We start from the raw sequence: 57,671 nt of genomic DNA on the forward strand, positions 1-57,671 counted from the left end.
CTACTAATATACGAGGAGAAGAGAAAATGAATAGAGAAATAGAATTTTACGTAAGTAAGATTGAAGGAGAAATTCTCATGAACCTAGCCGATCACGATGATGCGGACCTTTATCTTATTGCAAAAAATTTACTAAAACATGAATCTGAAGAAATGATGGAGTCTATTTGTCAGGCTTATGAAGTAGTTAAACATGAATTAGTTGGATAAAAAAGAGCACTCATGGGTGCTCTTTTTTGTTTAGAATGGATTAGTGGTTTAAAACTTTTGATAAAAATGTTTTTGCACGATCAGATTTAGGTGCAGAAAAAAACTCCTCCGGTGGAGCAACCTCGACAATTTTACCCTCAGCCATAAAAACAATTTGATCACAAATCTCTTTGGCGAACCCCATTTCATGAGTTACTACGACCATAGTCATCCCGTCATCAGCTAATTTTCGAATAGCATCTAAAACTTCTTGAACCATCTCTGGGTCAAGTGCTGAAGTAGGTTCATCAAAAAGCATTACATGAGGTTCCATTGCAAGTGCTCTGGCAATAGCTACCCTTTGTTGTTGTCCACCGGATAATCGGGATGGGTAGACATCGAACTTATCTTCTAGCCCAAGAGATGTTAGAAGTTCTTTTCCTTTTGCAATTGCTTTTTCTTTTTCAATGCCTTTCACTTTTATCGGTGCAATAGTTACATTTTCTATAGCAGTTAAAAAGGGGTAAAGGTTAAAACTTTGAAAAACAAACCCAATATGTGTTCGCGCCTTATTAATGTCAGTTCCTTTTTGATGTATCGAAACATCCTCAACAATAATTTCACCTTGATCGATCTCTTCTAGTGCGTTGATTGTACGAATAAGAGTGGATTTTCCAGCGCCACTTGGGCCAATCAGCGCAACTACGTTCGATTTTTTTACGCTTAGGTTTATATCTTCTAATACTTTACTTTTTCCAAAACTTTTTGATACATTTTTGATCTTTATCATCATAGATTCACCTCTCTAAAACTCATTTTTTAATAGTTTTTTCTCAAATTGTCTAATGATCAATGATAATGTAAATGTCACTGCAAAATATACGACAGCTACAAATGACCAGATTTCAATATAACGGTAAGATACAGCAGCTAAGTTAGTAGCTTTTAATGTCAAATCTACTGCTGAAATTGTGGATACGAGAGAAGAATCTTTTATTAATAGTATAAATTGTGATGCCATTGGTGGTAGAGTTTTTCGAATTGCTTGTGGGAGTATAATCAGTTTCATGGCTTGAAAATTAGTCATTCCTGAGGACCTGGCAGCTTCCATTTGACCTTTTGGAATAGATTGAATACCTCCTCTAACAATTTCTGCAATAAATGCACCTGAGAAAATAGCTAAAGAAACAATAGAACCCCAAAAAGATCCTAATTTTAAAAATTGACCCATTACAAAATATACCCAAATTAGTATAACAATTAATGGGATACCTCTAATAATTTCTACATATGCAGAAGCTAGAAATTTTATAAAATGATTTTTAGATATACGTCCAATCCCAACAATGATGCCGATTGGGATTGCTAAAAGTAAAGAGAGTGCTGATATTCGAAGGGTTAACAGTAAACCTTCCCAAAAAATTCCTAAATTATTTGTAATGATGCTCCAGTCTGGTTGATAAATCATAAAGTTTGCCCCCTTTTAAACAATAAAAAATTAAAGGAAGAAAGTAAGTACGGTATATACAATACTTTCTTCCAAACTCGTTATTCGGCTTCTACTTTATTGTTAATATTGTCGTACCACTCATCACTTTCAAACCAGTAACTTCTGGATTTTAATTCATCTGGTCCGTCAATATAGCTATATAAGAATGAATTCAACCATTGTACAGTTTTTAAATCATTATGTTTTACAGCAATTCCTAAATTTTCAGCAGAAATTTGATTGTCGATTACTCTAGATTTACCATTTTGTTTATTCCAAACACGAACTGAAGATTCATCATAGACTACACCATCAATTTGTCCAGAAATCATAGCTAATGCTGCTGCAGCCATTTCTTTGTAATCTTTGATTTCCGCGTTTTTAAATGTATTTTTTGTAATTAATTGACCTGTAGTTCCTACGACAGTAGCAATCTTATTTCCTTTTTTGTCTAAGTCAGTCCATACTTTAGTAGTTGTATCTGTACTTGGCACAAGTGCTACTTGTTTCGTTTTAAAGTACGGATTTGCGAAGCTAACAGATAAAGCTCGAGGACCAGTTATTGTCATCCCGGAAATAATCATGTCAATTTCACCAACTTGTAGAGCAGCGATTAAACCATCGAAGGAATACTCTTTAAATTCAACTTTTACATCAAGAGCTTTACCAATTGCTTTTGCAGTATCGATATCGTAACCAACGTAATTTCCTTTCAAGTCAGTCATTTCAAATGGTGCATATCCAGGGGCTGTTCCAATAACAATTTTTTTGTTTTTCTTAATCTTTTCAATTGTAGATGTACCGCCATCAGAACTACCATTTCCACTGTCGGTTCCTCCACAGGCTGATAAAATTACGGATAGAATCAAAACAAAAGCTAATAACACTTTTTTCATATAAAATCCCCCTTATATCTATATATTTTTAGAGTGTATACATCTATCAAATCCCCTTTGCACATGAGATGAATACAATCTTAAAAACCAAAATAGTAGAAAAATATATTTTGTATATTCCGAATTATATGAATATTTTTAGATAAGTGTCAATCTCAATATGAGATGAATTTAATCTAACTTTTATGAGATTTCAAAAGTAAATATATCAATATAGTTTTTAGCTTTTTTATGAATATATATTAGAATAATCGCAATGCGTTATTCTCAATTTTCTGATAAAATTTAGCTATTCAAAGAAAGAGGTGAATAAGATGCATCAATATTGGTTGTTTGTTACAATGTGCATTTTACTTATTCTATTACCAGGTCCTGATACAGCTATTGCAACTAAAAATACTTTAATAAAGGGAAAAATAGGTGGACTCAAAACGATATTTGGAACCTGTTGTGCGTTACTCATTCATACATTTGCAGCAGTTGTGGGATTGTCAGCTATTATTGCTAAGTCAGCCTTTCTATTTTCTATTTTTAAATATGTGGGAGGAGCCTATTTAATTTACCTAGGGATTAAATCATTTATTTCAATCCGAAAGAAAAAGGAAGAGAGTTTGATAGAACATGAAGAAGATGTAGAAAGTGATGATCATGCATGTTTTAAGCAAGGCTTTTTAACGAATCTACTAAATCCAAAAGTTGCTGTGTTCTTTCTAACCTTTTTACCTCAATTCGTTGACTCGAATAATCATTCATTTTTACCATTCATCTGGATGGGGCTAACATATGTTGTTCTTACAGCAATATGGTTTGTATTTTATATTCTTTTGCTTAATACTATTCGTAGCTTTATGATGAAGCCTCAAACCCAAATGGCAATTGAGGGTGTTACTGGAACGGTGTTAGTAGGGTTCGGTATAAAACTAGCTTTAGATAAATATTAATATATCAATATATTAAAAAGTATATTAGAGAGAAAGAAGTTGTTTAAGATGGTACTTCATTTACAAGATGTCTCACTTAAAAAAGATGATGCATGGATATTACATCATATAGATTGGAAGATTAATAAGGGCGAACATTGGGTGTTATATGGTTTAAATGGAGCAGGAAAGACTGCATTATTAAATATGCTATGTGCCTATTATTTTCCAACTAGTGGTCAAGTTGAAGTTGTTGGGAAAATTTTTGGTAAATCAGTTCTAGGGGAACACCTAAGACGTAAAATAGGTATTGTATCAGCAGGATTCCAAGCAAAATTAAATCCCTTAGATAGTGCATTTGAAATTATTTTAAGCGGTGCTTATGCTTCAATCGGATTGTACGAAAAGCCTACACCAGAAATTAGGGAGAAAGCGATTAAATTGTTACGACAACTAGGTGCAATCGAGTACGCAGATCGAGATTATAAAACATTATCACAAGGTGAGAAACAACGGGTTTTGTTAGGGCGTGCACTTATGGGCGAACCAGAGTTATTAATTTTAGATGAACCTGCTACGGGTTTTGACTTTATAGCTAGAGAATCCTTACTTAAAACAATTGGAGAGATTGCCAAGTTAAAAGACGGTCCAACAATTATTTACGTGACACATCATGTTGAAGAAATATTACCGGAATTTCAGCATACATTGTTGTTAAAAAAAGGCGAAGTATTTGCTAAAGGAAAAACAAATGAGATGCTTACGAGTGAAAATTTAAGCGAGTTTTTTGAAATGCCTGTCGAATGTATTTGGAGAAATGAAAGACCACTATTAGTTCTGAAATCATAAAATTTTCTAAAAATTCTGTTGACAGCATCTAACATTCTGCGTTACAATCCAATCAATCAAATAAATTAAAGCCAAGATTGGAAATAGTAAAAAGTGTTATAAGCGCAAAGAGAGCCGATGGGTGGTGTGAATCGGTCGTTATATACTTTTGAACTCGTCCATGAGCTACTCCGTGAACCTATAATAGTAATGGAGTTCGGATTCCTACCGTTATTAGGATAGATAGTGATCGCTATCGAATGAGTGGGGCAATTTTAAATTGTTCAATTAGAGTGGTACCGCGAGTTAATCTCGTCTCTATAGTTAGTTTCTATAGAGATGAGATTTTTTGTTTTTTGGCTTTGTTAAAATTGTTTAATCGAAACAATTCACTAATGACAACGCCATACTACTAAAAGAGGAGTGGTAAATATGACAAGAAAAATTTGGGTTTTTGATACGACTTTACGTGATGGTGAACAAGTACCGGGTGCAAAATTGAATATTTATGAAAAACTTGAAGTGGCAAAGCAACTAAAAAAATTACAAGTAGATATTATTGAAGCGGGTTTCCCAGCATCATCTACGGGAGATTTCAATGCAGTGAAAGAAGTAGCACAAAAAGTAGGTAACACGGACGACATTATGATTACAGCTCTTGCACGTGCCGTTAAAGCTGACATCGATGCGGTATATCATAGCGTTAAACATGCTGAAAATCCAATGATTCATATGGTACTCGGAACATCTGATATTCATGTTGAAAAGAAATTTGGTAAATCAAAAGATCAAATCCTAGATATTGGTGTTGAAGCAGTAAAATATGCAAAAAGCTTACTACCTCAAGTTCAATATTCTACAGAAGATGCATCTCGTTCAGATTTTGAATATCTATGGAAAACAATTGAAGCCGTCATTAAGGCAGGAGCTACAATGATAAATGTACCTGATACGGTTGGTTATGCAGTTCCAGAAGAATTTGGAGAAATGGTCTATAAACTTAATGATCGTATTAAAAACTTAAATGATAAAGTATTACTAAGTGTTCACTGTCATAACGACCTTGGCATGGCAACAGCAAATACACTTGCAGCTATTAAAAACGGGGCAGATAAAGTGGAATGTACGATTAACGGTATTGGTGAACGTGCAGGAAATGCTTCCCTTGAAGAAGTGGTCATGGCATTACATACACGTGGTAATTATTTTGGCGATGTTGCAACAAGAGTAAATACAAAAGAAATAATCACAACATCAAAACTCGTCAGTAGCTTAATGGGATTAGATGTTCAAGTTAACAAAGCAATCACAGGTGAAAATGCATTTGCCCACTCTTCAGGTATTCACCAAGATGGTCTTCTAAAATCACGAGATGCTTACGAAATTATTCACCCAACTGAAGTAGGTTTAGATGATATGGAGCTTGTTTTAACAGCTCGTTCTGGTCGACATGCAGTAAAAAATGCACTAGAAAAACTTTCAGTTGGAACTTTAACAGATGAACAATTTGAAGAAATTTTCGCTGACTTTTTAAATCTTGCAGATGCTAAAAAAGAGGTATATAACCATGATTTATATATCCTTGTAGAAAAATATTTTGTACGTCACCAAATGGCTGAAAAAATTGAAAGTCATAGTGGGGATTTCTACGAACTAGTTGATTTGCAAGTTATTAGTAACACTACTTTCCCATCTGCAAGCATTAAAGTTAAAAAGGGTAACGAAGTATTTAGTGCAAGTACTGTAGGAACAGGACCAATCGATGCATTGTATTCAGCGATGAAAGAAATCATTGATATGGATATTAAACTTCTTGAATACAAAATTTCTAGTGTATCAAGAGGTAAAGAAGCACTAGGAAAAGTAAAACTACAAGTTGAATATAATGGAGAAAAATATATAGCAAAAGCTACTGATACAGATGTCATCAAAGCAAGTGCACTTGCTTATATGAATGCAGTTAATAGTATTATTATCGAAAAACTCCTTCCAGTATTATAAAATACCATAGTAGAATAATTGATTTGTACTTAAGAAGCTATCGAAATGGATAGCTTCTTTTATATCATTCAATTAGGAAATGAAAATAGTGATATAAAACACACTAATCAAGTTCATGAACTTGCCCTGAATATGGGTCGAAAGAAAAATATTTGTTTATGCCTTTGGATTGTCCTAATATTTTATAAATTTGATAATAATCATTATCTCTTTTTGTATATAATTCTGGCTGTAATATAAGAGTATGATTAAGCTTTTCTTTCTCTTTTACTATATCAAGTGCATCTTCGTAAGTATATTTTGGTTTTTCATAATTATAGATAAGTAAACATCCAATTGTTAAGAATATTAAACTCCAATATTGTATTTTTCTTATTAAATAGTTCGTGTTGACCAATAAAATTATTACATATATCGTGAATATTATTAATGGATAAACGGCATAGTGCCTTAAACCATTAATATAAAAATATAACTTGCCGTTAATATATGTATAGATGCTAACTGAGCATGTAACTAGTAAAATTAAGGTGAATTCTAAATATCGATTATTTAAGATTTTTCTCATTAGTTTCTCCTTTTAAAATATATTAGACCAAGGAGTGGAAAAATGAAACATACGACAGTTACTCTTGTAGACTATAACCCAAATTGGTTGAAAAAATTTGAATATGAAAAAACAAGTATCATAAATGCAATAGGTGATCAAATATTACATATAGAGCATATAGGAAGCACAGCTATTATAGGATTAAAAGCAAAGCCCATTATAGACATAATGGTAGGTATACATCATTTGGAACAAGTTTCTTCGCTAGTTCAACCACTTCAAGATATCGGTTATGAATATGTCCCAAAAATAGAATTCAAAGATAGAAAATTTTTTAGAAAAGGTCAATGGGGACAAGGTACTTGTCATTTGCATATTTGTGAATATGACAGTTCGGAATGGAGAGAAAAAATATTATTTAGAAACTACTTAAGAAATCATCCCGAATTTGCGGAAGAATATGCGTTATTAAAGACAAATTTGGCATCTGAATATGCGTTTGACAGACATACATATACAAAAAACAAAGAGCCCTTTATTCGTACAGTATTGCAGAAAGCGAAACTAGAAAAAGATATATAAAGTAACAAAAAATCTCTGAGAATACAACAGCCGTTGAATATCCAATGGCTTGTTGCTGATTAGGTTGGTTTGTTTAAAGATTTACTTAAATAATCTATAATCCCCATTGCACTTACTGCCAAATCTAATGGGATTATTTTAAAAACAGGATGATCTTTAGAAAGACCTTTTGCCTGTAATTCTGCAAAAATAGAGTTTGTTAATATTTCCTCTGTCCGTTGAACTTGTTTTGTAAAATCAGTTTCTTCTTTCATGGTTTGACGTCCCGCATCCATGAAAATAGGTAAGTAACGTCGAACTTCTGCATAAGCAAATTGTGGATGAGTGTACGATCCGTAATGACCGAAATAAAGTACATTAGGTTTAATCTTTTCAAAAAGTTGAATCGAATCTTCCATCAAATTAGGATCAAATTGATTTGGTGATGTAGAAGGTAGAATAACATCGAATTCTTCTTCGGTCATATCAGGGTAGTAAACGCCTGTTGTATCTCCAACAAACATTCCATTTGTTAATGATTCATGTATTGAAATATGGTGATTTGCGTGTCCCTTTGTGTAGTAGAAAGTGAGAGTAGAGGATCCTAATCTTATAATTTCTCTATCTCCTATGGCATAAAGTTGTTTTTCTTGAATTGGTAAAATTTCACCGAAAATTGCATCGAAATTTTCTCCGTAAACGGACCTTGCGCTGGCAATTAGACGACTAGGATCAACTAAATGAAGGACTCCTTTTGGATGAACTAACACGGTTGCGTTTGGACAGTATTTCATCATTACACCAGCACCGCCTGCGTGATCTAAATGGATATGCGTCAAGATTAAATAATCGATATCACTTGGCTTGATATGTAATTCTTCTAAAGCGTTCAAAATATAAGGGATTGATGGGCTTGCTGATGTTTCGATTAATGCAATTTTGTCATCAACTATTATATAAGAAGTTGTGCGGTTTTTTAATCCTAGATCATTTGTATCAATACTATATAAATGATCGGCTATTTTCTCATACTTCAATATAAAACCCCCTCCAAATTTAATGATTGAGTATATTTTAACATAAAGAAGAAAATATTGTTATTGGAAAGAAAATTTATAAATTTTAATAAACTGATATGAAAACTATCTCTATCTCAGAAAATAAAACTAGTCTCAGTCATGATAGAAATTATGAAATTTTTATACAATAATCAAATTATTCAAGGTAGTTATGGCTATAATTATTACGAACCCAATTCTTAAAATAGATAATTTATTGTTGTTTCAATATCAATTGAAAGGTGTATTGAAGATGGAAATTAGAGAATTAAAATATTTTGTTACTGTTGCCAAAAATAAGAGCTTTTCAAAGGCAGCCGATATTTTACATATCACTCAACCAACATTGAGTAAAGTGGTTAAATCTTTAGAACAACAAATGGATGTTACACTATTTCACCGTTCACCACGAAAAAGTGAATTAACAGATGTAGGTGAAGTGGTCTATGAACATGCGATGAAAATATTAAATTTAGTAGATGAATTAGATGTTGTATTAGAAGATGTAACACAATTAAAAAAGGGGAAAATAAAAATAGGTATGCCTCCTTTAATAGGTATTCTCTTTTTTCCGCAAATGATTAAAGGATTCCAAGAAAAGTATCCTGGAATAACTATTGAAATAGATGAGAGAGGAGCAAATGTGATTAAAGATTTAGTAGGGGCAGGCGATTTAGATATGGGGTTTGTTATGTTACCGGCTGATACAGAAGAATTCCATGTCATTCCGTATACATCACAGCAATTAATGCTAATTGTCAATCAATCCAACCCCTTAGCAAAACAAGAGACAGTTACGATGCAAGATCTTAAAAATGAGTCTATGTTATTGTTCAGCCAAGATTTCACATTACATGATCGCATATTACAAGAGTGTGAAAATGCTGGATTTACACCTCACATTGCATATGAAAGTTCGCAATGGGACTTTATCAGTCAAATGGTTGAGCATAACCTCGGGATTGCCATGTTCCCTAAAGCAATAGCTGAAAAAGTTAATCCTAATGCTGTTAAGGCAATACCAATTGTCAATCCGTCTATACCGTGGGAGATTGTTCTTATCGTTAAAAAGGATCGATATTTATCCCATGCAACGAAAAGTTTTATCCAATATATCGCACCAAACTATTCCGTTTAGGAATACAAAATATAAAAAATATGTATTTTACGAATGTTAAACAATAGAGTAAAGTAATTGTATTGAATAGATCGATAAGCAAGACGAACCATTATAAGGTAGTTTCTGTTTATAACCGTCTAGATTGTTTAAGACGGTTTTTTCAATACAATTTAAAAAGGTGTGATTTATATGTATATGAAAATAATCAAAATAATTCTTCAAATTATTTTTCTATACGGTATTTTGCTTTTAGGTGATGGGATTGCAAGATTGGTTCATTTGCCTATCCCTGGAAGTATTATTGGTTTGGTCTTATTGTTCACTGCATTACAGTTACATATTGTGAAGCTTGAATGGGTAGATCTTGGTGCGGGATTATTGACTGGCGAATTACTACTATTCTTTGTACCTTCAGCAGTAGGTGTTGTGCAGTACGACCAGATTCTGGGTGTTATTGGCGTTAAGCTTGTAGCTGTAATTGTGTTAAGCACAATCGTCGTGATGGCTTGTACAGGATTAGTTGCAGATTCTGTCCAAAAGAAGGGTGCGAAAAAAGCATGAGTTTAATTGGTCTTATAAGCTTTATAGGTACTATTATTATCTTTTTATTAAGCAAGAAAGTTTATAAAAAGATGAATTGGATTATCTTATCACCATTATTAATTTGTCCGCTAATTATTATTGCAATATTGTTAATCACTCATACCTCATATAGTGATTATAATTCAGGAGCGACTTGGTTATCTAAACTTCTAGGACCAGCTACAGTTGCATTCGCTGTTCCTATTTATAAGAACTTTCCACTATTAAAGAAGCATGCAAAAGCAATTGGATTGAGCTTAGTTACAGGTAGTGCCGTTGCCATCATTTCATCTTTTTTGTTTGCAATGTGGATTGGTTTATCAAATGATATGGTCAATAGTTTAGTTCCGCGTTCAATTACAACACCTATTGCAATGGATATTTCAGAAATCATAGGGGGCGAGCCTACTATGACAGCTGTATTTGTTATTGTTACTGGGTTAACTGGGAGTATTATTGGACCGCTTGTCATAAAATATATTCGAATACGAACATCCGCAGCAAAAGGTTTGTTATTGGGAATGGGTGCTCATGGCTGTGGTACATCTAAGGCTTTTGAAATAGGGGAATTAGAAGGAACTTATTCAAGTCTTGCAATGATTGTAGCAGCTCTTATTAGTATTGTTTTATCAGATACTTTTTTCCCTGTTCTTCAGCATTATTTAGTCGGCTAACTAAACAAAACGACGTGCCTGAACAGTAATTTTAGAGGCACACTTTTTGCGACGAGGGTAGTGGTATTCGACCACCACAGCCCCAATACCTTTAAAGTGGATATTTTTATAGAAAAAAGAGGCTTTCCATAATCTCTTTAATTATGGAAAGCCTCTCTTTTTATTATTGATAGATTAAAAGCTTTTGACCATTTTCAACTGCATTGTTATCTAATCGATTCCATTGTTTGATGGATGTAACAGAAACACCGTATTTATGAGAAAGAGAATTTAATGTTTCCCCACTTTTTACGACTACTTGTTTCTTTTCCTTTTTTGGTTGGTCATATTCTGTTAAATGGTATTGTTTTATGATTGAATTTAGTTTTTGGTGATAATTTGTATCAGTCGCGTATGTGCCAGTTAAATATTTTGTAGCCTCTTTATATGATCTGGTTTTGCTTTTAAATGTCTTTTTATAATAATTTTTGTTCCAAGACACTCCATTATGAAGTAATTCAGCGTAATCTTCCAAAGATGCCTTGTAACTAGGGTACTTTCTAAATTTTGCATATATTTGATGCATTTGCCCACTACCGTTGTCCTCAGATGTCTGGAAAGTAACAGATTGTTTTTTATATGAACCTTTGATGCCAAAAAGGTTATTATTTGGTGGGGTGCTTAGATCACTTGTACCACCATTGCTTTCTAATACAGCTTGAGCAATCATTACAGAAGCATACAAATCGTGTTTATCTGCAATCTCACGCGCATTTTCACCAATGGAGCCGATAAAGCTTTCCACACTTTGATCTTCTATGTATTTTTTTGATGGCTCTGAAACCGATTGAGATAATTGTTGAATGATGATAAAAACAGATGTAGCAAATAATATTGTAGTAAATAGTGTAAGTAACAAAGCTTTTTTCATCGGTAAACGGTTTAAAATGAAATCTTTGAAACCTTCCTCCCTTTCTAATATTTTTTCCCAAACAGGCACTATGATTCTATCGCAAGAACGAGAGAAGCGAAGAATATAGCTGAATAATGCTGCCTATAAAAGGATAAATTATGTTCAAATCCTTTTAGTATATATGAAAAAACCCATATCTATGGTTATTTCAATTCTATAATAGTTTACCATGTTTTTTAAGACGAATGTTAAGATAAAAAGTTTCTTTGCCAAATAAAAGAAAAAACCCTTCTATTAGAAGACAAAGAAGGGATTACTATTTTACTCTGGCAATGTTAGGGTTATTTTTTTGCCATCTGCAATTTTATTTTCTTTTTCGTCAAAGACATCACTCGTTTGTAGGACATATTTTGTCGGTGAAGTATGAGCTTCATCAAGGATATAACCAATATTTCCTCTTTTTGTTTGACTCGGTTCTATTGTACCGGATAAGTCATCTAGATAAATATCTTGTTCCCATGTCCATTTTTGCCCTGTATTTGAAGTTAGTAAAGCAACAGGGGAGAAATGAACGGTCTTATCACTGTTGTTAGTAATTTCAACAAATGATTTGACGACATCAAACGTAGGCTCATGAGTTAAAACGTGAAAATAATCAATCATTGAATAAGTAGGTTCAAGATAAACTTGTTTCACATCCCGAATTGTTAAGGTGATATCACCAATTTCAAAACTCTTTTGCTTTAAATTTGCTTTTTTTAGTTTTGCATAACCGAGTTTGTCAGTAATTTCATCTCCTACATTTAATAATGTTCGATCATCTGTTACTTGAGGATTTGCTTGATAATTTTTATGATAATCTGTATTACTGGCAGCTTCTGCATGAGAGCTATTTGAAGTAGAAGATTGTATTGAGCAACCTGATAGTAAAGTTAGTATACAACCACTAAGTAGTAGGGTAGTAATAGACTTATTCAATATTGTTCCTCCTTGCTTGAAAAAATCTGGACGCCACTGAAAGGGACGACCAGATCATGTTGTTTGAGTAATTTTAAGAAAATGAAATTTGCCTCATAATTATGATTGATCTTTTATTTTAGTCTTTTTCTTTTTGTTTTTTTCAATGATATTGAAGATAATTTTAGCTTGATCGGTATTGTCGATTTGTCCTGCAAATTTAGAAGCATCAGGTCCAAAAGCATAAACATTTACATCTTCGCCTGTATGACCACCTGTTGTCCAACCGGTATTAGAACGTTTATCGTATATTTTTTCAATGGCATTATCAATATCAGTCGCTTTACCTGAAGTTACATCTTTCACCGATTTGATCTCGTCAGCAGTTAAAGTTAGTCCGCTGTATTTTTTTAATGTTTCTTCTACATCAGCACCTGCAGCTATTTGTTGAGCCATATAATCTGGTGTTTTTTTAGCAGCTTTAATCGCTTCTGGGAACCAGTTATAATCATCTTTTGCAGCTAATGAGAAACCACCTGTTGAATGGTCAGCTGTAGCAACTACGAGAGTATTTTTGTCTTTTTTAGCATAGGCAATAGCAGCTTCAAATGCTTTTTCAAAATCTTTCATTTCACTCATAGCAGCAACAATGTCGTTGTCATGACCAGCCCAATCGATTTGGCTTCCTTCGATCATTAAGAAGAAACCGTCTTTATCCTTACTTAGTTGTTTAAGAGCTGCATTTGTCATGTCAGCAAGTGATGGGGTAGCAGCATTGCGGTCAATCAATTTGTCTAACCCACCATCAGCAAATAATCCAAGTAATTTTGAATTGTTATTTTTTTGTAATTCTGATTTTGAAGTTACATAGTTATAACCTGCTGATTTAAATTCTTTTGTAAGATCACGGTCTTGACGGACGAAATTAGATTTACCACCACCAAGAAGCACATCAATTTTATGTTTTCCATTTACCAATTCATCAAAATAATCATCTGCAATACCATTCATATTTTTTCGAGTCTCATCATGAGCACCGAAAGCAGCAGGTGTTGCATGTGTAATTTCAGATGTTGCAACTAAACCAGTTGCTTTTCCCATTTCTTTAGCAGATTCTAAGACAGTTTTTACATTCTCTTTATTATTATCAACTGCAATGGCATTATTGTATGTTTTAACACCTGCTGACATAGCAGTTGCTGCGGAAGCTGAATCTGTCACATTTTCTTCTGGGTCTTCAGGGTATGTCATTTGTTGTCCAACTAAATATTTGTCGAATGATGTCTGGTTTACATACTGATTACTTGAACTATTTTTTAAATAACGGTAAGCAGAAGTGTATGAATTCCCCATACCATCCCCGATTAAGAAAATGACGTTTTTCACTTCATTTTTCTTTGTAGTAGTCTTTGCATCAACATCCGAAGCTGAAATAGTAAGGCTGCTTAAAGCAAGTGTGGAAATTGCAGCAATAGAAATAAGTTTCTTTGATAAATAAGATTTCAATGGTATTGCCTCCTTTAATTGGTATAGTTTAACTATAAATAATCATCATTAAGCTAATATTAATAGAATGTAAGGATATTTTAAGTTATTTTAAAAGTAGTATTTGTCAAAAGACAGATATAAAACATCTTAAAGTTAAAATAATATTATTGAGCTAATATGAGAAATACTATTAGAGGTGTTTTACCTTAAATAGAAAAGATAACATAACATAATAATTATCCTGCGTCTTAATTATTTCCCGAGAAATGAGATGCCGAATTTAGCTAAATACTAGTAAGCTAGCACCTAACACATAAAAAAGAGACGTCGATAAATTCGCCATCTCTTTTTATTACCTATATATAGAATATGAGGTTTTAATAAGTTTCCTTTTTAACCATAGTAATAAATTCTATAAGATCGGTGCTGAATTCATCTTCCAAAACAAAACCAAGCTTTTCATATAGATGGATAGCTCTTAAATTGAATTTGGCCACAGTTAATCTTATTGGCGTACTTTTATAAGTTTCTTTAATAAAATTAATTATGAATGAGCAAAATTCAAAACCATTACCTTTGCCCACAAGATTAGGATTCATACCAAGACCCATATCAACAAAATCATCTATATAAGCACCAAATTGAATACCAATTGGTACTTGTGCATTCTTCCCGATGCAGAAAAAACCAATTAGTTCTTTAAATTCATTTACAATTGCGTAGTATGAATGGTCAAGTAATTCTTGCTTCGATTCATATGTTATTTCATTATTGTAAAAATCATAGGGCTCTTCGTATTTCCATTTGAGAATGTTGATAGCCATTTCTTCATTCATATTCTCCATAAATAAATTCATTTTATATACTTACCTGACCAATTTTTGACCTCTATAATAAGAAACTAACAGAATCAACTAATTAAAAACATCTCTTCTCTAGAAATATATGAGGAGAAGAGATGTTTTTATGTTTTTAATCATACTTTGATATAAATTACTGAATGCTATTTTAATTAGTCAATCTCATTTATAAAGCTACACTGTCAAAATAGTTTTTAATTATTCGAATGAACACTTGAAATAGATTTATAAAGATTTTCTAATAATTCAGGACTAATTTCTACAGGGTTATTTTGCATATTAGGAGCGAAACTATTTGCAATTAGAAGGTTTAAATCATCTTCTGTTTTTACACCTGCATCTTCGATTGTTAAGCACATTTTCATTTCTTTCTTTAATTCATCAATTTGATCTGCTAAGTCCTTAGCATCTTCAAATCCGAGGCGACGGCTAAAAGCATCTAGTCTTTTTGCTTCTTTACCGATACTGTTGAGTCTCCAGAAAGTAGGTAAAGTTAAAGCACATGCTTCTCCATGTGGGACACCGAAATTTTGAGTCAATGGGTATGAACAAGCATGAGCGGCAGCAGTTTGTGTTAAGTTAAATGCCATACCTGCTGTTACGGAAGCTAGGCACATATTGGTACGGGCTTCGATATTATCAGGAGCGTGATAGGCAACCAAGATATTTTCGAAAACTAGTTTTGCTGCATATTCGGCAACTAGGTCTGTATACGGTTGGTGCTTTTTTCCGTAAAAAGCTTCTAATGAATGAGCTAAAACATCTAAGCCACTGGATGCTGTTACTTGTTGAGGACAGCTTAATGTTAGTTTTGGATCAACTAACGCATAAATAGGATATAAAAACTCACTTGCTAGCGGCCCCTTTATACCGCGTTTTGTATCAGTTAACACAGATACATTTGTAATTTCGCTTGCAGTACCCGCTGTTGTAGGAATAGCAATCATTGGTAATCCTTTGTGTGAAATTGGTTGTTGCTTTGTAAAATAGACTTCAGTTGTATAAGAAGTTGTTGCAACAAAGCAGGCAACTTTAGCGCAATCTAATATACTTCCACCGCCAAGCGCAATCGCAAAGTCACAATTATTTTCTATAAGGGCTTTAACACAATCATCTGTATTTTGAACGGTTGGATTTGCTTGTATATCAGAAAAAATAGCTGCGATTTTACCGTTTGAAGCATCCTTTATCTCATCTGCAATTCCGTTTCTTATCATTGAAGGTGCACTAATCAATAATCCTTTTTTAAAATTAAATTTTTCTAAGATTTGTGGTAGCTCTTTGATTTTATCTACACCAAAATCAATCGGTACAGGTTGTTCATAGTAAAAATTTTCCATATAATTCCTCCTTTAAACTGAAGCAAATTTAGGTTGATTGATTAACTTTTCAAATTCTTGTATGACATTTTCGAAAATATCCATAGCTTCATTTAATTCATCCACTGTAATGACAAGAGGTGGAGCTATTATAATACTAGATTCGTGAGAATAGGTGTAAAATCCTTTTTTAAGTAACATTGATATGAATTTATTCATCAATCGAACAGGATCCTGTCCGTAATCTAATCCATATTGAATGAGGGGCTCACGGGTTGTTTTATCCTTTACTAACTCAACCGCAGCGAACAAACCAAGATGACGAACTTCTCCAACGATAGAGTAGGATAATAATTGTTCAAGACGCTCAGCTAAAACTTTACCTACTTTATAAGCGTTATCAATGAGTTTTTCTTCCTCATAAATTTTTAAAGTTTCTAATCCGATTTGAGTACACATTGTATGACCGCTGTAAGTTAGACCAGTCATTAGAGGATGATCATCAAAATAAGAGGCAATTTGATTGCTCACAATAACTCCTCCAAGGGGTGCATAACCAGAAGTAATACCTTTAGCAAAAGTGATCATATCTGGTTCAAAGTCATAATGGTCAACGGCGAACATTTTACCTGTGCGTCCAAACCCAGACATCACTTCATCACAAACCATTAAAATACCGAACTCATCACATAATGTTCTAACACCTTCTAAGTAACCCTTAGGCGGGATTATAACACCGTTACTGCCAGGTATTGGTTCGATGAATATGGCCGCAATCATATTTGGGCCTTCATATAAAATTTGCTGTTGCAAACGTTTTAGATAAAATTCTGTTGCTTGTTCTTCACTACTAAAATCAATTGCTTCTCTATATAAATAGGGAATATCAAATTTAACGAAACCGGGAATACCGGGCTCGGCACTTAGCCGGCGATTTTCGCCTGTCAAATTACCAGCACCAAATGTTGCTCCGTGATAAGAGCGGTAACGAGAGAAAATTTTATATCGACCAGTCACCATTTTTGCAATTTTAATAGCATGATCGTTAGATTCTGCACCACCACAAGTGAAAAAGACTTTCTGCATATTATTCGGTGCGAGTTCAATAATTTTTTTTGCTAAGGCAGATTTAGATGCACTGGCAAAACCAGGAGATGATAGTGGAATCTCTCCAATATGTTTAAAAGCTTCAAGTAGTTTAGGGTGTTGATGGCCCACGTTTGTGTAGACAAGTTGAGAACTCATATCGAAATATTTTCGACCTTGTTCATCCCAGAAAAAAACACCTTCTGCTTTGGTCATTACTTTAGGAAGTATACCTAGTTGTTTGGACCAAGAAGTTAAAACGTACTCTTGATGATCCTTTTGAATATCATTAGACAATATTTTATCCATTATTACAGCTCCTTTTAAATAGATGTTATTTTATCTCACATAAAAAGGATACTAACAATTTATTTTGAAAACAATGAATATTCAGACATAAAAGTTTGTGCAAATGCATAAAGTTATTATTTTGATAAAATATCTTCAATCATGAAAGCAATTGATAAATTTGTTTTAGTAAACGGAGTACTTAAATCAGCATCCAGAAGCGTTTCAATTTTTTTGACTTTATATAGAACTGTATTTCGATGTATGAATTCTCTCTTGCTAATTTTAGAAGTACTTCCATCTTCCTCTATAAAAATTCGCAAAAAGCTTTTCATGTTGGTATTGTGCATTTGATCGTATTGAACTAATGATCCTAACATATCTTGATAAAATCGTTGTATAAGATCCCTATTTTCAACTGCCATAATAATTTTGTAGGCACCAATTTCCGTATATTTATAAAGATTGGGATTTTTATGCTGCTGTGATAGTTTTATAACGGTTTTAGCTTGTTCTAAACTTTTTTGAAGATCTTTTGTATCTGTATAAAAGTTTCCCATTCCTATGAATAGTGGAGTGGGGGTCGGGTAATTCTCATGAAGTTGATTGAATATAGAGTTGACAGTCCTTGAAAATGGTATATCTGGAGTTTGAACATGGGAACGACTTATTAAGAAGATTAACTGATTATTGTCGATGAGCCGAAGAAATGACTTGTAACGGACAGAAAATGCTTGCCGAATAATTCTCTCGTAAGTTGTGATTTCTTGGGTCTCGCTAGAAGGGGTACATATAATGATGCCTTTTTCATCTTCTTTAGAAAAACCAAAATGTTCTAAAGCTTTCTCTAACGAATGATCTTGAACATCAGTAAATAATAATTTTCTCATTAAATCTTCTTCAGTTAGCTCTCTTTCATGATGAGTATTAAGAAAGTGAAAGGTCAGTTTCAATAAATCGGCAATACGGTACCGCCATTCCATCTCAAAAATAGGAAACTGTAAATCATTTGCAAGAGTTATTGCTTCGGTTGGTATTTTAGAAATATAAGGACCTATATTAATGATTAATCCTGCAGTTCGCTTTTGAGCAAGCGCTGTAATAAGTTCTAAAAGAGCCTCTGTATTTTCACTTAGATGAATACCTGTAGAAATAATAATTTCGTTTGCTTGACAAAATTTTGATAAATCTACACTTTCAATCACGTTTATACCACTGACTTCATTGTTTAATCCATCGGCCCCTCCCCTTAAAACGAGCATATGAAATATTCGTGAATCCAAAAAATGTTGAAATGTTATCATCTATTTCACCCCTAACTTCTATAGTAGAAAAGCTAAAGTACTTTGTGCGAATGCACATGTTTTTTTAGTGAAATGACTATATACCATAAATTTATAATACACTAAAATTGGAAATGTTAGTAGATGTAATAAAAAATAACATGTATTTGGGAGGTAATATATTGTTTATATGTAATGAAAGTCGTTTAAAGGAATCAATTCAAATGTTTAGTAAGTTTGGTCAAACTACAAATGGCGGAGTAACAAGGTTATCTTTATCTCCTGAAGATGTTGCTGCAAGAAATTACTTTTGTAAATGTTGTGAAGAACTTGGGATGGATGTCACCTTTGATGATATGGCAAATATTTATGCGACATTGCCAGGCAAAAAAGAGTTACCTCCAATTGTAATGGGTTCACATTTAGATTCAGTTGAGAAAGGCGGACGTTTTGACGGAGTTTTAGGTGTTTTAACTGCGCTTGAAGTTGTCAGAACATTGCGTGAATTTGAAATAGAGATTGAAGCACCGATAGTCATTGTCAATTTTACGAATGAAGAAGGTGCGCGTTTTGATCCAGCAATGATGAGTTCTGGCGTATTAGCTGGAAAGTTTGATAAAGAAAAAATGCTACATTCAAAGGATAAAAATGGAGTTGCTTTTTTAGAAGCATTAGAAGGAAGCGGCTATCAAGGAGATAAAGAAAATCGTTTAAAAGAAGCTTTAGCGTATTTAGAAGTTCATATTGAACAGGGACCTGTGCTTGAGAGTAAAGCGATAGATATAGGAGTAGTTGAAGGGGTTCTTGGAATGGTATGTTATGAGATTACGATTATAGGTGAATCCGATCATGCAGGAACAACACCTATGACAATGCGAAAAGATCCATTATTTGCAGCTACTGATATTATTACGTCTTTAAGAAAAAAACTAGCTTCGTTAGATCAAGATTTAGTTTATACAATGGGAAGAATGAACGTTTCACCTAATATTCATACGGTCATTCCGAATAAGGTGGTATTTACGTTAGAAGCTCGTCACCAACATCCAGCAATTATATCAAAAGTGGAGGATTTTATTCATAATTTGCCATCTGATATTGATGGTTGTGAACTCTCATTTGAAAAACTATGGAGCAGGGACACAGTTGTATTTGAAAGTGACATCTGTCAATCGATTGAAGATTCATGTGAGAAATACGGATATACTTCTCATCGAATGTACAGTGGAGCAGGGCATGATGCGCAATTTATGGCAAGCTATATACCTTCGGCGATGATATTTGTACCGAGTGTAAATGGAAAAAGCCATTGCGAAGAAGAACTAACGAGTTTTAAAGATTGTGCAAACGGGGCAAATGTCTTACTTCAAACAGTACTCTCTCTTCAAGAGAAATTAGTAAAAGAAAAACAAACTATATAGAAAGAAGGAACACTATGAAAAAACTAATTACTGGCGGAACAATCGTAACAGCAGCTGATAAGTATGAAGCGGATATTCTAATTGAAGATGGCAAGATTGCTTATATTGGAAAAGGAATCGTAGATGATGAGGCGGAAGTGATTGATGCTTCTGGACAATATGTTTTTCCAGGTGGAATTGATCCCCATACCCATCTAGATATGCCTTTTAATAATACGGTGACAGATGATGATTGGGAATCGGGTACGATTGCAGCAGCATTTGGTGGTACAACAACCATCTTAGATTTTTGTTTAACAGCAGGCGAAATAAAACTAATGGATGCAGTAGATAAGTGGCATGAGAAGGCAAAAGACAAAGCTGTCATCGATTATGGATTCCATTTAATGATTGGTGATTTAAACGAAGATACTTTGGTTGAATTACCGAAAGTGTTAGAGCAGGAAGGAATTACTTCTATAAAAGTATTCCTTGCCTACGCGAAGGAATTTCAAGCTACTGATCGTACCCTTTATCAAGCTTTTAAAGTTGGAAAAGAGATGGGTGCAGTTGTAATGGTCCATTGTGAGAATGGTTCAGTTATAGACGAATTAGTGGAGGAAGCAAAAGCGCTTGGTCATACAGAACCAATTTATCATGCTTTAACTCGTCCTCCTCAATTAGAAGGTGAGGCAACAAAACGAGCAATTGAGTTGGCTCATTTAGCAGATGCTGAACTTTATGTAGTGCATGTGACATGTAAGGAAGCCGTTGATGAAATCATTGCTGCACGACAAAAAGGGTATAAAGTGTACGGTGAAACTTGCCCACCTTACTTAACACTCGATCAGTCAGCTTTAGAAAAGCCTAACTTTGAAGGAGCTAAATACGTTTGGTCCCCACCACTTCGACCTAAAGAACATCAAGAAGTTTTATGGAATGCCTTAAAAGCTAAACAACTTCAAACAATTGGATCAGATCAATGTTCCTTTAATTTTAATGGTAAAAAACGTTTAGGAATTGATGATTTCTCAAAAATTCCGAACGGAGGACCATTTATCGAAGATAGATTTAGTGTCTTATATTCTGAAGGCGTCGTGAAGGGGAAAATAACAATCAATGAATTCGTTGATATGATTTCAACAAATGCAGCGAAAATTTTTGGCTTATATCCTCAAAAAGGAACAATAGCAGTTGGATCAGATGCGGATATCGTCTTATTTGATCCAAGAAAAGAACGTATTATTTCAGCTGAAACGCATCATATGAATGTCGATTATAGTGCGTTTGAAGGATTAAAAGTAACAGGGGAACCTATTAGTGTGTTAAGTCGGGGGAATTTTGTTGTAAAAGATAAAGAGTTTGTTGGTGCTTTAGGAAGTGGTCAGTATATTAAACGACAAGTGAAGAAGGAGGAAACAAAAGAGGTAGTTACTCAATAATATAGGGGTGATTAAATGATTAATAGTTTATTAGATAAGAATTTTGAAGAAGTTACACTGGGTTTTTCTAAAGCTAGTGCAATGGAAGAAGCGAATCGTTGTTTATATTGTTATGATGCACCTTGTATGCGAGCATGTCCAACAAGTATTAATGTGCCAAGCTTTATCAAAAAAATTGCTTCCGGAAACTTAAAAGGTTCTGCAAAAGTAATTTTAGAAGCAAATCCAATGGGAGCAAGTTGTGCAAGAGTTTGTCCAACTGAAGAACTTTGTGAAGGTGCCTGTGTCATGCAAAAAGATGACAAGCCAATTAAGATTGGAGCCCTTCAACGTTATGCAACAGATTGGGTAAAAAATCAAGATATTCCATTATTCAATGCTGGTGTTCCAAATGGTAAAAGGATTGCTATTATAGGAAGTGGACCAGCAGGGTTATCTGCTGCACGTGAACTATGCCGAATGGGTTATGAAGTTACAATCTTCGAAGCTGAAAAAAAGGCTGGAGGACTTAATCAGCATGGGATTGTATCATTCCGATTACCACAAGAAGTTGTTGACTGGGAAGTAGAACAAGTTCGTCGATTAGGAGCAACTATATTAACAGGGAAGAGAGTTGGAAAAGATGTTACTTGCGATGAGTTATTGGAGAACTTTGACCGAATTATAGTGGCAGTAGGAATGAGCAAAGTCCCTAATTTAAATATTGAAGGAGAAATGCTAGAAGGTGTACTTGATGCAATTGAGTTTGTCAAAACAACGAAGCAAGAAACAGTTCCGCAAAATATGATAGGCAAGAAAGTAGTCGTTATCGGTGCAGGAAATACGGCGATCGATGCGGCAACATGTGCAATTCGTTTAGGTGCAGCAAGTGTAAAGATTTTATATCGTCGTACTGCCATTGAAATGACAGCATATCCATTTGAATATGAATTTGCTAAGCAAGAGGGGGTAGAATTTCAATGGCTAACTTCACCTAAAAAAGTAGTAGGGAATGAAGATGGCCAAGTTATGGCATTAGAATGCGTTCAAATGAAATTAGTCGATTGCTATGACAGAAAAGATGCATTATTAGAAGTCGAAAATTCAAACTTCACGATAGCAACAGATTTTGTCATTCGTGCAATTGGACAAAAGCGTCAAGTAGATTTGATACAGGAATTCAACATTCAACAAAGTAACGGCATTCCTTCAGTTGATCCTGTAACACTTCAAACATCTAATTCAAAGGTATATGCCTGTGGTGATGTGATATATGGAAATGGATATGGTGATGCAACAGTCGTTTCAGCTGTCCAACAAGGGAAAGATTGCGCATATGCAATTCATCATTCATTAAAACAATCATCAGAGATTGCCTAACACAAAGAGGGGGGATTATATGGCTGATTTACGAATAAATCTTGCAGGAATACAGTCACCAAATCCGTTTTGGTTAGCTTCTGCTCCACCAACCAATTCTGGATATCAAGTACAAAGAGCATTTGAAGCTGGTTGGGGAGGTGCAGTTTGGAAAACACTTGGCGATCCTATTTTAAATGTATCGTCTAGATTTGCAGCAGTTAGTTTCAATGGACAGAAAGTTGCAGGCTTCAACAATATTGAGCTCATTACTGACCGTCCACTTGAAATAAATTTAAAAGAAATTTATGAGACAAAGAAACGCTTTCCCAATCATGCGATTATCGCATCTTTAATGGTAGAACCGAAACAAGAAAAGTGGCATGAAATTGTAAAACGAGTAGAAGACGTCGGAGTAGATGGTTTGGAATTAAATTTTGGGTGTCCCCATGAAATGGCTGAACGTGGTATGGGAGCTGCATCTGGTCAGGTACCTGAACTTGTTGAAAAGCAAACCTACTGGGCAAAAGAAATGGCTAAAACGCCTGTTATTGTGAAGCTAACGCCAAATATTACGGATATTACCGTAACTGCCGAAGCAGCAGTAAGAGGTGGGGCGGATGCGATTAGTATGATAAATACGATTAATAGTTTAGCTGGAGTTGATTTAAACACTTGGAATACAATTCCTCATGTTGGTGGTAAAGGGGCACATGGTGGTTATTGCGGACCAGCGGTAAAACCAATTGCGTTGAATATGGTTGGGGAATGTGCTCGAAGTCCACATATTAATCTACCAATTTCAGGGGTAGGTGGAATATCAAATTGGCAAGATGCTGCTGAGTTTTTATTGATGGGTGCAACCGGTGTCCAGGTTTGTACCGCTGCGATGCATCATGGTTTTCGTATCGTAGAAGATATGATCGATGGATTGAATAATTATTTGGATGAAAAAGGTATTACATCAGTGATGGACATTGTCGGGCAATCCGTACCAAAATATTCTGATTGGGGTAATTTAGATCTAAATTATAAGGTAGTAGCAGAAATCAATAATGATAAATGTATTCATTGTAATAAATGCTATATTGCATGTGAAGATACATCCCATCAAGCTATTGACCTTTATCATGATGCAAGCGGACTTTCTCAACTGAAAATACGTGAGGAAGATTGTGTTGGCTGTAATTTATGCTCTATTGTTTGCCCAGAAGAAGGAGCCATTACGATGAAAGAAGTGAAAAATACTTTGCCGTCTATGACATGGAACGAACGTCAGGAAATGCTAAAAGTATTGAATACAACCGCTGAGCCAATTGGAAAGTAGATGTTAGTAATTTGGCAAAGTAACTGTTCTTAATAAATTCCCAAGTTGTTATTTTAGATATAGTGAGATGAAATATTAGGGTAGGAAATGCCCTCGTTAAAATTGAAAAATGTGGAGGTTATGCCTATGGAGCAAAAAAATGATTATTTGAAATCCCCTGATTTATTGCCTATCTCTTATGAGAAACGAAATGTTGGTGCTTTTGGTTTTTCAGTTATTTGGGTAGGGATGGCGATTGTATTAGCCGCATTCGCTATTGGTGCTGCAGGAATTATCCATTTACCTATGCCGATGCTAATTTTCGCTACATTGGTCGGCTCCTTAACAATTGGAATTTTCATGGTACTTATAGGTGATATTGGTGTGGAACATGGGCTAGCATTTCCTGTTTATATGCGTGCTCCATTTGGCACATTCGGAACGCATCTCCCTTCATTGGTAAGGGGGATAACCGCATCGTGTTGGTTTGGTATTAATACGTATTTTGGTTCTTTAGCGATCAATGGAATTTTAAATATTTTATTTGATTTTGATAACTGGTTTGTCTGTTTCGTATTCTTTGCCGTATTCCAATTATTAAATACTTCTTTAGGTATTAAATCGATTGAACGTTTTGCAGATTTAGCCGCGCCAATCATTATTTTCATCTCTTGTTGGATGTATGTAGCACTTGCTGATAAGGCAACTTCTTCAGGGAAAGAAGTATGGTCATGGGTTGAATCTCCAACAACAGGAATGGCTACATTTACAGCATTTATGGTTGTTGTAATGGCAAATATGGGCTTCTGGGCAACATTAGCAGCTGACATGCCTTCTCTATCTCGTTTTTTCAAAGCACCAAAAAATGAAAAAAATTGGATTAAACGCAATAAGACACAACTGGTAGGTTCGCTTATTGTGATGCCAGTTGTCAACACATTTATGATTGTCATCGGTGCAGTTTGTTATATGGCCGTTTCATCCGGTGATCCTGTTGCCGCATTACAAGAGTCTGCAAGCGGATTTGTATTAGCAATATTATTGTTAATGATTGTATTAGCGCAATGGTCTACAAATACTTCAGCAAATGTCATTCCGGCTGCAACAATCTTTTCTAATATTGGTGGTCCAAAAGTCCCTTTCTGGATAGGTGTCGTAATTGCTGGAATTATTGGTACTCTAGCACAACCTTGGAGTCTTTTCGATGTATTGAATTCAGTTCTTCTAATTATAGGTGGTATTTTAACTGCAATAGTTGGCATTATGTTTGCAGATTATTATTTACTACGCAAACGTCGATTAAATGTGGAGGAACTTTATGAGATTTCAGGGCAGTATAAATATATGAATGGTTTTAATCTAGCTGGACTGATTTCTTGGATTATTGGCGGTATTATAGCAAATTTATTACCAACTTATTCTTCATTGGTAGGATTTGCAGTTGGAGCTGTTCTTTACTATGTTCTGGCAAAATATTGGTGGTTTAAAAAATACCCACAAAAGGAAATTACAGATCCAAGTGATAGAAAATATTTGGGTATAACAGTAGGACGTGATTGGGAAATATCACCTCAAGAAAAGCAAGAACAAATACCGGAGCTCACACCCAATTTAAGCCCTAAATAGTTTTAAAACAAGTTGTAGTTTTGCATTCGAAAAGGAGTGATTCTGATGTCGGCATACTTACAAACAATCGATGAAATTGATCAAATCGATCGTTTACTGCTTCAAAAATATTGTATGAAAACTTTTACAGAAAATCTTGATGGTGCAAAAATTGAATTTTATCATCAAGAAAGTAATGATTCAAAAGAGCTTCATATAGGTTCTGCAGATGCGCGTAAATATGCATCGGTTAAAGTATTCGAGCAAGTGTATAAAACCTTAATATGAGTTATTTCAATTTAAAATTTTCCTCTCTTCAGTACACGTAGTAAAGGATTTAATCCTCTACTATATGTACTTTTTTTAATGTTTCATTCGAAAGTCTATATTGTAATTTAGCAAATAGTAAGATAAAGTTATTGCATTATATAAAAGGAGTTCGAATGATGCAATTTATGTCCTTTTTTCATCCGATTGTATGGATTATATTAAATGGTACGATTTTTACTCGTATTGCTAGTTTTATGACTATTCCATTTTTAGCTATTTATCTTCAAAGTGAACTACATGCTTCTCCGCTAATGATTGGAATTACATTAGGAATTGCTCAACTATGTGCAACATTTGGTGGTTTTATAGGTGGTTATTTGACAGATAAGTTTGGAAGAAAATTTATCATGCTGACAACCATTTTTATATGGAGTGCAGTATTTATAGGTTTTGCAACTGTTAGAGTTGTTTCTTTTTTTATTTTGTTGAATGCAATCAATGGTTTATGTCGTTCCTTTTTTGAACCTGCCTCACAAGCATTAATGATTGATTTTACAGAGGAAAAAAAGAGAAGACGGTTATTTTCATTTCGCTATACAGCGATTAACATTGCAGCCGTGATCGGACCATTATGTGGTGTATGGATTTCTAGCCTATCCAGTGCAAAAGTTCCTTTTTTAATCACAGGTTCAATGTATACAATTTACGGGTTATTTTTAATTTTTGTCTTTAAAAAGTATGAAGTGACACCTAAGAGTACTACAGAAAAACAAACAATTATTCAAATGCTTAAAGTTGTATTAGGTGATCGAAAACTATTATATTTACTTGCAGGTGGAATTTTAGTTAGTCTTGGATACTCACAATTCGACTCGACTTTACCACAGTACATAAATTTAAATATTGAGAATGGGGTTAAACTCTATTCTTTACTAATCACACTTAATGCGATTGTCGTATTAGCATTACAATTACCAATTGGCATATATACAGAACGGATTTCTATTATGAAAAGTTTGGTTATTGGTATCTTATTTTTCGCAGCTGGTTTCCTTATCTTTAATGTTGCGACTACAACTTGGGTATTTGTCGTTGGAATGATAATATTTACAATTGGTGAAATCTTCGCTTTTCCAATGATGAATGCTTTAATAGAAGAAATTGCTCCTGCTACACAAAAAGCAACCTATTTAGGAGCTTCACAGTTTAAAAACTTAGGTGGTTTTATGGGACCAGTATTTGGAGGATGGCTACTAGTTCATTTTGAATCTCAGCTATACATTGTGATGGCAATAGTTTTCTTACTAAGCCTTGTATTCTATCGATTAGCGTTTTTGAAAAGAGATGCTATTAAAGTTTAAATAGTAAAAGGAGTTATCCAATTGGATAGCTCCTTTTATAGTTGGTTGTGAGTGTATAAAAAGTACAGATTTGGTTAGACGATTGCTAATCCCACACTTTTTTTAATCTAAGTATTCCTTCCTCGATTTGTTCAAATGATAGCCCTCCGTATCCTAATATAATCATTTGCTGAGCTGAAGGTTTATAGTATGAAGTTGAACTAGGATAAACGCATACTCCTATGCCCAAAGCCTTTTGAATTGCTTCTTTTTCACTTAAAGTGTTGGGCAGTTTTAAAACGATGTGCAGTCCTGATTTTTCACCAATAATTTGAAATGTGCTTGGTAAATGAGTCTTGATAGCTGTTATTAATGCAATTTGCTTTTTTCGATATAGTGTTCTCATTTTTGCTAAATGTTTGTCAAAAAGCCCTTGGGTAATGAAGTCTGCTAAAATGAGTTGGTCTATTTTAGAAACAACTGATTTTTGATCTTTATAAAAATTAGTAAATGCTTCGACTAATGATGATGGCAATATTAAATAGCTAATGCGAATGGATGGTATAAGTGTTTTTGAGAATGTACCGGAATAAATGACTTGTTGCAGTTGATCCATTTTTGCTAAAGATGGGAATGGTTGTCCTTTAAAGCGATATTCCGAATCATAATCGTCTTCGATAATATAAGTATTATTCTTTTGTGCCCAATGTAATAATGCAGCTCTACGATCAGCTGACATTACCATTCCTAATGGAAATTGATGAGCAGGGGTTGTATACAAAAAGTCTATTTTTTGTGTAGGCACAGTTACCCCATTTTTATCAACAGCAATATGATATGTATGATAACAATATTGTTGGAAAATAGCGCGAGCTCTTTTAAAACCAGGTTCTTCGATGCCAGCAATACTAGTAGGTCCAAAAAAAAGACATAACGCTTGAAGTTGATGTTGTGTACCTCCAAAGATAAACACTTGCGAAGAATCACACTGTACTCCTCTTGAACGTTGGACATACTGAGCAATCTCAAAACGAAGAGTGGGTTCGCCTTGCCATGGAGAATTCACTAAATTTTCTGGTTGCAAATACTTTTTAAATAATTTCCGCCATGATGTGAAAGGGAAAGAAGAGGCATCGACATGACCATTATGAAAATCAAAATCAATATCCGTTTTAACAGGTGATGTTTCTGTAACTGGTTGAGTGGCTTTCGTTTCTTTAATTTGTTGCCATTCAAATTCAAATGGTGATACAAAATAACCAGATCTTTCTTTACTATAGATAAAACCTTCTGCATCTAATTGTTCATACGCTTCCTTAACAGTATGAACGCTAACGCTTAAATTTTCAGCTAAATGCCGCTTTGAAGGTAATTTACTATGAGCAGGAAGTTTCTTTGTCACAATGGTGTTTTTCAGTTGCTCGTAAATTTGAACGTATTTAGGGGAGTCATTGTTTAGATTAATATTAACTTCCATAAGTATTCACCTCTATTATGAATAAAAGAATCTAACATAATCATACCAAAGATTACTATAGAAAGAGTTGATGTCTGTTAGAAAGGGATTTTCATAAAAAAGAAGAATAGTGACACTAAGTTGCGACCAATTTTCAAAATATTCGTCTAATATATAGATACATAAAAGGAGTTGGGATAATGAATACTAATCAACTCGTGTCCAGTTGGTATGATGAATTTGGCACAATGATTTTTACATATATTTTGATGATTTTGATAGGTTGTATTATTGTTAGCACATTACCTTTGTATTCATCAACTGCTACTGATTTTATGCAAAAATTGCTTCCTATGAATATAAGTAATGAACAAAATTCTTATATTGATAGAAAAATTAGCAAACTGCTTGAAGTGGAGAAGATTGACTTTCAAAACGTTGGAATAAGCACGAATCCTTTTACTATTAACATTGGACTTATGTCAAATGGCAAAAGATTTGATGAACAGAAATCTATACTAATACCTAAAATAAAAAAACTTTTGAAAAAAGAGAATATCGATGATTATAAGTTGGAAATTACACCTTATCATAAACCAAACCCCACTAAAGAGACTAAAATGACAGGTGAAGTAAAAGTGGAAGGAAAGGTTTTGCAAACAAACTGGCCAATTATTGTTTCAAATATTTATAATTCAATGGCAGGAAAGTCTACTTACAAGATGAAAGGAATAAGTTTCAAAGAGGGAAAAGATCTTGTGAATATAACCATCCGTACAGGATTAGAAAAAGATAAAGATACAAAAATTATTGTGAAAAAAATTGAAAATGAATTACAGGATTATTTTGCTGAAGAAAAAACGCAAAAGCAAATTGGTAACTTTAATTACGAGATTATAATCCTAGATAAAGAAAAGAATATGATTGGAAAAGTTGAAAAATATTAATGTCATTGGATTGTTCTATAAATGCTCAACTAAAAAGAAATTTGCAAACTATATTATATGGAGGCAAATTCGAAATAAAGAAAACAAATGATTATAGGGATTTTTTTCTATATAGAAAGGGCTATCTTTTAAAAAGTAGTCCTTTTTTTCTTATTCTAAATTAACTTTTAGAAGGGCTAACTCTACAGGAATATTCATACTTTATTTCATATTTCTTATATTCCGCAATATCAATCGAATTTTCCCATAAAAATTCTTTCTTTTTCTTTAAAATTTCGTAAAAACAAGTGACAAGATAACGAGTTAGCCCGATTAAGAAGAATTTCTCATTTTATACACCACTTGATCATTGTAAAATAGAATAATGCGAATTTTGTAAATAATTATATTAAATTTGAATATTTTAGAAACCTTTTTAAGGTTTTTTCGTATTAATAATAGATTATTTGAGTTAAAATTACATAAAACAGAATTTTTCATCAATTATCGAGAAGGAGAGATTTTATGGGGCCGAGGCTAAGCGTATTAATTGATTTTACAAGAGAGAAATTTGGATTGGAGCAATATAATTTGCATCATTATAGTTTTTCCAGAACGATTGATCTTTTCAAAAATACGTATTATACACTTTGCATGGAATGGTTTCCAGATTTCATTGATGACGAGTTACTTGAGGAAGGACTAAATCCAGAGGGAGCAGCAGTAATAGAAATAGATATAAATAGTTATCAGACAAAAAGTGCCATTTTCGTTGGAGGGAAATCCTATTCAAATCAGTATACTTTTTCAGGTTTAGATACTAGAGAAATTATTCATTGGGTAGAAGAGCAAACAAATCTTACTTTTAACAAACAGTTCCATCTAGTAGAGGTGGAAAAGGGACGTTTATATTTTAAATCTTGCCTTAATGGACAGGAAGTATCACCATTTGGAGATATTGAACTAAAGTATGATTATGATGGGAGAATTATATTTTTCTCTGTTAATGGACATTTTCCTAACTTAGATTTACAAGTGAAGGAAGATTATACGCTTTCGTTGGAGAAAATAGATGAACTAAAAAGAGCTCAATTGAAATTAATCGATTATCCATCCGCTATTTATAAAAAGTTAATTGAGATATACGCTGTCGAGGAAATTTATATAAAAAATGATCTTTCAACAATTCCTTATGAAGTATCTTTAATAGGAAAGGAACATTTGAAGATAGATAAAATAATTACTTGGGAATCGAGACTTTCAGATCAATTTGAGAGAAAAGAAATTGCAATAATTGAAGAAATACCGGAGGAGTTAGCTTTTTCTGGTGAGTCACATCCAGATTTAATCCCAATTAGTGAGCAAGAAAGAGAAAAATGTGAAATCGCTGTAACAAATTTTTTACGTCAACAATATCCATTCGATTCTGGAAACTGGAAATTATCAGAACTTTGTCGGGATAAAGGATATATTCATGCAATTCTTGCGGGAAGTGAGAAGAAAAGCTGCGTCTTGCAAAGAAAGCTATTGCTAATTATTGATAGAGTAACATTAGAAGTACTTAATTATCTTGACAATAAATTCATGTTGGAAACCTTTGACTTATATCGATTGCCTGAGAGAATTGTCATATCAGGAGAAGATGCTTACGAAAAGTTAAAGGATTATTTTGAACTAAAGCCTACTTTTGTCTATGATCACGAGCAAAAACAATATATTCTATGTGGCAAATTAGATTGTGCCTATGGTATCAATGCCTCTACTGGTGAAATAATTGAGTTAAATAATTTGTGATAAAGTGAATGGAGCTTCTGGTATGGTCTATTTTGTTAGATTTGGTTATGTTATTTATACCAAAAACAGAATAGATTAGAAGGAAGGAGTTGAGAAATATGAAATTTACTGAATTACATAATGAACAAGTGATTTTAAAACCGATGGAGAAAAGTGATATTAATGGAATTTTAAAAGTAGCCACTTTCCCGGAAATCTGGTCATACTTATCAGTAACGTTAGAAACGCTTGAAGATGTGAAAAAATATGTATCGACTGCATTAGATAATATGGAAAAAGGAATTGAATATCCGTTTGTTATTATTGATCCTGTTACTAACGAAATTATTGGATCAACAAGATTTATGGATATTAATGAAAGACATAATCATCTAGAAATTGGTTCAACTTGGTTGACACCCGCATATTGGCGAACAGCCATAAACACGAATTGTAAATATCTGTTATTGCAATATTGCTTTGAAATCTTACATTTAAATCGGGTCCAAATTAAAACAGATCATGAAAATACTCGGTCACAAAATGCAATTGAACGAATTGGTGCGAAAAGAGAAGGAATATTAAGAAATCATATGATAAGAAAAGATGGGACAGTTAGAGATACTGTGATGTATAGTGTAACGAATGAAGAATGGTTAGAAGTAAAAAAACGCTTGAAACACATGTTATAGTAAGCATTGACTATTCTTATAAAAAGGTGCCGCTACCAAAGTATAGCGGCACCTTATTTTATATTTTATCCAATTTAGAACTTAGTTCGTAGATGAACTTATCGAGTTCATCAACTCGAATGGATACGGCAGAATATTTCTTTTGAATACCCAAATAGAATATTGCGTTTATTGGTTCTTTTAAAGTAATACGTATATTCGGATATACTTTTTCAAAATCCTGCAGGACGAATTCTAATGTATCTCTTGATGATTTTTTCATCAAAGAATCTTTATCTATTATAATGTCACTTATTAAATCGTATGGGATCTCAATACGTTTCATAAGACCTGAAGAGATGAATAATGTTTTTTCGCTAAAAGTAATAGGATTTAACCGCATTGCTTGCAAATCACCTATAAAGAAAAGAACGGAGTAGACATTGAAAATAAGCAACAGTATCGATAAGATGATAGATTTATCATGTAGCCACCAATGTATACCTATAGTTTCAATAAAAATAGCGTGAATAATCATTATTTGAAAGGCGATATAACTAGAGTTTTTGTAAATTGTTAATCCATCGCTAGGCTTTTTTCTCCAACTAAAAAGGGAATAATAGATCATTAATCCTTCAGAACAAATAATATGCACTAATTTATATGATTTTACATGATGGTCAACGGCTTTTGGAAATGCAAATATTGTTGGGATTTTACTTTGCTTTGTTGTACGAATTATTTTTGGCATGAAAATGACTAAAGAAACTAATATAGAAATTTCAAGAATCAGGAGAGCTGCTTCTACTGCAAACCCAATCCAAGTAATCGCAACGAAAGGTTGTAAATGTTCTATCGGTATAACAAAACGAGCCAAAATACATCCAGCGGATAAAAATAAAATGCTATTCTTTAATGTAAACCTTTTTTGATAAAGTAAAATAGTAAGCGGAGCAATAATACATAAATCAAGTAGTGAACCGAGAACAACACTATTTGTATCTTCTGGCAAGATAGAAGTACCATAAGATGTACGATATAATGCAAGATTTGAAGTAATAACAAGTAAACCTAATAGTAACCAAAATACACTTTTTGATTTAATAACCACAAAAGCCCTCCTATTATCTTGAAATTTAAATACGGAATTATTGGAACGTTTACTAATGTGTAAATGAATAGCTACCGATATAAACGAAAAATTACGAAAAATTACGTAAGTTCATAAAAATAACGATAATATAAAATATTTTAAATTAATGTATTAATACCATTAGTCTATCATTATTTGGAAACTTATGAAATAATAGAGGCGACCCCAAATTTTGGTGGAAGGAAGTACTATTTTGTTATCAACATTTCTCATTAATTTTTTATTTTTATTGATCCCGTTTGTGGTCTATTTTGTCTTTTGTGATTATCGAAATCTAAAAAACTATAGTTTGACTTTTACTCTTCTAGCATCTGTTACAATGGTATTGTGTCTGTTATTCCCAATCCATTTGCATAGCGGTTTTATAGTCGATTTGCGATATATTCCATTTATATTAGTTGGATTATATCTTGGTTTTAAAAATATATTGTTCTTATACATAGTTCTTAATATATGTCGAACGTTAATCGGTGGGGAAGGGATTATACAATCATTTTTATATTCGACATTGGTTTTAATAGTCGTATCTTTGTGTCATCGGAAGTTTAAACAATTAAACGTAAAGCCTCGTATTATTTTTGGGTCAGTGTTGGCTTTATTGAATGTATTATTCTACCTATTTACTCTTCAGTTTCAGGTTCCAGATAATAAAGAGTTCTGGATGTTGGCCATTAACTTAACAAGTACATACTTTATCATGTCATTTATAATTTTCAGCTTAATAGAGCGCATCTTACAGAATTTAAGAACACGTGAAAAGATTGCTCAATCTGAGAAATTCCATGTAATTAGTGAATTATCAGCAAGTGTAGCTCATGAAATTCGAAATCCTTTAACGACTACTTCTGGATTTTTACAATTATTAAGTAATTCGAATTCAATTTCAGAAAATGACAAGGGCTATATTGACTACTCATTACAAGAATTGCAACGAGCTGAGAAAATTGTAAGTGATTTTCTTACTTTTTCAAAACCTCAAGATGACCTGTTAGAAGAAACAAATCTAATCGAAGATATAAAATATGCCAAGAATATATTGATTCCTTATGCGAATATGCATCATGTTCAAATGAAAATAAGTTTTCACAACTCATTACATAGAAAATTAAACACAACACTAATGCGTCAATGCTTTATAAACCTCTTTAAAAACGGGATTGAGGCGATGAAAGATAGCGGCGGAATATTATGCATAAAAGTATTAGAACATAAAAACAATATAATCATTAAAATCACTGATTCAGGTATAGGAATGGATGAACAAGAAATTTTGTCGATTGCAAAGCCATATTATTCAACTAAAAATGATGGAACGGGCCTTGGGATGGTCATCGTTTATAATGCCATTCACAATGTTGGCGGGCAAGTAAATGTTGAAAGTTCAAAAGGAAAAGGTACTACATTTACCATCACGATTCCTGTTTAGAACTATAGAAATGAAAGGATATACTCTTTAAATAGGGTATATCTTTTTTTGTCCAAAAAATGAATAAATGATTCTCCCAGAGGGATATCGTGAATATTTAAACATTTATATATATAAATTTGCATATAGTAAAAGCTGAAAATGAATTTCGAATCATTTTCAAATAGTTAGAGGATATCTAATCTGAATATTGAAATGTTAATGTATAAAGTATTAAATGTTTCATAGTATATCGAATTTCAAATTAATGAATATATACTAATGTATAAATGCAAAGGGGATCTATTATGGACGAAAATATATTGTTATCTAAACTGATTCCACCTGAACCAGCAGCGCATTATATGAGAAGAGCAAGAGTGATGAAAAAACTTTCAAATAGCCATAATGCTAAACTCACCATATTACATAGTGGAGCTGGATTTGGTAAAAGTTCTGCATTAGCACAATTTTTAGCTGATCAATCAATTGCTTATTCATGGTATCAAGTAACGGCAGATGATGATGATATTTTACCTTTTTTGCGTCATTTGTTTTATAGTGTAAGACGTGTGATCCCATCTTTTGGAGATCAGATGAAAGGTTGGGATCAGTTATCTACAGTTCCTAAAACGGAGGAATTAAACAAACTCTATATTATGTTTGCAAATGAGTTTTGCAAAATTCGAGAGCCGTTCTTTGTCGTACTGGATGATTATTATTTAGTAGATCATATATATCAAATTCATTTTATTATGGAAAAACTTATTCTCCATTTACCATCAAATGTCCATCTCATTGTATCATCAAGAATTTATCCCTCATGGAATTGTTTACGAAACCTAAGATTGACCAATCAACTTGTAGAATGTGTAGAAGCGGATTTTGTTTTTTCAACAGAAGAAATTCAGGTGTTTTTTGAAGATTATTTTGAACAATCTATTACGGAAGAACAAGTGAAACAAATATCCAAGGCTACGGATGGTTGGGCGATTGCCATTCTTTTTTTAGCTACTCAAACAAATAATTTAGAAAAATCTATTGATAAATTACAGAGCCCAAAAACTAGTGATATATTTCATTATTTATCAGATGAAGTATTTGAATCTCTTGAAGAATTTGAGAAGGAAGTAACTTTAAAATTCAGTATTTTTGAAACATTTTCTCATAAAGTAATTGAAGAATTCTATGGAAAGAATTTTTCAGAGGTTCTTACCAAACTTGTTAAAAAGCATTCGTTTATACAGCCTCTAAGTGGGTATAGTGAATTTCGATACCATGTACTTTTTCAACAATTTTTGGAACTGAAAATGATGGAACAGAATATAGATGAATTTAATAGATTACATTACAACGCTACTATTTTCTTTACGAAGAAACAAAATGCAATTCAAGCTGTTTATCACGCTATGAAAACAAAAAACGAAGATATCATTGCTAAGACAATCATCAGGTTTGCTAGTCAATTTTTAGAAGAAGGAAAATATGATTGGTTGATTGAGAAAATTCGAGAGTTATCAAAGGATACTATGGTTCAAAATTTTCAACTCTACTATTTTGTAGGTGAAAGCCAAAGATTTCGAGCACAGTATAAAAAAGCACGCACCGCCTATGAGAAATGTCTGGAATTCGCAAAAAGACATGGAAATTATGAACTTATGTTAAGAGCAAAAATAGGATTAGCACATATCTATTTAGATACAATTCAGCCATCGCTTGCAGAAGGTTATTTACAAGAAGCATTAGATTTGGCGGAACATACACAAATTGAAAAAGAACAATTACAATTTATACAAAAACAATACGCTGAGAATCTAGTAAATTTGGGAAAACCGTTCGAAGCAGAACAATGGATTGAAGAAGTTGGACTTTCAACTGAAATATTACTGCATGGAAATTTAGATGTAAGAATATTGCTTCGACAAGGGGAATTTCAGCAAGCAAAAAAGTTAATAGAAACTCGTTTAGATTCGAGTGGTGTACGATTGGATGCATATCGAGAAACAGATGTACTCTATTCATTTATCTTAACTCTATTAGGTGAAAATAAAGGCGCATTAGAAATTGCTAATAAAAGTATTATTAAAAAAGACAATCAGTTTTCACAATACCATCTATCAATAGCTTATCTACGAAAAGGTCATACTTTACTTGTATTAAATCCATATAATGTTTTAGATGCAGAAAAATATTACTTGAAGTCTATTGAAATCATGGATAATTTGCAAGTGAATCGTGCAAAGGCAGAATCTTATATGGGTTTAGCAATCGTTAAAAGTAGGCAATACCATTTCGAAGATGGTATCATGTTTGCGGAATTAGGGTTAGAAGAAACGGAGAGAGTTCATGATCATTGGGTTTCAGCATTACTTTATACAGCCTTAACAATTATATATGTCGAGCATGGACAATTGAAAGAAGCTAAAAAGGCCATTTCACTTGCGAAGGGAAAATTTTCGGATGCAGACTATTTTGGTATCATAATCGTTAATTTTTGGTCTGCCTATATTGCTTATTTAGAAAAAGATGATCAAGTCTTTTTGAATACTTTTAAAGATTGCATCTCTATTTTGATGGAACAAAAATATGAATTTTTTATAACAGCACAACATATTTTTGGACCAGTGCAAAGTTTAGTATGGTGGAAAATGGTTGACCATTGGAAAAGGCTCCAAGATACTGATACTTCTGCACCTCTTATGATAAAGGTGTATGAATTATTAGAAGTAGACACTAGTCAGGCTGTTCCTACATATGTGTATAAGATTCAATTGCTGGGAAAAGTAACGATTTTTCGAGATAATCATGAAATAGATGAAAAATCATGGCAACGAGAGAAAGCGAAAGAATTATTTCTTTATCTATATATGAATCATTCAAGATTTGTTTCAAAAGAAGAAATTGTCAATGCGTTATGGCCAAAAACAACAGATCAGGCAAGCCTTAGAGACTTTAAAGTTGTTTATAATGCATTGCTTAAAGTATTGGAACCTAATCGATTGCCTCGCTCAGAAAGTGCCTATATTATTCGGAAACAATCGATGTATAAACTAGTTACAGAACACTGTATAACGAGTGATTACATTTCTTTTAAGGAATTTATTCATTATGGAATAGAAGAAATGAATCCGACATTTTCAAATGAATGGTTAATGCGTGGTATTCAATTATATACAGGAGAATTAATCGCAGATAAACCTTATTTATACTGGGTTCAAAATTTTAGAGAAGAAGCAAAGCAACTTTATATGGAAGCTGTGGAGAGAGTGGCACAAAATTTTGTTCGATTAAAGGAATTTAACAAAACAATTTATTGGGCAGAGCATTTGCTGAAAATGGATAATACTTGGGAAGAAGCGTATCGACTAATAATGTACGGTTATTATCAATTACATAATCGTGCACAAGCAGTAAAATGGTTTGAAAAATGTGAAAGAATATTAAAGAAAGAATTGAATATTGAACCAATGGAAACAACCGTCCAAATGTATGACATGATATTAAAATGACCTCTCGAATAATCGTTAGGTCATTTTGTTTTGTAACCCATTTGTAACTTACAACCTTTATGATAAAACCACAAATATGAAAGCGCTTTAATAAAAGCCGGACTTGAACAAAAATCGCTAGATAATTTTTTAAAAGTAATCAGACGTTCACTGCAGAAAAGTGGTTATGACGAATCAAAATTATCTTATTTAGCAAAGCTGCATATGAAAAAATCAGCTCATGTTTATGTTCGACAAGCATTGGAGCTAAAAGAAACACAATCGATCTATCGTCATATTATGTCATATCGGACAAATAGATCAAATATTATCACTAGATCTTGCATTAGAAGAAGGTAAAATTAAAAATGGAGACATTATCACATTTGTAAGCGCTGGAATAGGCTATGTATGGGGTGCAGTGACAATTCGGTGGGGCCGTGAAAGGTGGTATTGATATGACAAATCAACAAGAAACATTGAAAAAAATAAATTTATCAAATGGAGAAACAATTGCATATCGTGAAAAATCCGGTGGTGAAGAAATACTTATTTTAGTGCATGGTAATATGACATCTTCAAAACATTGGGATGTCCTTATTGAAAAATTAGATAAACGATTTACCGTCTATGCGCCAGATTTAAGAGGATTTGGTCAATCATCGTATCATCAACGAATTCAACATATTAAAGACTTCAGCGATGATCTAAAGTTATGGATTGAAGCTTTAGGTTTAAAGAATTTCTCATTAATGGGATGGTCAACTGGTGGAGCAGTAGCTATGCAATTTTGCGCGGATTATCCAGGACTATGCCAAAGACTAATATTATTAGCATCAGCTTCCACAAGAGGGTATGCATTTTTTGATACAAACCTAGACGGTACACCGAATTATTCGAAGAGGCTATTAACGTTGGAAGAGGTGGAAAATGACAAAGGTAAAACGTTAGCGATGCAATGGTTATACGATACAAAGAATAGAGATGGGTTAAAAGCGGTATGGAATGCATTAATCTACACGCATAACCAACCAACACAAGAACAATATGAAGCTTATATAGATGATATGTTAACACAGCGTAATCTTGCTGATGTGTATTATGCATTAAATACTTTTAATATCAGCGCTGTCGATAACGAAGTAAGTATAGGCCACAATGAGGTAGCGAAAATTCAAATACCGACGCTCATTCTGTATGGTGAACGAGATTATGTGGTAGGAGAAAGTATGACAAATGAGATTATTGAAGATTTTGAGGGGAGAGCGCAGGTTGTAAAACTAAGTAATTGTGGTCATTCAGCGTTGATTGATGATTTACCTCAACTTGTTGAAGCGGTTGAACATTTTATATAAGGGGGAATCACAATGCGTTTACAAGACAAAGTGGCAATTATTACAGGTGGTGCTAGTGGGATTGGTTTAGCAGCAGTAAAACGGTTTGCAAATGAAGGTGCAACAGTAATTATTGCAGATTATAATTCAGATGCAGGGAAAAAAGTTGAAGAAGAGTTATTAAAAGAAAATCTAAAAGTTTCCTTTTACCAAATAAATGTTGCAGATAAAGAGAGCATAACGAATGTAGTATCAGAAATTCTTAAAGAATTTAACAAGATTGATATTCTAGTTAATAATGCAGGTATTACAAATGATGCTATGCTTTGGAAAATGACAGCAGAACAATTTGATCAAGTGATTGATGTCAATTTAAAAGGTGTCTTCAATTGTACGCAAGCTGTTGTTCCTTCAATGATTGCAAATGGATACGGAAAAATAATTAATACATCTTCAGTTAGTGGAGTATATGGTAATATCGGTCAAACCAATTATGCGGCGACAAAAGCAGCTGTTGTTGGAATGACCAAAACCTGGGCAAAAGAACTTGGTAGAAAAGGAATCAACGTTAATGCAGTTGCACCAGGATTCACTAGAACGCCTATGGTCGAAAAAATGCCAGAAAAAGTCCTCAATCATATGGAATCAATTGTTTCTTTAAATCGATTGGGCATTCCAGATGATATAGCCAATGCCTATTTATTTTTAGCTTCTGATGAGTCTAACTACATTACAGGGCATGTATTACAAGTGGATGGTGGAATTATGATGTAGGGGTGAAAAAATGGGAACCGAGCATTCGTGGATATTAAAAAGAACTGCAATTATGCCAAATAAAATAGCATTAATCGATATTGATTCAGAGAGAAGTTGGACTTATCAGCTTCTTTCTGATGAAATTTATAAATGGTTAGCATTTTTTAAAACTATGGGCTTGCAAAAAAATGATAGAGTAGCCGTAATCGCTGAAAATCGAATTGATTTATTTGCTATTCTTTTTGCATGTGGGATTGGAGGTTATATTTATGTCCCGCTCAATTGGCGATTAAGTGAAGCTGAATTGAACTATATATTAGAAGATTGCACCCCAACCTTACTAATATATGAAGACCGATTCATCTCAATTGTAAGCAGAAATTCACATATAAAGGCACACCCAATTAATGAAGAACTCCCCATAGGAAAAAATAATATAGATAACAATGGGAATAATTCCGAAGATGCTTGGTTGTTAATATATACTGGTGGTACTACCGGCAAACCTAAAGGTGTCGTAATATCTTATAAAGCAGTAAATTGGAATGCTTTTAATACAATCATCAGTTGGAATCTAAGTAGTGATGATTGTACATTAAATTATATGCCTTTGTTTCATACCGGGGGACTAAATGCATTGTCCATTCCAATCTTAATGGTAGGTGGTACGGTAGTTGTTGGAAAAAAGTTTAATCCTCAAGAAGCTGTCAAAGCACTAAATAAATACAAAACAACTATTTCACTATTTGTCCCAACTATGTATCAGGCCATTATTAAAACAGAGGATTTTCAACGTACAACTTTTCCAACAGTTAAAGTCTTTTTATCGGGTGGTTCACCTTGTCCTCTGACGATTTATAACGCTTTCCAACAAAAAGGATTAAGCTTTAAAGAAGGGTACGGATTAACAGAAGCAGGACCTAATAATTTTGTCATTCATCCTGAAGTAGCAGCGAAAAAAAGAGGATCAGTTGGTAAAGCCATGCAATTCAATCAAATTAAAATACTAGATTCAGAAGGAAAAGAATGTGAAGTCGATGAGATAGGTGAACTTTTTATAAGTGGAAATCACGTATTTACTGAGTATTGGAAAAACCAGGAAGAAACAGCGAAAGTTAAAAAGAATGGATGGCTTCGTACTGGAGACCTGGCCAAACAAGATCGAGATGGTGATATTTACATTATTGGACGGATAAAAGAGATGATTATTACAGGTGGAGAAAATGTTTATCCGCAAGAAGTAGAACAGTGTATTATTACACACCCAAAAGTCTTGGAAGTAGCTGTAGTAGGTACGCCTGATCTACACTGGGGAGAAGTTGTAACAGCTTTTATTGTAGGAAAAAATAACTTTAATAATATCGAAGAAATACAAGAACATTGCAGAAATTTTCTTGGAGGTTATAAAATTCCGCGACGAATCTTTTTTGTAGCAGCACTACCAAAAACTCATGTTGGCAAGATTGATAAGAAGAGATTAACTTAATAGAAGCTTAAAAGACCTAATTTTAATATTGTAAGTGAAATTCAATACGAGAGAGGCAAATTTCCGTCTTCGGACGGCAATTTGCCTCTTTCTTTCTCTCTTTTTTATTCCTTTTCAATCAGAAGTTTTAGTGTTTGCTCAAGGTTGACTACAAATATCACTGTTGCTTCTTGGATCTCCATGCCAAACAGAATTGATGATAAATGAAGAATCATACCCATGTTTTAAGAGGGGAACGGAAATACAAGGCTTAAAATGAAAAAAAGCAAGTGTGAGAACAAATTGAGCATTCACATACTTGCAATAAAAATCAGAGAGGACTTTTTCAGTGTGTCCTTAATAATTATTAGGTCTATTACTGTATATGAATTTGGATGACTAAAATACATTAAATTTGATATAATTACATTATTTGGTTATCATAAATCTTAAATTGGTATGAAATAATTAGCCAAAAATATAATGTGAAATTATAAAAGAGGAGCATGCTAAAATGTTAGGAATTTATAAAAAAATCTCGATATTATTTTTTTTACTATTTTTAATATTTAACTGTATATCAATATCAGCAAACGCTATGAGTGTAGAGGAAAGTAATATAATTTCTTTAGAGGATTTTGACAAGGTGGTTCAACCATTCGGGTCAAAATTAATAGCTGTGAAAATAAATGGGAAATGGGGATATATGAATACACAAGGAAAATTGGTTATTCCAGCAACTTTTCAAGAGGCTCATAATTTTAGTGAAGGATTAGCATCGGTTAAGAGTAATGAAAAATGGGGATACATAGATACAACAGGTAAGTTTGTGATAAAGGCTGAATATGAAGGCGTAGCAGTTACGTTTAATAATAACTACACACAAGTGGAAAGGAAAGGAAAGTGGGGCGTTATTAATAAAAAAGGGAATATCATTATTCCGATAAAGTATTCCAAAATAAATCCTGTGAATGAAGGATTGGCAAGTGTTAAGTTAGGAAACAAATATGGTTTTATTAATTTAAAAGGCAAATTAGTAATATCAACGAAGTATGAAGATGCATATAATTTTCACAATGGATTAGCACCAGTTAAAAGTAAAGGAAAATGGGGCTATATAAATAAGTCAGGAAAATTGGTGATTTCTTATAAATATATCGCTGCAGAAAGCTTTAATAATGGTTATGCAAGAGTAGTGATAAAAAAAGGAGGTAATTATTTATACGGTGTAATTGATAAAGCTGGTAAACAAATAATAATACCTAAATTTTATCAAATATTATCATTAAACAATGGAATTGCACCTTATCTTCTTCAGAATTCATCTGGTGAAATATCAATGGGGTATATCTCTTTGAAAACAGGTAAGAATTTATTTAAAGTAAAAAAATCCATCCAAGTGTTTTCGGAAGGTTATGGTTTTGCTTCTTATAAAGAAAACTTATTAAATGTGATATATGATCGTAACGGGAAAAAAATATATTTGAAAAATAAATATTATGATATTTCACCACTTAAGAATGGATACGCAATTGGCACTCTTGACTTTGAAGAAGCTAATTTCAGAATTATTCATAAAGTAAAGTAAAGAATTATAGAGTTTTAAAAAATTTTAAAATAAAAATCAAATCTAAATTTTAAAAATTTGTTACTTTGTCGAATTATGAAAGATAAAATCGATTTAAGTAAAAAACATACTAATATATCTACAGTTTTTAAGCTGTGATTTAGTTAAAAGTATTAATTTGTTCAATAAATATCAAAAATATGTAAAAATCAAGTAAATAAATAATAACTTGAATATTTCAAAAATATGCATTATGCTTTTTCTATGCTTTTTTTCATAAGCATTTAGTAACATTTAATATCCATAGTGAATAAAGTATTTAAATGAAAGGGGATATTGTTATATAAAAATGGTATTTTATGTATATAACCATTATATTATGTCTTTTATAATCTTGTTTTCTATTTTCTTTTTTATGACACCAAGTGCAAATGCAGAAAATTCTAATCCTCAACATCAATACTATGTTTCTACAACCGGGAATGATGAAAATACAGGTACAATTGACAACCCATGGTTAACAATTCAAAAAGCTGCAAACAGTACAAAACCTGGTGACACAGTGTTTGTTCGAGAAGGAATTTATTCGGAATTTGTAACAATATTAAATTCAGGAACAGAAGATGATGGATATATAACATTTAAGGCTTATCCTGGTGAAAAACCTGTATTGGATGCGAAAAAAAAAGAGGTGAAAGTTGGAAATATTGCATTTTTCACACTTAAAAAAGCAAGTTATATTATAATCGATGGATTTGAAATGAAGAATCTATTAACAAATGGTTCAGAGTATTATCCGAATGGTATTTTAGTTACAGAAGAAAGTGACAATATCAAATTACTGAATAATAATATACATCATATTGAAAACCATTCGATTAAAGGAAATGCCCACGGGATATTAATATATGGCAATTCATCCACTTCGATTCATGATATTACGATTCAAAATAATCAAATTCATCATTTAACATTAGGATATAGTGAAGCGCTAACACTTAGTGGAAATGTTGAAAAATTTATAGTTTCGAATAATAAGGTTTTCAACAACAATAATATAGGCATCGATGTTGCAGGATTTTACAAAGCGTGTCCATCAAATTGTATCGATCAAGTGAGAGATGGAAAAATATCAAATAACATGGTTTATAAAAATTCTTCTAAAAATAATCCGGTCTATAATGGGCACTTAGCAGCAGGAGGAATTTATGCAGATGGATCAACAAAAATTGTGATTCACAATAATTTAGTATACAAAAATGACTTTGGTATTGAATTAGCGAGTGAAAATTACGGAAAGAAGACAAGTTATATTACTGTAGAAAATAATAATATTTTCAATAATAATGGCGCTGGACTTATTATAGGAGGAGCCTCAAAATCGAATGGTGGAGCATTTAAAAATATTATCAGGAATAATGAGTTTTCTTTAAATGATCGATTAAATCAAGGATATGGTGAGATAACTCTCCAATATCAAGTTAATATGAACCAGTTTCTTAATAATATATTTTACATTAATAAAAATACAGAATTATTCCATTTCAGTGATAAAAAAGAGAAAAGTAATACGATAAATAATAATAAAGAATATTTTCAGATACTTTTTTCTCCTCACTATGATCTAATGATATTTAAAGATTTTACTTAGTTCAATTTTATCCGCAATAATTCGCTATCCCCACATCCAGAAATTCAAAAGAATAGTAAAAGAAATATAGAATAATAGAATACTCATTCACGACTAGATTTGTAATTATATTGTTATATTGTTATATGGTAATTTTTTTAAAAGTAATTTTCATTATTTTTATTAACTATTATTAAGAATATTATGTTATAAAATGTATTTTAATATATTAAGATAGGGGCTAAATGAATGAAAGTATTAATAACAGGAGGATATGGTTTTATAGGCTCGCATGTTGCAGATCGATTTTATAAAGAAGATTATGAAATTTTCATCATTGATAACATGGAAACGGGTAGTAAGAAAAATATTTCGTTCAAACATAAGGGATATGAACTTGCAGTAGAAGATCCTAAATGTGAGGAAATATTCAAAAATGTACAATTTGATGTGGTTGTACACCTTGCAGCACAAGTAAGTGTACCCAAATCATTTGAAAATCCGAGAAAAGATACTGCATCCAACGTAGTAGGATTAGTAAATATGTTAACTCTTTCAAAAAAGTATAACGTTAAAAAGTTTATATTTGCTTCTTCCGCCGCTGTTTACGGTATGAATGAAAACCTGCCATTACATGAAGAAGAGCTTTGTGAACCAATCTCACCCTATGGAATTAGCAAGTGGGTAGGGGAATCCTATTGCCAAAAGTGGAATGAAATATATGGCTTTGAATGTGTATGCTTCCGCTTTGCTAATGTCTATGGACCTAGACAGAATAATCAAGGTGAAGGAGGCGTCGTTTCAATATTTGTAAACAATACTCTTGAAAAAAAATCACTACAAATTTTTGGTGATGGAGGACAAACAAGAGATTTTATCTTTGTAAAAGATATAGCAGATGCGATTTATCGAGCCTCTAATTCTCATATAAGTGGAACATATAATTTATCAACGAATACAGAAACTAGTGTAAATGATTTAGTCGAAATATTGAAAAATATACATGGAGAAGTTAAAGTCGACTATCTGCCTGCTAAAAAAGGTGATATCTACCAATCTGTATTAAGCAATGATAAAGTAAAAAATCATCTTGATTGGAGTCCAATATATGATATAGCTCATGGATTAGAAATGACTTATGAGTGGGCAATTGCGAAACAAGCTGAACAAGAAACTGCAGCAAGTACTGTTGGGCAAAAAAAAAAGTCTAAAGAATGGATGCAATTTACGAAACCCTTCCAACCTTATATAGAAAATTTTCTAGTTTTTACAATCATTGCTTGGTTATTATTATCACAACAAGTATCATTTTTAAAACCAATAGATATCAGCATCTTTTATATTGTAATTATGGGGATAATTTATGGAAGTATACAAGCGTTTTTGTCAGTTGGATTTTCTGTTTACTTATTAGTAGTTCAAAAGTTGGCAGAAGGCAGAGAGTTTGTATCACTTCTTTATGATACTTCATTTTTCTTTCAGGTTGCACTTTTTCTTTTTGTAGGACTAGTAGTCGGTTATACAGTGCAAAGAAAAACGAATAAACTTCAAGAGCAACGTCAAAAAATAGAAGACCTTGAAGAACGATATGAATTTATAGATGGTATTCATACTGAACTTCGAGAAATAAAAGACGAGTTACAATTACGCGTATTAAATAGCGAAGATAGCTTCGGGAAAATTTACTCAATTGTAAAAGAATTGGATGAATTAGAGCCTGAAAAAGTCTTAACAAGATCTGTAAATGTTGTACAAAGTATTATGGGATCCGAGAACGTTTCTATTTACGTATTCAATAAAAACAAATCATTTTTAAGATTAGTAGCTAATGCGGATTATTCGAAATACTCGAATAATAACTCGATGAAAGTAGATGAATCTAAATTTGTTCAATCTATTTTAAAAACAGGTAAAATTTTTGTGAATAAAGCTCTATTACCAAATACGCCTATTATGGCTGCACCAATCTTCCATAATCATGAAATATCGGCAGTCATAACAATCGAAGGTTTAGATTTCGATAAGATTTCTTTATATCATGAAAATCTATTCAAAGTTACAACAGAACTGGCAGAAGCAGCATTAGATCGAGCTTTGAGCTATATCGATGCGACTGAAGTAAATCGTTTCGTTCAAAATACCCAAATATTAACAGAAGAAGTTTTTAAAAAGATTATTGAAAATAAAAAAGAAGCAAAGAAAAAACATAATATGCCATTTGTGGTTCTCGAAGGAGATTATGTTGGAAGTGATATACAAGAATATTCTAGTAAATTAATATGCCTTTTAAGAGAAACAGATTATATTGGGCGTTTAAATAATCAACGTATTGCAGTAGTTCTTTCAAATACAAAAGAAGAAGACGTCCAACTTGTACTATCTAGATTTAAATCGGTAGGTATAAATATGAAATTGTTGGAAGAGGAGATGTATATATGATATACATATACCTTTTGTATGTTGTTATATCTGCTATTATTCTTGCTTTTATTTCGAACAAAAATATGAAAGAATGGCTTTTTAAAACGGTTGTCATTATTTTTTTACCTATTATAGGATGGTTATTACCAATCATTTGGCCAAAAAAGGTCATTAGAAATAAAGGCGAATCTTTAGAAGATTATCTTAAACAACAAAATGAAGATATTGCAATTGAACTAATGGCTACAAAAGAGATTATTGAAAGAGAAAAAGAATTGGATATTATTCCAATTGAGGAAGCACTAGTTGTTAGCGAATATACAACTAGAAGAAAAGTAATGTTAGATGTATTAAAGAAAGACGCCATTCAATATATGGATGTTATTAAAATGGCCATCCTAAATGATGATACTGAAACATCACATTTTGCGGTAACAGCGGTTCTGGAAGTGAAACGAAAATTAACGCTGGCACTTCAAACCTTTTCTGTTGAATTTGAAAAGAAACCTAATGACACATATATTGCAAGTTCATATGCTCAAGTGCTGAAAGAATATATGAAAAGTGGCTTTTTAGATCAGCAAACCTTAAAAAAGTATAAATATACGTATATACAAGTTTTAGGCCAACTCATTGACAATGGTAGTAGAGATACATCTATATTTGAAGAAAAGATGAAAGTAGAGATAGAGCTTCAAGAATTTACTGTTGCTGAAAAAACTGGCTTGATGTATTTAGAGGAATTTCCTAATCTAGAAAATCCATATATATGTCTGCTGAATTATTACTTCACAACGAAATCAAAGAAAAAAATGCAACTAGTTATAGATGAGCTCATGAATTCATCTGTTCAATTTTCCAATCGTGCCCTTACGATAGTTAGATATTGGAGGGAGGAAAATAATTATGTCTATGAAAGATAGTAGCTTCAAAAAAGTAATATTCATCATTGTTATTGTCTTTATCTGTGGTTTAATATTCCAAGTTTCTAGAACACAATTTGTTTTAAAATCACAAGCGAATAAACAGTTAATAGAACAAAAAGATGATATTTTAGCAGGTGCTGTTAATTTATCGAATTATAAGCAATCGTCAGGTAATAGTTATTGTATTTTATATAAAGGAAAAGATAAACACGGCATAAAAATAAAAAATAACACAAAAAAATCACTGGAGTATATGAAGAAAAAAACTCAAGAGATTAATATTGAAGAAGAGAAAGTCAATTTAGATAAATGTGATGTGACATTACTAACGACTAATCATATAGGGGATATTGGAAAAATAGAGAAAATTGAAAATTATGTATTTAATGGTGGTTATATCTTTGCTATGACTACTCTTGAAATAGATACTAACTATCAAATTATCTATCGTAAACTGGGTATTTCTAGTTTTAGTGAATATATAGATACAAAAGGAATACAACTGATATCAAATGTTTTAATAGGTGAAAAAGGTCTAGAAATTGATGATGAATTTGTATCGAATTTCTCAATTGGTGTAAGCCTTAATGATGAAGCAGAAACGTTAATTAAAAGCATGGATGAAACGCCGCTGTTATGGAAAAGTAAATATGGTAAAGGTGCTTTTATGGTTTTTAATGGCACAATCCTTGAAGAGAAAATTAACCGCGGATTATTAGTGGGGTCCTTAAGTTTGCTTGAACCATATTTTATCTATTCTGTATTTAACGAGAAATTGTTTTATATTGATGATTTCCCAGCTCCAGTTCCTAAAGGGAATAACTCTGTTATTTATAAAGAATATCAACGAGATATCGCCACATTTTTTAATGAAATTTGGTGGCCAAATATGCTCAAAATTGCTGAAAAGTATGACTTAAAGTATACAGGAGGAGTAATTGAATCATATGGAGATAAAGTAACTCCCCCATTTAATAATACAGAAGATAAAGATCGCCACTATTTGATAGAGTATGGACGTGAAATTTTAAAAAGTGGCGGTGAAATAGGGTTTCATGGTTATAATCATCAATCCTTAACGATTGATCAAAATGTATCAGACATTTTCGATTATAATGCTTGGCGAAACGTTGACGAAATGTCTGAATCTATAAAAGAACTCCTTGAATATGCTGAGAATGCGTTTCCTAAATACAAAGTTTCTGCTTATATTCCACCTTCTAATGTATTTTCTCAAGAAGGAAGAGAAGCCTTAAAGGCTGTTTGGCCTAATTTAACAGTCATTAGTTCACTTTATGAAGAAGATATTGTTGGAAGAGCGTATGTACAGGAATTTGAAATTGCAAATGATGGAATTATTGAAATGCCAAGGATTACCTCCGGCTATTTTGAAAGAGATTTTGATCGTTGGGCAGAAGCAAATACAATGACAGGCTTAGGATTTTTCTCTCATTTTGTCCACCCTGATGACGTTATTAGTACAGATAGAAGTAATAATCTTGGATGGAAAGAAATGTATAAAGATTATGAAAAATACATGTCTAGAGTTAATAGAACCTATCCATGGCTACGATCAATGACTTCAACTGAGGGAGCTTTAACACTAGCTAAAACGTTGCAATCTCAAGTAACTTGGAAAAACTCAGAAGACAGTATTGAAGGAACAATTACAAATTATGCACCAAATTTATACTATATTCTTCGTTCCGACAAAAAGATTAAAAGATTACATGATTGCGAATTACAAAAAATCGACACAAATACTTATTTAATAGAAGCAAAAGATGAAAAGTTCAAAATTGAATTGGGGGAATCCTAAATGCGTATATGTTTAATTGCTGAAGGATCTTATCCATATGTCACAGGTGGGGTTTCAAGTTGGATACAAGGTTTGATGACATCTATGAAAGAACATGAATTTATCATTTATGCAATAGGAGCAGAAACAAAACAAAAAGGAAAGTATAAATATCAATTCCCTTCAAACTTAATAGAGATTAAAGAAATATTTTTAGACGAATATCAATTTGAAGAGAAAAAATGGGGACAGCGATACAATTTCACAGCACAACAAAAAGAGAGTTTCAAAGCTTTGTTATCTAATATGAATGTAAATTGGGAAGAATTATTTGATTTAATCCGTAGCAATAAGTTTTCTAATATCAGTGATTTCTTATCGAGTAAAGACTACTTCGATCTTGTAGAGTCTTTAGGGAGACAGCAATATAGTCAAGTACCTTTTACTGAATTGTTTTGGACAATTAGTTCAATGTTACTACCTCTATTATCGATTATTCGACACGATCCACCGGAAGCAGACGTATATCATGCTGTTTCCACAGGTTATGCAGGGGTTATTGGAACTTTAGCGAAGTACTTGTATAATAAGCCGTTAATGTTAACCGAACATGGTATCTATTCCCGAGAAAGAGAGGAGGAAATTATTAAAGCAGACTGGGTAAAAGGTTATTTTAAAGATATTTGGATTAATTATTTTTATACATTATCTAATTCCATTTATATGGCGGCAGATCAAGTAATCACATTATTTAATAGAAATAAGGAAATCGAAGTTGAATTAGGTTGTCCAGAAGATAAGATTCAGATAATTCCTAATGGTGTAAATGTTGATGATTATCAAAATCTAGTTACAATTCCTAAGGATGATATTATTCGTATTGGTGCAATCGTACGCATAGTCCCTATTAAAGACATAAAAACTATGATCCAAAGTTTTGCATTAGTAGAGAAGGAGATTTCAAATATTGAACTTTATATTATGGGGCCAGTTGAAGAAAACCCAACTTATTATGATGAATGTATTCAAATTGTAGAAGCACTTGGTGTAGAGCATGTTATTTTCACTGGTTTAGTTAATATTAAAGATTATTTGGGGAAAATGGATTTCTTACTACTAACAAGTATTAGTGAAGGACAACCATTAGCAATTTTAGAAGGGTTGGCTTGTCGAAAGCCATTTATATGTACAAATGTAGGTGGTTGCAAAGAACTTCTAATGGGTGTAGAGCATGATTTATTTGGACAAGCTGGATTTATTGTGCCTGTGATGCATTATGAAGAAATAGCGCGTTATATTATCGAATTATGTAAGAATCACAAGATGCGAGAACAATTTGGTGAAAACGGATATAAACGTGTCAAAAATAATTATACAAGGCGTGCATTTATTTCGAGTTACCGTGAATTGTATCAATCATTAGGGGGGGAATAATATGGCTGGTATTGGTTTTGAACTTCGAAAGTTATATAGAGAGGAAGGTCTTGTTCAAAATGTAAGAGCTTATGTTTTTTCTTCTATAATAACGATTGGTCCAATGATTTTATGTCTAATTCTAATGTTTGGTGAACAATTTTTGATGAAGATAAACGATAGTGCTTACTTAGATAATGAATTGTTCGTCGCAACAATGGTCTATTGTTTTGTACTATCAATTATTGTTACTTCAGGTTTTTCAATGATCGTAACAAGATATATAGCTGACATGATTTATCAAAAAAAGTTAGAAAAGGTCATTTCTGCTTTCTATGGGGTTTTAACAATTGTATTGCCGATTTCTGGTATTCTTGCAGTTGTGTTTTTAATTGGAGTTCACGAAAATACTTGGTATAAAATAGTGGCCTATTTATTTTTTATTGAGTTAGTAATTATTTGGATGCAAAATGTTTTCTTATCTGCATTAAAAGATTATAAGAGAATCGTCAAAGGATTTGCCATTGGGATTTTTATTTCATTAGCAGTTAGCTACTTATTGTTTCAGTTTTTATCTATTAAAACAACAATAATTGCGTTAGCAGGAATAGATGTTGGATTTGCTCTGATCATTGGTTTGACAATGGTTCATTTTGAACGAGTTTTTCCAAGGGATGAGAAGAGTGATTATTTTGCTTTCTTAGATTATCTAAAAAAATATCCAGCTATTTTCTTTATGGGGTTATTTATATATTCCGGTGTCTATATCCATAACTTAGTCTATTGGATATTTTCAGATGAACATTTTAGAATCGCTAATCAGTTTTGGCTAATGCCATTTTATGATGTTCCTGTCTTTTATGCATATATCTCTGTCGTAGCATCACTTGTGATGTTCGTTGTGATTGTAGAGACAGACTTCTATGAAGCTTTTTATAATTACTATCAAAATGTTGTAAGTGGCGGAAACTATGAAAGTATGAATAATGCTAAAAAGAAAATGCAAAAGGTATTATTACAACGGATTACTTTTTTAGTAGAAGTTCAATTGCTTTTCACAGCTTTATCTATTGCATTAGGCATTATTTATTTACCTAAAATCGGTTTTACGATGGAGCAGCTTGATTTGTTTATATTATTATGTTTAGCTTATTTTTTCTTTATTATTATGTTTGTAATGTTACACATTCTTTTGTATTTTGATGATCGAAAGGGAGTTTTAACTATTAGCGGATCATTTGTTTTATCAAATGCAGTTTTCACATTTATAACGATGAAATTGAATTTAGATGGAACAGGTATGTTTTTTGCATCATTTATCTTTCTAATGTTTTCAATTGCTAGATTATTATATGTCCTAAAAAACATAGATTATTATACATTCTGTTCCCAACCATTAAAAACTATAAATAAACAAAATAATGGTAAATATCCTTTTCAAAAGAAAGTTTCTATGTTATCCATCCTAGTCTTATCTATTGTAGTTCTAACAGCTTGTGGAAACAGTGAAAAGAGTGCTGAAAATAAACAGAAAGAACAGCTTTATTCCGAACAAGAGGGAGAATTAGAAGAAACAAGTGATAAATTGGAAGACGATAAACGATTGTACGAAAGAGATGAGGATGGTTCGATTAAGTCTATTTACATTACCGTTCTTCCAGAGAAGAATAAGGATCTAGATTGGTATGGATTAAATCGAATTACAGAGCGTTATAGTGATGACAAGTTGGACATTATTTTTGCAGAGGGGACAGAGAATGGTGTTGGACCAAAGAAGGGGAAATTTGGTTATGATTCAGAAGAAGCCAATGCAAAAATTAGCATTCGAGGTAATTCAGCTCGATCAGCTGCACAAAAATCATATAAGATAAAATTGTTTGATAGTGCTGGTTTATGGCAAGAACAACGTACGATTAATTTAAATAAACATATTGACGATCCTAGTCGAATAAGAAATAAGCTAAGTTTCGATATGATGGAGAAGATTCCTAATATAACAAGTTTGAGAACACAATTTGTTCATTTGTATGTAAAAGATTTAACAGATGGTAATAGCAATAAGTATGAAGATTATGGATTATATACCCAAATCGAACAACCAAATAAAAAATTTTTAAGGACACATTTACTTGATCCAAATGCTTACTTGTATAAGGTGACATTTTTTGAGTTTGGAAGATATAAAGACCAGATTAGAACAAAATCCGACCCGAAATATGATAAGAAAAAATTCGAAACAATTTTAGAAATCAAAGGTAAAGATGACCACGAAAAGTTAATCTCTATGTTAGATGATGTTAATAATTATAAAATTCCAATAGAAGAAGTAATAGAAAAGCACTTTGATTTAGATAATTTACTAACTTGGACGGCTATTAATATTCTTATGGATAATATGGATACAGACGCTAATAATTTCTATTTATATTCTCCATTGAATTCTGATAAATGGTATATATTACCTTGGGATTACGATGGAGGATGGGAATTGCAACGAAAATTAAATAGTATACGATCATATCAAGCTGGCATCAGTAATTTTTGGGGGAATATTTTGCTAAACCGTTACTTCCGTTCAGAAGAAAATGTACAAAAACTTACAGATAAGATTGAAGAATTATCTCAAAAAATTAACGCAGATACTGTTGCATCCCAAATTGATCAATATCATGATGTCGTAAAACCATTTATATTAAAAAATCCAGATAAAAAATATCTTTCTATAGAAAGTTCAAAATATGAAAGTGAGTTAAAACAAATTATTAATACTCCTGAAAAAGCAAAGAAAAGATATTATGAAGATTTACAAAAACCGAAACCTTTTTATATGGCAGATGTTGAACAAACAGATTCAAAGCTTCTATTTTCTTGGGATGTTTCATTTGATCTGCAAGCTGATGATTTGTACTATACGGTAACTGTTGCAAAAGATCCTTATATGAAAAAAATTATCGCATCCAAAAAAGATATCCGAGAAAATAAGTTTACGATGAAACCTCCTGCAAGCGGTCAATATTTCTGGAGAGTTACAGTAAGAGATGGCAAGGGTCATGTACAAACTTCATTTGATATGTATTCGGACGAAGATGGAAATGAGTTTAATGGAATAAGAGACTTCGAGGTGAAGTAATATGAACAACCCAAAAAAATCATTTAGACACGAGCTAAAATATTATCTTAATGCAATCGAGTATATAGCTCTTCAAGAAAAAGTTTCTAAATATTTGGCACTTGACAAAAATTCTGTGAATAAGGATGGCTATCGAATAACTAGTTTATATTTTGATGGTGTCCACGATCATTCAATCTATGATAAAAATAACGGTTACTTTCAAAGAGAAAAATATCGCATACGTATTTACAATGGTAGCGACAAAAAAATTACTCTAGAGAGAAAAAGTAAACGTGGAGATTTCATATGCAAAGAAGCGGCACCGATTACAAGATCTATGTACGATGCGATTATGAAAGGCGACTTTTATGTTCTGGAGAATGCGGAAAATCTATTGTTATCGGATTTTTATGCAGCATTACAATATAGAAACTTCCGTCCAGTTGTTATTGTAGATTATATTCGAGAAGCATATGTCTATGATTTTGGAAATGTACGAATAACATTTGATAAACAATTGAATGCGGGGATAAATACAATTGATTTGTTTGATGAACATATTATTTCACAAGAAATTTTACTCCCAGAACAAGTGATTTTAGAAGTGAAATTCGATCACTTTTTGCCTGATGTAGTTCGGCAATTAGTCCAACCAGAAAGACATGTAAGATCGACTATTTCAAAATATGTACTATGTAGAGAAGTAATGATTCAAAATTTTAATTAAGAATTTGGGGAGAATTTAAATGAATGATACATTAGGTTTTAAAGATTTATTCAAAAAAAGTGTACTCCATCTTGAATCGTTTGGGACCGTTTCCTATATTGATATTATACTTGGCCTTGCTTGCTCTTTTGGAATTGGTATGTTTATCTATTGGATTTATAAAAGATACTTTCGAGGGGTTGTCTATAGTTATAATTACAATGTTTCTTTTGTATTAATGACGATGATTACTACGCTAATCATTATGACAATTAGTACGAATATTATCCTGTCTTTAGGGATGGTTGGGGCATTGAGTATTGTACGTTTTAGAACAGCTGTCAAAGATCCTTTAGATATCGTTTATATGTTCTGGGCTATTTCTGCGGGAATCGCAACAGGTGCTAAAATGTACCCGTTATCAATTATTGGTTCGCTAGTTTTTGGTCTTGTCATTGCCTGGTTATCTAAGAAGAAAATAAAACATGAAGCATACCTATTAATAATTCGTCATACAGAAGAAGCCACTGATGAACTAAGAGTACTGCTACAAAAGCTCAATACTAAATTAAAATCTAAATCGGTTCGAAATGGTTTTACAGAAGTTACGTTAGAGATTAATATTGTTGATGATAATACGGCATTCATGAAAATAATCGATAATATACAAGGAGTGCAAACCTGTTCATTGGTGAATTATACTGGTGACTATGCTCAATAATTTTTTTGCATTTAAAAGAATATTCGAGATAACTTGTTAGCTTTTTAAATTGCTAAATGAATAAAATGGTTAATAGTATTATGCGAAAAACACAGTAGACAAAGATAAATCTACTGTGTTTTTATATTTTGAGAAAAATGAGATTTATAGGTAATTACATGCATTTATCAAAATTAGAACAAAAACATTCATTTTTCTTGCATGTTTTAGAAAAAAATTACTAAAATGTTAATAAAGGAAGTTACAATTATTTGAAATGTGGTTGTTATTTTTATTGTAAATGGTTCTTTTAATTAGTAAAAGATTATAAAAAAACAAATATGTGATACAAAAGGATTAAAAATAAAGATAAAAATCAATTTTGTTTATAGGTTATTTATAGCTATATAAAATTTATTTGATATTAAAAATTTGATGTTTTTGAATTATCTTCAAGAGGATGTACAAGCAATAGATTTGAAAAATCCCGCATTAACGGGCGAAATCACTACATCATGGATCAATTAAAATGGAAAAAGATAAGTGGAGATCAACTCCATGCGCCCGATAGGTTCAACTATGACACAGTGATGATAAGGTTTACACTGCGTGAAGTTCACTTTATAAAAGGGGGTATTAAGTTGGTTAAAAAAAATGATTGCAGTAAATTTCATGTTTTTATCCAGGAGAACCAAGATTTTTTAAATAATCCTGTTATCAAGGATTTCTTGTCAAACAAGTCGAATTATAACTTACTGAGGCAGTCTATATGCAATCCAACTTACCATAATAAGGAAGAACTAGACCGAGCCTTTCGTGGATTTTACTTTAATATTCGTTTTACGGCCTATATTTCTTCTACAATTTACTATCATGCGATTAACTTAGATAAAAAAATGCGCCTCTTGAATTATCGATTTCCTACCACTTTAGACCAACCTGTAAAAGAAGAGTCAGATATATCTATCAAAGACATGACAATCTATCACGAAGATTTTGAATTGAAATCGGACAATATTTTAGATTATATAACTGATTCAAATATATACAAGGCTGTAAAGCGATTAACACCTAATCAAAGAAATATTCTTTACCTTGTCTATATTAAAGGATTAACAGATTCGGAAACTGCTCAATATTTAAAAAAATCCCAACAAACAATTTCAAAGTCCCGCAATAAAGCGTTAAAAAGAATAAGAAAAGAATTGAATATATCGCCTGAAAATTGTA

The 57,671-nt window shown here is 32.5% G+C and carries 46 protein-coding genes, 1 pseudogene and 1 other annotated feature (1 of these 48 running past the window's edge); of the genes and pseudogenes, 34 read left to right on the plus strand and 13 right to left on the minus strand.

Annotated elements, in window-relative coordinates:
• Nucleotides 1–209, plus strand: a 209-nt coding sequence (locus CW357_RS09360; protein WP_241155068.1) for a hypothetical protein, incomplete at its 5' end; no start/stop codon positions are given.
• Nucleotides 210–249: 40 nt separating this feature from the next.
• Here the strand turns inward: CW357_RS09360 and CW357_RS09365 are convergent.
• From CW357_RS09365 to CW357_RS09375, 3 genes are all read right to left on the minus strand, one after another.
• A complete protein-coding gene (locus tag CW357_RS09365) occupies nt 250–978 on the minus strand; it encodes an amino acid ABC transporter ATP-binding protein (protein ID WP_124217883.1) in 729 nt (242 codons plus the stop codon).
• 15 nt (nt 979–993) lie between these two features.
• A complete protein-coding gene (locus tag CW357_RS09370; protein ID WP_124217884.1) occupies nt 994–1,656 on the minus strand; it encodes an amino acid ABC transporter permease in 663 nt (220 codons plus the stop codon).
• Nucleotides 1,657–1,736: 80 nt separating this feature from the next.
• Nucleotides 1,737–2,573: a transporter substrate-binding domain-containing protein gene (locus CW357_RS09375; RefSeq protein ID WP_124217885.1), complete on the minus strand. Its 837-nt coding sequence runs from the start codon at nt 2,571–2,573 to the stop codon at nt 1,737–1,739.
• A gap of 314 nt (nt 2,574–2,887) precedes the next feature.
• Here CW357_RS09375 and CW357_RS09380 point away from each other — a divergent pair, with 314 nt between their 5' ends.
• The 4 genes from CW357_RS09380 (at nt 2,888) to CW357_RS09395 (ending at nt 7,454) form a co-directional block, all read left to right on the plus strand.
• Complete coding sequence (locus CW357_RS09380) at nt 2,888–3,514, plus strand: LysE family translocator (protein WP_124217886.1); 627 nt, start codon at nt 2,888–2,890, stop codon at nt 3,512–3,514.
• Nucleotides 3,515–3,562: 48 nt separating this feature from the next.
• Entirely contained in the window at nt 3,563–4,342 is a 780-nt protein-coding gene (locus CW357_RS09385) for an ABC transporter ATP-binding protein (protein WP_119416476.1), read from the plus strand.
• A gap of 64 nt (nt 4,343–4,406) precedes the next feature.
• Nucleotides 4,407–4,644, plus strand: a binding site (T-box leader).
• 109 nt (nt 4,645–4,753) lie between these two features.
• Nucleotides 4,754–6,322: a 2-isopropylmalate synthase gene (locus tag CW357_RS09390; protein ID WP_119416475.1), complete on the plus strand. Its 1,569-nt coding sequence runs from the start codon at nt 4,754–4,756 to the stop codon at nt 6,320–6,322.
• A gap of 610 nt (nt 6,323–6,932) precedes the next feature.
• Nucleotides 6,933–7,454, plus strand: coding sequence for a GrpB family protein (locus CW357_RS09395; RefSeq protein ID WP_124217887.1), 522 nt, complete (start codon nt 6,933–6,935; stop codon nt 7,452–7,454).
• Nucleotides 7,455–7,513: 59 nt separating this feature from the next.
• On the opposite strand, the gene CW357_RS09400 is transcribed toward CW357_RS09395, so the two are convergent.
• Nucleotides 7,514–8,470, minus strand: coding sequence for an MBL fold metallo-hydrolase (locus tag CW357_RS09400; protein ID WP_371683996.1), 957 nt, complete (start codon nt 8,468–8,470; stop codon nt 7,514–7,516).
• A 274-nt stretch (nt 8,471–8,744) separates the two neighbouring features.
• On the opposite strand from CW357_RS09400, the gene CW357_RS09405 reads away from it, so the two are divergent.
• From CW357_RS09405 to CW357_RS09415, 3 genes are all read left to right on the plus strand, one after another.
• Nucleotides 8,745–9,629 (plus strand): LysR family transcriptional regulator, encoded by an 885-nt coding sequence (locus CW357_RS09405; RefSeq protein ID WP_124217889.1) that lies wholly within the window; start codon nt 8,745–8,747, stop codon nt 9,627–9,629.
• 171 nt (nt 9,630–9,800) lie between these two features.
• Nucleotides 9,801–10,172, plus strand: a complete 372-nt coding sequence (locus CW357_RS09410) for a CidA/LrgA family protein (RefSeq protein WP_371683998.1) — start codon at nt 9,801–9,803, stop codon at nt 10,170–10,172.
• Complete coding sequence (locus CW357_RS09415; RefSeq protein WP_119416470.1) at nt 10,169–10,867, plus strand: LrgB family protein; 699 nt, start codon at nt 10,169–10,171, stop codon at nt 10,865–10,867. The genes CW357_RS09410 and CW357_RS09415 overlap by 4 nt, the downstream gene beginning before the upstream one ends.
• A gap of 163 nt (nt 10,868–11,030) precedes the next feature.
• Here CW357_RS09415 and CW357_RS09420 read toward each other — a convergent pair whose 3' ends face one another.
• From CW357_RS09420 to CW357_RS09450, 7 genes are all read right to left on the minus strand, one after another.
• On the minus strand, nt 11,031–11,846 hold the full coding sequence (locus CW357_RS09420; RefSeq protein WP_233548107.1) for a glucosaminidase domain-containing protein: 816 nt from the start codon (nt 11,844–11,846) through the stop codon (nt 11,031–11,033).
• Nucleotides 11,847–12,080: 234 nt separating this feature from the next.
• Nucleotides 12,081–12,737, minus strand: a complete 657-nt coding sequence (locus tag CW357_RS09425) for a hypothetical protein (protein ID WP_124217890.1) — start codon at nt 12,735–12,737, stop codon at nt 12,081–12,083.
• A gap of 99 nt (nt 12,738–12,836) precedes the next feature.
• Nucleotides 12,837–14,222 (minus strand): alkaline phosphatase, encoded by a 1,386-nt coding sequence (locus CW357_RS09430; protein WP_158582378.1) that lies wholly within the window; start codon nt 14,220–14,222, stop codon nt 12,837–12,839.
• A gap of 359 nt (nt 14,223–14,581) precedes the next feature.
• Nucleotides 14,582–15,061: a GNAT family N-acetyltransferase gene (locus CW357_RS09435; RefSeq protein WP_124217891.1), complete on the minus strand. Its 480-nt coding sequence runs from the start codon at nt 15,059–15,061 to the stop codon at nt 14,582–14,584.
• A 197-nt stretch (nt 15,062–15,258) separates the two neighbouring features.
• Entirely contained in the window at nt 15,259–16,404 is a 1,146-nt protein-coding gene (locus CW357_RS09440) for an iron-containing alcohol dehydrogenase family protein (protein ID WP_124217892.1), read from the minus strand.
• 12 nt (nt 16,405–16,416) lie between these two features.
• The gene (locus tag CW357_RS09445; RefSeq protein WP_119416465.1) at nt 16,417–17,778 is read right to left on the minus strand and encodes an aminotransferase class III-fold pyridoxal phosphate-dependent enzyme; all 1,362 of its coding nucleotides are present in this window, start codon (nt 17,776–17,778) and stop codon (nt 16,417–16,419) included.
• A gap of 116 nt (nt 17,779–17,894) precedes the next feature.
• The gene (locus CW357_RS09450) at nt 17,895–19,061 is read right to left on the minus strand and encodes a PucR family transcriptional regulator (RefSeq protein ID WP_119416464.1); all 1,167 of its coding nucleotides are present in this window, start codon (nt 19,059–19,061) and stop codon (nt 17,895–17,897) included.
• A gap of 161 nt (nt 19,062–19,222) precedes the next feature.
• Between CW357_RS09450 and CW357_RS09455 the strand changes: the two genes are divergently transcribed.
• The 7 genes from CW357_RS09455 to CW357_RS09485 all read left to right on the plus strand — a co-directional run bounded on the left by CW357_RS09455 (nt 19,223) and on the right by CW357_RS09485 (nt 27,762).
• Complete coding sequence (locus tag CW357_RS09455; protein ID WP_241155069.1) at nt 19,223–20,461, plus strand: Zn-dependent hydrolase; 1,239 nt, start codon at nt 19,223–19,225, stop codon at nt 20,459–20,461.
• A gap of 14 nt (nt 20,462–20,475) precedes the next feature.
• The gene (hydA, locus tag CW357_RS09460; RefSeq protein WP_124217894.1) at nt 20,476–21,882 is read left to right on the plus strand and encodes a dihydropyrimidinase; all 1,407 of its coding nucleotides are present in this window, start codon (nt 20,476–20,478) and stop codon (nt 21,880–21,882) included.
• 15 nt (nt 21,883–21,897) lie between these two features.
• Nucleotides 21,898–23,241, plus strand: coding sequence for an NAD(P)-dependent oxidoreductase (locus CW357_RS09465; protein ID WP_124217895.1), 1,344 nt, complete (start codon nt 21,898–21,900; stop codon nt 23,239–23,241).
• 19 nt (nt 23,242–23,260) lie between these two features.
• Nucleotides 23,261–24,547 (plus strand): NAD-dependent dihydropyrimidine dehydrogenase subunit PreA, encoded by a 1,287-nt coding sequence (preA, locus tag CW357_RS09470; protein WP_124217896.1) that lies wholly within the window; start codon nt 23,261–23,263, stop codon nt 24,545–24,547.
• Between the two features lie 126 nt (nt 24,548–24,673).
• Nucleotides 24,674–26,152: an NCS1 family transporter gene (locus CW357_RS09475; RefSeq protein WP_119416459.1), complete on the plus strand. Its 1,479-nt coding sequence runs from the start codon at nt 24,674–24,676 to the stop codon at nt 26,150–26,152.
• Nucleotides 26,153–26,197: 45 nt separating this feature from the next.
• Nucleotides 26,198–26,419, plus strand: a complete 222-nt coding sequence (locus CW357_RS09480; protein ID WP_119416458.1) for a hypothetical protein — start codon at nt 26,198–26,200, stop codon at nt 26,417–26,419.
• A 158-nt stretch (nt 26,420–26,577) separates the two neighbouring features.
• Nucleotides 26,578–27,762 (plus strand): MDR family MFS transporter, encoded by a 1,185-nt coding sequence (locus CW357_RS09485; RefSeq protein WP_233548105.1) that lies wholly within the window; start codon nt 26,578–26,580, stop codon nt 27,760–27,762.
• An 85-nt stretch (nt 27,763–27,847) separates the two neighbouring features.
• Here CW357_RS09485 and CW357_RS09490 read toward each other — a convergent pair whose 3' ends face one another.
• On the minus strand, nt 27,848–29,218 hold the full coding sequence (locus CW357_RS09490; RefSeq protein WP_124217897.1) for a MocR-like pyridoxine biosynthesis transcription factor PdxR: 1,371 nt from the start codon (nt 29,216–29,218) through the stop codon (nt 27,848–27,850).
• A gap of 179 nt (nt 29,219–29,397) precedes the next feature.
• On the opposite strand from CW357_RS09490, the gene CW357_RS09495 reads away from it, so the two are divergent.
• From CW357_RS09495 to CW357_RS09505, 3 genes are all read left to right on the plus strand, one after another.
• Nucleotides 29,398–30,144: a hypothetical protein gene (locus CW357_RS09495; protein WP_119416455.1), complete on the plus strand. Its 747-nt coding sequence runs from the start codon at nt 29,398–29,400 to the stop codon at nt 30,142–30,144.
• Nucleotides 30,145–30,648: 504 nt separating this feature from the next.
• Nucleotides 30,649–31,917 (plus strand): hypothetical protein, encoded by a 1,269-nt coding sequence (locus tag CW357_RS09500; RefSeq protein WP_124217898.1) that lies wholly within the window; start codon nt 30,649–30,651, stop codon nt 31,915–31,917.
• Between the two features lie 98 nt (nt 31,918–32,015).
• The gene (locus CW357_RS09505; protein ID WP_124217899.1) at nt 32,016–32,588 is read left to right on the plus strand and encodes a GNAT family N-acetyltransferase; all 573 of its coding nucleotides are present in this window, start codon (nt 32,016–32,018) and stop codon (nt 32,586–32,588) included.
• A gap of 58 nt (nt 32,589–32,646) precedes the next feature.
• Here the strand turns inward: CW357_RS09505 and CW357_RS09510 are convergent, their stop codons facing one another.
• Nucleotides 32,647–33,678 (minus strand): beta-carotene 15,15'-monooxygenase, encoded by a 1,032-nt coding sequence (locus CW357_RS09510; protein ID WP_119416452.1) that lies wholly within the window; start codon nt 33,676–33,678, stop codon nt 32,647–32,649.
• A 235-nt stretch (nt 33,679–33,913) separates the two neighbouring features.
• Here CW357_RS09510 and CW357_RS09515 point away from each other — a divergent pair, with 235 nt between their 5' ends.
• The 16 genes and pseudogenes from CW357_RS09515 to CW357_RS09590 form a co-directional block, all read left to right on the plus strand.
• Nucleotides 33,914–35,146 carry an ATP-binding protein gene (locus CW357_RS09515; protein ID WP_119416451.1) on the plus strand — a complete coding sequence of 411 codons (1,233 nt, stop codon included), beginning with the start codon at nt 33,914–33,916 and terminating at the stop codon, nt 35,144–35,146.
• A 287-nt stretch (nt 35,147–35,433) separates the two neighbouring features.
• The gene (locus tag CW357_RS09520; RefSeq protein ID WP_164489575.1) at nt 35,434–38,634 is read left to right on the plus strand and encodes a BTAD domain-containing putative transcriptional regulator; all 3,201 of its coding nucleotides are present in this window, start codon (nt 35,434–35,436) and stop codon (nt 38,632–38,634) included.
• A 90-nt stretch (nt 38,635–38,724) separates the two neighbouring features.
• Nucleotides 38,725–39,070, plus strand: a pseudogene (locus CW357_RS09525) (3-oxoacyl-[acyl-carrier-protein] synthase III C-terminal domain-containing protein); the annotation flags it as partial.
• Between the two features lies 1 nt (nt 39,071).
• A complete protein-coding gene (locus CW357_RS09530; RefSeq protein WP_119417293.1) occupies nt 39,072–39,968 on the plus strand; it encodes an intracellular short-chain-length polyhydroxyalkanoate depolymerase in 897 nt (298 codons plus the stop codon).
• 12 nt (nt 39,969–39,980) lie between these two features.
• The gene (fabG, locus tag CW357_RS09535) at nt 39,981–40,721 is read left to right on the plus strand and encodes a 3-oxoacyl-ACP reductase FabG (protein ID WP_119417294.1); all 741 of its coding nucleotides are present in this window, start codon (nt 39,981–39,983) and stop codon (nt 40,719–40,721) included.
• 10 nt (nt 40,722–40,731) lie between these two features.
• A complete protein-coding gene (locus CW357_RS09540) occupies nt 40,732–42,189 on the plus strand; it encodes a class I adenylate-forming enzyme family protein (RefSeq protein WP_124217901.1) in 1,458 nt (485 codons plus the stop codon).
• Between the two features lie 493 nt (nt 42,190–42,682).
• On the plus strand, nt 42,683–43,756 hold the full coding sequence (locus tag CW357_RS09545) for a WG repeat-containing protein (protein WP_124217902.1): 1,074 nt from the start codon (nt 42,683–42,685) through the stop codon (nt 43,754–43,756).
• A gap of 328 nt (nt 43,757–44,084) precedes the next feature.
• Nucleotides 44,085–45,386, plus strand: a complete 1,302-nt coding sequence (locus CW357_RS09550; RefSeq protein WP_124217903.1) for a right-handed parallel beta-helix repeat-containing protein — start codon at nt 44,085–44,087, stop codon at nt 45,384–45,386.
• 228 nt (nt 45,387–45,614) lie between these two features.
• Nucleotides 45,615–47,804, plus strand: a complete 2,190-nt coding sequence (locus CW357_RS09555) for an NAD-dependent epimerase/dehydratase family protein (protein WP_124217904.1) — start codon at nt 45,615–45,617, stop codon at nt 47,802–47,804.
• Complete coding sequence (locus CW357_RS09560; RefSeq protein WP_124217905.1) at nt 47,801–48,709, plus strand: hypothetical protein; 909 nt, start codon at nt 47,801–47,803, stop codon at nt 48,707–48,709. Before CW357_RS09555 ends, CW357_RS09560 begins: the two co-directional genes overlap by 4 nt.
• Nucleotides 48,693–50,531 carry a DUF2194 domain-containing protein gene (locus tag CW357_RS09565; RefSeq protein ID WP_124217906.1) on the plus strand — a complete coding sequence of 613 codons (1,839 nt, stop codon included), beginning with the start codon at nt 48,693–48,695 and terminating at the stop codon, nt 50,529–50,531. The genes CW357_RS09560 and CW357_RS09565 overlap by 17 nt, the downstream gene beginning before the upstream one ends.
• The gene (gene pelF / locus CW357_RS09570; RefSeq protein ID WP_124217907.1) at nt 50,532–51,944 is read left to right on the plus strand and encodes a GT4 family glycosyltransferase PelF; all 1,413 of its coding nucleotides are present in this window, start codon (nt 50,532–50,534) and stop codon (nt 51,942–51,944) included. It begins immediately after the preceding gene.
• Between the two features lies 1 nt (nt 51,945).
• Nucleotides 51,946–55,053, plus strand: coding sequence for an exopolysaccharide Pel transporter PelG (gene pelG / locus CW357_RS09575; RefSeq protein WP_124217908.1), 3,108 nt, complete (start codon nt 51,946–51,948; stop codon nt 55,051–55,053).
• A gap of 1 nt (nt 55,054) precedes the next feature.
• The gene (locus CW357_RS09580) at nt 55,055–55,762 is read left to right on the plus strand and encodes a polyphosphate polymerase domain-containing protein (protein WP_124217909.1); all 708 of its coding nucleotides are present in this window, start codon (nt 55,055–55,057) and stop codon (nt 55,760–55,762) included.
• A gap of 19 nt (nt 55,763–55,781) precedes the next feature.
• Entirely contained in the window at nt 55,782–56,462 is a 681-nt protein-coding gene (locus CW357_RS09585; RefSeq protein WP_124217910.1) for a DUF4956 domain-containing protein, read from the plus strand.
• 620 nt (nt 56,463–57,082) lie between these two features.
• Nucleotides 57,083–57,671: the 5' portion of a sigma-70 family RNA polymerase sigma factor gene (locus tag CW357_RS09590; protein ID WP_158582427.1), read on the plus strand. The gene runs 8 nt beyond the window's last position; 589 of the gene's 597 nt are visible here — the first part of the coding sequence; its start codon is at nt 57,083–57,085; the stop codon falls past the right edge of the window.

Source organism: Rummeliibacillus sp. TYF005 (assembly GCF_003844195.1).
In the GTDB taxonomy this organism is placed as follows: domain Bacteria; phylum Bacillota; class Bacilli; order Bacillales_A; family Planococcaceae; genus Rummeliibacillus.

Bases quoted from the DNA above. Each gene is read 5' to 3' on its own strand.
- pelF (WP_124217907.1), top strand. From the start codon at position 50,532: ATGCGTATATGTTTAATTGCTGAAGGATCTTATCCATATGTCACAGGT.
- hydA (WP_124217894.1), top strand. From the start codon at position 20,476: ATGAAAAAACTAATTACTGGCGGAACAATCGTAACAGCAGCTGATAAG.
- CW357_RS09450 (WP_119416464.1), bottom strand. From the start codon at position 19,061: ATGATAACATTTCAACATTTTTTGGATTCACGAATATTTCATATGCTC.
- CW357_RS09410 (WP_371683998.1), top strand. From the start codon at position 9,801: ATGTATATGAAAATAATCAAAATAATTCTTCAAATTATTTTTCTATAC.
- CW357_RS09390 (WP_119416475.1), top strand. From the start codon at position 4,754: ATGACAAGAAAAATTTGGGTTTTTGATACGACTTTACGTGATGGTGAA.
- CW357_RS09560 (WP_124217905.1), top strand. From the start codon at position 47,801: ATGATATACATATACCTTTTGTATGTTGTTATATCTGCTATTATTCTT.
- preA (WP_124217896.1), top strand. From the start codon at position 23,261: ATGGCTGATTTACGAATAAATCTTGCAGGAATACAGTCACCAAATCCG.
- CW357_RS09405 (WP_124217889.1), top strand. From the start codon at position 8,745: ATGGAAATTAGAGAATTAAAATATTTTGTTACTGTTGCCAAAAATAAG.
- CW357_RS09545 (WP_124217902.1), top strand. From the start codon at position 42,683: ATGTTAGGAATTTATAAAAAAATCTCGATATTATTTTTTTTACTATTT.
- CW357_RS09440 (WP_124217892.1), bottom strand. From the start codon at position 16,404: ATGGAAAATTTTTACTATGAACAACCTGTACCGATTGATTTTGGTGTA.
- CW357_RS09395 (WP_124217887.1), top strand. From the start codon at position 6,933: ATGAAACATACGACAGTTACTCTTGTAGACTATAACCCAAATTGGTTG.
- CW357_RS09520 (WP_164489575.1), top strand. From the start codon at position 35,434: ATGGACGAAAATATATTGTTATCTAAACTGATTCCACCTGAACCAGCA.
- CW357_RS09550 (WP_124217903.1), top strand. From the start codon at position 44,085: ATGGTATTTTATGTATATAACCATTATATTATGTCTTTTATAATCTTG.
- CW357_RS09490 (WP_124217897.1), bottom strand. From the start codon at position 29,218: ATGGAAGTTAATATTAATCTAAACAATGACTCCCCTAAATACGTTCAA.
- CW357_RS09505 (WP_124217899.1), top strand. From the start codon at position 32,016: ATGAAATTTACTGAATTACATAATGAACAAGTGATTTTAAAACCGATG.
- CW357_RS09465 (WP_124217895.1), top strand. From the start codon at position 21,898: ATGATTAATAGTTTATTAGATAAGAATTTTGAAGAAGTTACACTGGGT.
- CW357_RS09475 (WP_119416459.1), top strand. From the start codon at position 24,674: ATGGAGCAAAAAAATGATTATTTGAAATCCCCTGATTTATTGCCTATC.
- CW357_RS09530 (WP_119417293.1), top strand. From the start codon at position 39,072: ATGACAAATCAACAAGAAACATTGAAAAAAATAAATTTATCAAATGGA.
- CW357_RS09485 (WP_233548105.1), top strand. From the start codon at position 26,578: ATGCAATTTATGTCCTTTTTTCATCCGATTGTATGGATTATATTAAAT.
- CW357_RS09365 (WP_124217883.1), bottom strand. From the start codon at position 978: ATGATAAAGATCAAAAATGTATCAAAAAGTTTTGGAAAAAGTAAAGTA.
- CW357_RS09415 (WP_119416470.1), top strand. From the start codon at position 10,169: ATGAGTTTAATTGGTCTTATAAGCTTTATAGGTACTATTATTATCTTT.
- CW357_RS09375 (WP_124217885.1), bottom strand. From the start codon at position 2,573: ATGAAAAAAGTGTTATTAGCTTTTGTTTTGATTCTATCCGTAATTTTA.
- CW357_RS09585 (WP_124217910.1), top strand. From the start codon at position 55,782: ATGAATGATACATTAGGTTTTAAAGATTTATTCAAAAAAAGTGTACTC.
- CW357_RS09580 (WP_124217909.1), top strand. From the start codon at position 55,055: ATGAACAACCCAAAAAAATCATTTAGACACGAGCTAAAATATTATCTT.
- fabG (WP_119417294.1), top strand. From the start codon at position 39,981: ATGCGTTTACAAGACAAAGTGGCAATTATTACAGGTGGTGCTAGTGGG.
- CW357_RS09445 (WP_119416465.1), bottom strand. From the start codon at position 17,778: ATGGATAAAATATTGTCTAATGATATTCAAAAGGATCATCAAGAGTAC.
- CW357_RS09495 (WP_119416455.1), top strand. From the start codon at position 29,398: ATGAATACTAATCAACTCGTGTCCAGTTGGTATGATGAATTTGGCACA.
- pelG (WP_124217908.1), top strand. From the start codon at position 51,946: ATGGCTGGTATTGGTTTTGAACTTCGAAAGTTATATAGAGAGGAAGGT.
- CW357_RS09555 (WP_124217904.1), top strand. From the start codon at position 45,615: ATGAAAGTATTAATAACAGGAGGATATGGTTTTATAGGCTCGCATGTT.
- CW357_RS09370 (WP_124217884.1), bottom strand. From the start codon at position 1,656: ATGATTTATCAACCAGACTGGAGCATCATTACAAATAATTTAGGAATT.
- CW357_RS09480 (WP_119416458.1), top strand. From the start codon at position 26,198: ATGTCGGCATACTTACAAACAATCGATGAAATTGATCAAATCGATCGT.
- CW357_RS09540 (WP_124217901.1), top strand. From the start codon at position 40,732: ATGGGAACCGAGCATTCGTGGATATTAAAAAGAACTGCAATTATGCCA.
- CW357_RS09385 (WP_119416476.1), top strand. From the start codon at position 3,563: ATGGTACTTCATTTACAAGATGTCTCACTTAAAAAAGATGATGCATGG.
- CW357_RS09380 (WP_124217886.1), top strand. From the start codon at position 2,888: ATGCATCAATATTGGTTGTTTGTTACAATGTGCATTTTACTTATTCTA.
- CW357_RS09435 (WP_124217891.1), bottom strand. From the start codon at position 15,061: ATGAATTTATTTATGGAGAATATGAATGAAGAAATGGCTATCAACATT.
- CW357_RS09565 (WP_124217906.1), top strand. From the start codon at position 48,693: ATGTCTATGAAAGATAGTAGCTTCAAAAAAGTAATATTCATCATTGTT.
- CW357_RS09500 (WP_124217898.1), top strand. From the start codon at position 30,649: ATGGGGCCGAGGCTAAGCGTATTAATTGATTTTACAAGAGAGAAATTT.